The organism is Ochrobactrum sp. MYb379, assembly GCF_037479515.1.
Lineage (GTDB): Bacteria > Pseudomonadota > Alphaproteobacteria > Rhizobiales > Rhizobiaceae > Brucella.
In genome coordinates, this window is record NZ_JBBGYW010000023.1 from 1 (window position 1) to 57,671 (window position 57,671).

Sequence of the window (57,671 nt, forward strand, 5' to 3'; positions counted from 1 at the left end):
GAATATCTATGATGTATAATATGATTTATTGTTTGAAATAGAGAATGATATTGATATCAAAGATGGAAATTTAAAATCCGCTGGGATGGATTCAGTTGGAACTGACGGGACCTCTGCAGACTTGCCAAGAGAAAGACGTAGGTGCTTTTTGATGGAACAACTATTTCAAAATATCTGAAAGGCGCTTTTGGTCCATTTCGACGCGTTTAAGATTAAGTCCTGCCAGCAGATCAAGTATATGTGTTTTCATTAACTCCGCAGCATCGACCGGCTTATGCTGCTCAATTGCGTTCACCAGAGCGTGGTGTGCATGGCTTTCACAGGTGGTTTCGCGACGACGCCAATAAAGCGCAATGATCAGTGATGAGCGAGGCAGGAGGTCAGCAACAAAGCCTGCCAAAATGGAGTGGTTGGCAATGCCAGCAAGTTCGAGATGGAAACGTGCGGACAAACGAATGGCATCACTGTCGCGTCCTGCATGAAGTGCTTCATGCTCTTTATCGAGATGTTCGCGAAGTTTTCTTATATCCTCTGCAGTCGCAACTTTAGCAGCGAGTGCAGCGACCTCCGGCTCTATCAGCATCCGTGCTTCAAAGACTTCTCGTGCTTCTTCTTGTGAGGGCTCGGCGACAAATGCGCCTCGGTTCGGCTCAAGTCGCACGAGACGATCATGGGCAAGCGCCTGTAATGCAGAACGCACAACTGCGCGACTGACCGAATAGATTGTGGCCAGTTCGTCTTCCGGTAATTTGGTGCCTGGCAATAATTGATGGCTCACGACAGCATCTCGCAACCCCTCATAAACAGGGTGCCAGCGCGTTGACCCGCTGTTACCGCTCGTTTCATTGTTGTCTGTGGTTTGGGTGTCCAGTAAGTTCATTTTATCCAGATACAAACGATGCCGGGTGGTGTCCGCACCAAATGCGTTCGAGTTTCATCTGACATACATATCGAAGCCGTGATCCTTGCTGTCAACGGCGTTAAGATCACCGCTTACACTATAAGGCGCTGCATCCAATGTGTAATTATTAGATCTCAGCATGATTTCCCTGGTGAAAAAGGTGCAAAGATACCGTGGAATTCTTTTACTCTCGGTGCTTGATAGCCGCCGAGCTTAGACGTTTTAAGCCCAAGTGTGATGAGACTCTCGCAGAGTTTTACCGCTGCTGTAACGCCGTCAATGACTGGAATCCCGTGCTCTTCTGACAATGATGCTGCAAGGTCGGCCATACCTGCGCAGCCAAGAACTATTGCTTCGGCATGATCATCTCGCTTGGCACGCACTATTTCTTCCGAAATGCGAAGCCGCGCATCTGAACCCGGGATTTCCAAATCAAGCACAGCGACATCGCTTGCTCTGACTTTCGCGCAGCGCGTCGCGAGACCATACCGTGTGAGATTGTGCTCAATTGCTGGAACGGAACGGGAGAGGGTGGTCACGACACTAAATTTACCGGCTATAAGGCTTGCCATATGAAAGGCTGCCTCACCAATGCCAATAACCGGTATGTTACTTGCGCAGCGTGCGGCATCCAGTCCCGTATCATCAAAGCAGGCGATCACGCAGGCATCCGCGTGTGAATGTTTTTGCATTTCACCAATCATGCCGGGAATGGCAAAAACTTCATCGAAATAGCCTTCAATGCTTGGTGGGCCATCATTGGGATTGACGGCAATAATATTGGTGTCGGCGAGTGCAACACCGCGTGCGGCTTCGCCGATTTTCCGCGTCATGGACGCAGTTGTATTGGGATTAATGACAAGTATGTCCATTTCCTCGGACCCTAGTATGGTTTTTATCGTTGTTCATGTGGCAGGGCGCGTTGTGCGCCCTGAAATTAGATTTCACCGCCGAGATAGAGTTTTTTGATGCGGTCGTCAGACACGAGTTCGTCGGAATTACCAGAAAGAGCGATCTTGCCGGTTGTCAGCGCATAGGCCCGTTGCGAAATGCGTAAAGCCATGCGTGAATTCTGCTCAACCAGAAGCACGCTGACTTTTTCATCGCGATTGATAGCGACGATGGAACGGGCAATATCCTGCACAAGCTTAGGTGCAACGCCGAGCGAAGGCTCATCGAGCAGTAGCAACTTTGGTTTGGCCATCAACGCGCGCCCAATAACCAACATCTGTTGCTCACCGCCACTCATCGTACCAGCGGCTTGCGAATAACGCTCCTTGAGACGTGGAAAACGGCCCAGAACCATTTCAAGCGTATTGGCGATCTCTGCTTTGGCGGAGCGTGTAAAGGCTCCCATCAGCAGATTGTCGCGTACCGTCATATATGGAAAGACGCGCCGGCCTTCGGGCACCATTGCGATACCCATTTCAACAATGCGGTCGGATCGGGTTCCATCAAGGCGATTGCCTTCATAATAAATTTCGCCTTTGCGCAATTTGTTAAGGCCGGTAATCGCTCGCAGGATTGAAGACTTGCCAGCGCCATTAGCACCGATTAGTGCTACTGTTTCGCCCTGATTGACGGTGAGAGAGACGCCTTTCAATGCATAGACATGGTCATAATAGAGTTCGGCATCTTGGACTTTCAGAAGCTCTGTCATGATCAGTATCCAATCGTTTCATCTTCTGCGCCGAGATAGGCTTCGATAACTTTTTCGTTCTCCTGAATTTCCTTTGGCGTGCCTTCGGCAATTTTCTGGCCGAAGTTGATGACGACGATCCTGTCGGAAATATTCATCACCGCAGGCATGTCATGCTCGACAAGCAGGACAGTGATGCCGCGATCACGCACCGCACGCACCATCTCGACCGCCTTGACGGTTTCGTCATGGTTCATGCCTGCAAAGGGTTCATCCAGCAGCAGAACTTTGGGCTCGGTGGCAAGACCAATTGCTATGCCCAGCGCACGAAGATGCCCATGTGGAAGGTTTTGCGCGACTTCATTGCGTTGTGATCCGAGTCCAAGAAAATCGATAATTTCATCGGCTGAGCGCTCAAATTCCTGCCTGTCCTGTCGCGCTAGACCAGTACCAATATAGCAGCCTAGGAAGCTGGCTTTTGCACGAAGGTGATGCGCGACAATGACGTTTTCACGCACCGTCATGCCTTTAAAGATGGTTGTTTCCTGAAACGTTCGGACAACTCCTTTGCGGGCCACAATATGTGGCGCCAGACCAGATATGCGGGCTCCATTAAACAGCACTTCACCTGTTGTCGGACTAAGAAAAGACGCTATCAGTTTGAAAAGCGTAGATTTTCCTGCACCATTCGGGCCGATAACGGATAGGATTTCCCGCGCTTTCACGGAGAACGAAACATCATTTACAGCTATCAGTCCGCCGAAGCGTTTGGTTACGCCTTTGACTTCCAGAAGTGCGTTCATGATCCCGATCCTTTCTTACCAGACAATCGCAAGCTGAGCAGGCCGTTGGGCAGAAACAGCATCAGGATGATGAGTAGGCTTGAGAAAATGAGGAGTTGGAACTTTCCGGTCTGAAACAGGAAGTCCCAGCCGAAGTAGAGAACAAAAGTCCCGATAATCGGTCCGAACACATAGCCAAGACCGCCAAGGAAGCAGTTAAGCATGAAGTTGACGGAGTCGGTGACCGTGAAGCTTGATGGGTAGATCGACTGCGAAATCGCCACAAACATTGCGCCGCCCAATCCTCCAAGGAAGGAGGAAATTGCATAGGCAAGCACACGCAGATTGGTAATATTGACACCGATGGAGGAGGCGAGCTCTTCATTCTGTTGCAGCGACTGGCAAAGGCCTCCGATGCGTGAATGAATAAGCCTATAAAGGGCTGCAAAGCATACCACCATCAGGAATACTGATACGAAGTAGAATGCGGCTCGTGGATTTTGCAGAGTTGCGAAATCGGGCAGGATTGTGAATCCAAAGATCGATATGCCGCCCGGCGGAGGTATGTTGACCATGCCTTTCGCACCGTTTGTAATCGGTAGAGCCATCGCGAGCAGGCGCGCAACTTCTGTCAGAACCAGCGTCACCATTGCAAAATAAACACCGCGAAGACGTAATATTGGCAATCCAATCAGTATGCTGACAAAGGCGCAGAAAAGACCCGCAAGTGGCAGTGTCAGCCAGAAAGACACTCCATATTTCACCATCAGAATGGCAGACACATAGCCGCCCATAAGGGCATAGGCACCCTGACCGATATTGATGCGACCGATATAGAAGGTGATCCAGACGCCTGCGCTGGCAATGGAGAGCAAGGCTACAGAAGTTAGCGTGTAATAAAGATCGTTGCGTCCGGTTATGCTGATCAGCAACGGTATGCCGATGAAGACGAGAGCGAGGAAGGCAACGACGCCAATAAGTTTTACTGTGTTTGTCATGTTTGCCTCCATCAACCCCAAGGTTTACCCATAAGACCGTTTGGACGAAGACTGAGGAAAACCATCAATCCAGCGAAGATCACGAGATAAGTAATATCTCCATATGGCCGCAGCACCGTAAGACCGACGGATTCCAGCATTCCGAGAATGAAACCGCCTGCAATTGCACCGCTGACGACACCCGCGCCACCGATCATCACCATCATGAAGGCCTTGATCGAAATAGCGCCACCAATGCCAGAATTGACACCGGTAATGGCAACCAGCAAACCGCCGACCAGACCTGCCAGCATCGCTCCTAATGCGAAGCCGATCATGGAATAACGGTTGACATTCACGCCCATAAGCTGCGCCGCAACACGGTCCTGAGCGAGCGCGCGCATCGCGCGGCCGGGTTTCGTAAACTGCATAAACAGAACAAATGCTGCGATGAATACAACTGCCAACACACCGATCAGGATGCGATCATAAGGTATGATCAGCCAATCTGACACAAATACGCCGTTGATGATCTTTGGCACACCGCGCTGCTTTTCTCCAAACAGCAGCAAAATCACGGCATCCAGAAAAAATGCGATCGCTGCCGCAAGAAGCATCGTACTTTCGTCGCGGACACTTCGTTTTATGACGGGCCTGAAGAGGAACTTTTCGATCAGCGCGCCCACAATCATCAATGTGACTGCAGAAGCCAACAATGCCACAACAAAGGGCAGGCCGAGTTGCCCATAGATCGTATAGGTGACAAATCCGCCGAGCACATACATCTGCCCATGTGCGAAGTTCAAAACATTCATCAAAGCGAAAATAAGCGTCAGACCAAGCGCAATCAGCGCATATTGTGAGCCGAGATACAGTCCGTTGACTATAACTTGTTCCATGAAGGCAAACTCCCTCCTGCGGAGAGTGGCCTTGCCTAAGTCTCCGTGGCTGTTCATTACGATTGGGAGGCAGAAGCGGGTGCTATGATCACCCGCCTCCAAAAATATTCGGGCTTAGTCGACCTGTCCAACGAACAGTGTTTCGAACTTGCCGTCCTTATACTCAGTGACCACCATAGGAATACCCAACTGACGCTTCTGCGTGAAAGACGTGTCGCCCACATAAGTCAGTTTGGAGCCGTCCCCCTTCACATATGGATTGGGCGCTGAGAAAGTATCAACGGTCTTCTTGAATTCTTCGACGTTATCGAGAGCAGCAGGGTTAGCCTTCATCGTTTCGATAATATATTCAAGCGCATAGACCTTGGTGTTCGATTCATCATTATACTCGCCATAGGCTTTCGTATAACGATCAACGAATTCTTTCATCGTGTCTGATGCGATTTCAGGCGTTGATGCACCGCCCACGGAAATAAAGCCGTTTGCAAGCTCACCGGCACCTTCTTCAAGTACCTTGGCGTCTTGTGCTGTTTCGGTGGAGATGAAGCCCTCATAGCCCAATTCACGTGCTGCGCGGATCAGAAGTGGCGCATTCCCCGGTGCAACACCAGAAAGAACGAGTAGGTCAGGCTTCTGCATGATGATTGGGGTGAGAACTGGTGTGAAATCACGCGTATCGTTCTGATAGGCATCGCTGGTTGACACCACTTCGAGACCGAGTGCCTTTGCAGCTTCAATACCACTGTCGCGCTGGCTTAGCGGATCAGATTCATTGGCAGCAACAAAAGCAACGCTTTTCACGCCCTTGTTTTCTTTCAAATATTTGTAAATCGCTGGGCCAGACTGATAATTGGCAATCATACCCAAAATGGCGTTGGATGCGGGCGGTGTATAAAGTTCTTTAGGGAAGGAATAAGGGAAATAAATAATCCCTTTGGATTCGGCGACCGGGCGAACTGCCGCCGCGCCATCATCGACATTTGGCCCTACAACGTAATGAACGCCTTCCTGTGCCATTTTTTCCATGCCCGCGATTGCGCGCTTAGGGTCTTTCTGGTCATCGAAAGTAACGATCTTGATTTTATAATTATCGTCACCAATCTTCACGCCGCCGAGTTCATTCAGCCAGTCGGCGCGCACCTGCATTGAGCGAACGTTCGATGTGCCCCATGCTGCTGCAGGGCCACTTGTAACACCCACAAAGCCGATCTTGAGTTCTTTGTCAGCAGCCTGTGAAGTATTGGCGGACATGATAGCGAGAAACGAAACGGCGCTAAGCGCCGCAGCCTTGATGACTGCGCGTCTGTTAAACATTTGTATTCCCCTTGTTACTTTACCGCTCCCTCGTTTTGTGGGGAGAAGCATGTAGGGATTGAACGACAGACACCTCAGATTGTCAACAATATTTATTTTTTGGTAAACAATGTGAACTTTGAATTATTATTGATTGATATTCTGCCTGTAAGTTTATGCCAAAAAGTTGCGATGACGCTTATGAGTAAATTTCTATTAGCTATTGAATTTGAAAGGAAAGCCGGGCATTTTCGGTTGTTGCAATAACCCATGAGCTATTATGTCAGTCCAGCGCGCAAGTTTTTATATCCTTCTGGCACTGGTGACCGTCGCGTTTGCCTGGTTGTTGATCCCCTATTATTCCGCTGTGCTATGGGGCGTCATTCTGGCGCTTATTTTTTATCCCGTACAGCAATGGCTTTTGCGGGTTTTGCGGGGCCGCAAAAATATTGCAGCGTTTCTCTCGGTGCTGATGTGCATTTGCCTCGTCATCCTTCCAACATTGTTAATATTCGGTTTGCTGGCTCAGGAGGGTAATTCTGTCTATCAGCGATTGAGTACGCGCGAATTCGATCTCAATACTTATATTACGCGTATTCTAGCAGCTTTACCGGACAGTCTGGAAGAGTGGATGGTGCGTTTTGAACTGGGTACTTTTGCTGAATGGCGCACGCGCATAACCGGCGGTATTTTGCAAGGTAGTCAGATTTTTGCGAGCCGCCTCGTTAGCCTCGGACAGAATACACTTCAGTTCATTATAAGCTTTGGCATAATGATTTATCTGCTGTTCTTTCTATTTCGCGATGGAGACGAATTGGGAGAAAAAATCAGGCAGGCGATACCACTCAGCGAAGATTATAAAAACCAGTTCGTCGAGAAGTTTGCTGCGGTCATCCGTGCGACCGTAAAGGGTAACATTATTATCGCGCTTATTCAGGGTACAATAGGCGGTGTTACATTCTGGCTGCTTGGTATCGAAGCTGCATTATTGTGGGGCGTGATGATGACGATCTTCTCATTGCTACCCGTCGTTGGTGCTTCTCTTATATGGGCGCCCGTTGCCGTATGGTTTATCGTAAACGGCATGTGGCTTCAGGCATTTTCATTGATATTTGTCGGTGTTTTAGTGATCGGGCTTATCGATAATCTTTTACGCCCCCCTTTGGTGGGGAAGGGCACGCGTATGCCGGATTTTGTGGTTCTCATCTCCACTATTGGTGGGATTTCGCTTGTTGGGATTAACGGGTTTGTCGTGGGACCAATGATCGCGGCAATGTTTATCGCAGCATGGTCGCTTCTAGCGCAGGAGCAAAGCTCCCAAAAAATCCGCATAGACTGAATTTAAAATCATTAAATGTAGGCTTAAAAACAAGAACGCCCGCTGCACTGGGAGGAGGAGTGTGCAGCGGGCGGATCTGAAAAGCGCGACTGGGAGGAGGAGTGCCGCGCTTCGAGTTCAGCCTCTGGGAGGAGGAGTGAGACTGAACAATCACAAGATAGGTTTAGTGCGGCTAACTTACAAGCAGCGATACTGCAAGGCAGATATGCATTTTGGAATAGCTTAAAATAAGAAACCGCCCCGCTGCGGTTAACGCGCTGGGGCGGCTCTCAACTCCTCCAAGTGGCGCAGACAATAACGGCATGCATTTAAAAAGCAACCCCTTATAACTTACATGCAAGTTTCAGTAATTACTGAAATCATCATAACGTTAAGAGGGTATGATTAATAAGCTGCGTCTCATCGTTTGCGTATTAACATGGTCAAAGGTGTATTCAGAAATTTATTTCCGATCGTGTAAAAAAAATCAGATGGTGGGTGCCCATTAAAACTTGATTATACAATTTCATACTTTGAAATAAATCGATTAGATCGGCGAGTATCTTCATCATTCGATTTCCACACACAAACCTCATCAACGAGCGATAATTAAAGTTGACTCGTAATATCAAGATTAATATAGCCTGCCATTAACATGAGTTAATTTATCATCTTAACGGATTGTGGCGATAGTCAGCTTGGGGGTTGTAGTGAAATCGAATTCTGGACGTATCCGCTATTTTTGGGATACTACTGTTTTATGCGGCACTTTTGGCGCTGCTGTCTTATTGGCTGCACCGGCATTTGCACAAAATGCACCGCAGGGTAGCAATGTAAAGAATCAAACTGCAGATCAGGGGCAGATTGAAACGAAACGCAAAGAGCAAGCGCTCCAGCTCGACACTATCACCATTTCGCCTACGATTCAGAATGCTGCTGCTATTGATGCCATGGCGTCAACCAGCGTTATCACACAGCGTGATATTGATCGGATTCAGGCAACGACTGCTGCTGATCTGTTCAGAGCAACTCCCGGCGTTCATGCATCGCTGAATGGCGATGATCCGGCTACTTCTATTAACATTCGCGGTCTTCAGGAATATGGCCGTGTCGCGGTAACGTTGGACGGTGCACGCCAGGATTACTGGCGCGTTGGCCACGGATCTGGTTCATTCTACATTGAACCCGAAATGCTCAAACAGGTAACCGTAATTCGTGGTCCTGTTTCCAATGCTTACGGTTCAGGCGGCATTGGTGGTCTTGTTGCTTTTGAAACCAAGGATGCAGGCGATTTCCTTCGCGACAGCGAAACATGGGCATTAAGCGAAAAGCTACGGTATGAAAGCAACGGCAAAGGCTGGATGACCAGTACGGTTGGAGCTTATCGCTTCAACGAGAATTTTGATGTTATCGGCAATCTGAACTATCGCGATAGCGACGCTTATAAAAACGGCGACGGCGATGTTGTTCGCTGGACGGGTGAGCGGGTCGTTAGTGGCTTAGGTAAAGTTACAATTCGTCCGGCTGAAGGACACGAACTAAAGCTGGGCTACTCGCGCCAAAAATACAATGACATCATGACTGCAAGCAGCGGTTCAACCTCCAGTAATTTGTCGAGGTTTGATGCTGATACAATCGTTAGTACATATACGGGTAACTATACATACAAGCCTGAAGATAACCCTTTATGGAATTTATCTGTAAACGCTTATTACACCGATACAGACAATGACCAATATCAGGTCTGGCCAAAAGCCAATATCGGTAAGACACGATACTATGACGTATCAACGGCTGGATTCCGTGCATATAACAGCTCTCGTATAGAGACTGATGCCATGGTCCACACCATTACTTATGGTGTTGATTATTATAAAATGCGCGGTGAATCTGACACCGACAATTTTGGCAATGGTGATCAGCAGGCCTACGGTGGTGTTCTGCAATGGCAAGGTGAATACCAGAAGTGGCTCGAACTGATTGGCGCATTGCGTTATGATGGGTATCAGCTGGACGGGACCACGAAAGCAACCAACCTGTTGCCTTCAGAAGATGTTAATGTTGACGGCCATCGCGTTTCGCCGCGCTTGAGCGTAGGTGTGACGCCATGGGACGGCGTCCAATTCTATGGTCTTTATTCGCAGGGTTATCGTGTTCCGCATATGCAGGACATGTTCCGTCAGAATGGCGCGCATGGTGCAGGCTATGAGCCAAACCTAATGTTGAAGCCGGAAGTTGCGACCTCGTTTGAGGCAGGGATCAATCTCAGACAGGATGGGATTCTTGATGCGGGTGATCAGGTCAGAGCTAAGATTAATTTCTTCCATACAGATGTAAAAGACTACATCAACACTGTGAAAAGCGGTGCTGTTACCACCTCTCAAAACGTTGGCACGGCACGACTGCAGGGTGTCGAGTTCGAAGGCACTTACGATAACTGGTGGGGTTATATTAATCTCGCCGCTTCTTACACAGATGCCGAGATGAAGGATGGTATTTATAAGGGCGATAGCCTGAGCAATACACCGCTGAATAATTTTAGTACGACTCTGGGATTGAAGGCTTTTGAAGAAAAATTAATCTATGGCGTTGAATATGAAAGCATTGGCAGGGTTAATCGTGCACTCACAACAGGCGGAGTTAAAGTATATCCGCGTGTTGATCTGGTGAATGTATTTGCCAACTGGCATGTGAATGATAACGTTAAGCTCGATTTTGGCGTCGATAATCTCTTCAATAAAGCCTATACAGATGCGCAAACTGGCTGGGCAACAAGCACAGACATTGACCAGGCCAAGGGAAGAACCTTCAAAATCGCCATCACGGGTCGCATCGGCGGCTAAAATATCGAAATGAAGGCAGAAATGCCTTCATTCTTTTTTGCATCAACGGATTGAGAAACCCTGTGTCAAAGTCATCCTCTGAAGCTACCCGCGCATTACTAAGCTATGCAAATATTCCGCTACAAAATGGCAATACATATCTGCCTAACATTATCGATCGTCTAAACTCCTATCATGCAGAATATCTCCTGCTTAATGAAACCAATGTATTTGATTTTTCATTTGGTCGTATTGAGATCGATAACAAAGAACATGGCTACCGTGTAGCTCTGCATGCTGATGATGATACAGGCTTGCACCGTTTGAAAGATCTGGCAGCGGTTGCCATTAAACTTTACACTAAGGAAGAAGCTCCGGAGATCATCTGGCAAGGAGACAGAGCTGGAGAACAAGTTCTTCCTCAATTTCGTCTGATGCGGGTAATTTCGTCAGAACAGATCACGCCTCATATGCTTCGCTTGCGTCTCGCAGGGGACGACTTGAAGCGGTTTTCGTTGTTTGGTGCCATGCATATCCGTTTGCTATTGCCAACCGCCGAGGTTCCGAAGCCTGTTTGGCCAATTATGGGTCCAAATGGATTACCGTTCTGGCCAGATGACTTTCGCAAACCTGCGTCCCGCGCTTATACGATCCGTAGCCTTAATATTGATGCGGGCTGGCTTGAGATCGATTTTTACCTTCATGAAGTTGAAGGACTGGCCAGCACATGGGCTAAAAATGCCAAGGCTGGCGATGAAGTTGGGCTAATGGGCCCGGTGGGGCGACCTTTACGTCGTGCAAGTCGCTATCTGATAGGCGCTGATGCCACCGGCCTTCCTGCAATCGGACGAATGCTTGAAGAGTTTTCGGAAGAAGTGACCGGACGTGTTGTCATCGCTGTTGATAGCGAAAATGACGTGCAGAATCTCGCGCATCCCCAAGGTGTTTCCATCGACTGGATCATTGATCCAGATCAGAAACGCGCTGCTGAAACACTCACACAAGTGTTATGTGAAGCAGAATGGCCGGAAGGGCCTGATAGCTTTGGATGGTTTGCAGGTGAAGCAGATCAAGCAAAAGTTATTCGCCAGCATTGGCGTCAAAAACTTGGTAAAAGCCGTGAAGAAACACTCGTTGCAGGTTATTGGCATAAAGATGCTGTCGGATTTATGGCTGGTTGATAAAAATGCTGAGCTTGTAAGTCATAATAACCTTTCGCTCGCAAACATAATGCGCTAGGCACCCTACAAATTATGAGTGAAGGAGCCTAGCCATGGCTGAACTGTTGAAACGCTTTGCAGAATATTACAAGCCACATCGCGGTTTGTTTATGCTGGATTTCTCAAGTGCTGTGGCTGCTGGTCTTCTCGAGTTAGCGTTTCCTATAGCCGTGACCGTTTTTATTGATCGTTTGTTGCCTACAGGGCAGCTTGGCATTATCGGTCTGGCTGCTATCGGCCTTCTGGCGATTTATGTCCTCAATGCGGTCCTGCAAGTCATTGTTACGTATTGGGGGCATATGCTCGGTATCAGAATTGAAACCGAGATGCGCCGTAAGGCATTCGATCATTTACAAAAACTGTCCTTTGGTTTTTTTGATAATCAGAAAACTGGACATCTGGTGGCGCGACTGACCAAAGATCTTGAAGAGATTGGAGAGGTCGCTCATCATGGTCCCGAAGATGTATTCATAGCTATTATGACGCTGATTGGTGCTTTTGCACTAATGATGTGGGTACATGTTCCGCTCGCGCTTATCACAGCTACGATCATACCGCTCTCAGCTTATGTGACCATGCGTTACGGTAGACGAATGACCTCTAACTGGCATGCTCTTTATCGGCGCGTCGGTGACTTTAATGCGCGTATTGAAGAAAATGTTGGCGGTATTCGGGTTGTTCAGGCCTTCACCAACGAAGATCATGAACGTAAACTTTTTGCGGAAAACAATGAAAACTACCAGCGAACGAAGTTGGCTGCCTACAAGATCATGGCTGCTTCAATGTCGCTATCTTATTTATCAATGCGCTTCGTGCAGGTAGTCGTTATGCTCGCCGGCGCTTGGTTTGTTGTGCGTGGCGAACTAACAGCTGGCGGTTTTGTGGGCTTCCTGCTGCTTGTTAATGTTTTCTTCCGTCCGATCGACAAGATTAATTCCGTAATTGAAAGCTATCCAAAAGGCATTGCAGGCTTTCAACGTTATGTTGAGTTTCTGGACACGCGACCTGATATTGCAGATCGCCCCAATGCACAGTCTGTCGAGCGTCTTAACGGTGATATTGAGTATCGCCATGTCAACTTCGGTTATAGCGATAAGCGTCCTATTCTCAGTAATCTTAATCTTTCGATCAAGTCTGGTGAAACCATTGCTTTTGTTGGATCTTCTGGTGCAGGTAAAACAACAATCTGTTCAATGTTGCCACGCTTTTACGATGTGACACAGGGTGGAATATTTGTTGACGGTATTGATATTCGCGACATGACGCTCAAATCACTGCGGTCGAATATTGGTATTGTCAGTCAGGATGTGTTCCTGTTCGCAGGAACTATTCGTGAAAACATTGCCTATGGGCGTCTTGAAGCAACAGACGAAGAGATCATTGAAGCTGCACAGCGAGCACGACTAGATGGTGTGATTGCTGATCTTCCAGACGGATATGATACGGTGATTGGTGAGCGTGGCGTGAAGCTTTCTGGAGGCCAGAAACAGCGTCTGGCCATAGCACGCATCTTTCTTAAAAATCCGCCAATTCTTATCCTTGATGAAGCCACTTCAGCATTGGACACCGAGACAGAGCGTGCCATTCAGCAATCCCTGGCTGATCTTTCTGTCGGGCGAACGACACTGGTTATCGCGCATCGTCTCGCGACGATTGTGAATTCAGATCGTATTCTGGTTGTTGAAGGCGGTGAAATCGTAGAACAGGGTAGCCACAACGAATTACTTTCATTGAAGAATGGCCGCTATAATCGCCTACACACAGTTCAATCCGCATCAATCGACGGTCTTTTGTCTGCCTGATCTTGTCTCCACCTCTTCCGCGCCTATTATCTGCGTTTAATATCGCGGGAGAGAAGTTGTGAAGCACATAGTCCTTAAGCGCATATACGAAGCTCCGGAAGCCGATGATGGTTTTAGGGTGCTTGTTGATCGTGTGTGGCCGCGGGGTATGACAAAAGAAAAAGCACATATTGATTTACGGGCTAAAGACGTCGCGCCTACGTCTCAACTGCGCAAATGGTTTGGGCATGAAGCTGCTAAATGGGCCATGTTTCAAAGCAAATATAGCGAAGAACTAATGCACAATTTAAATGCAGTTAAGGCTCTCCTGCACGAGGCAAAAGGGAGAGACGTAATCTTACTTTATGGGGCAAAGGACGAGCAGCACAATCAGGCGATTGTACTCAAGGATTTTATTACCTCTCATTGGAAATCTCTGGTAGAAAATCCATAATATTCAAATCAATTATCTTTTTTATAATCTGCACGGTTGATCCCGTGTCTCTGCATCTTGTCGTAAAATGTCTTACGCGGAATCCCAAGTGCTTCCAGCGTATCCTGAACATTGCCGTTATGTGCTTCCAGAGTCTCACGAATGAGATCGGCTTCAAAACGCTCTAGGCGCTTGGGCAACGTCTGTTGATCTGCTTGTAAGCTGATTTGCTGTTGAGTGGGAAGTTTAACACCCAACGCAAAACGCTCAGAAAAATGAACCAGTTCGCGCACATTGCCCGGCCAGCTATGCTCCATTAGATAGCGCTGTGTCGCGCTATCCAATACAGGCATATCGCGATTAAAGCGCCGCGCAGCGCGTGCGAGAAAATGTGAAAAGAGCAGGGGAATATCGTCACGACGCTCGCGTAATGGCGGTATCGTCAACGTCACGACATTCAACCGATAATAAAGATCTTCCCGAAAATCGCCGCGTTGTAGCGGATCGCCCAGATCAATCTTTGCAGCGGCGACAACACGAAGATCAACGGGACGAACTTCGTTAGTTCCGAGGGGCGTGATCTCGCGCATTTCGAGAACGCGAAGAAGCTTTACCTGCGTCGCAGGCGGCATACTTTCTATTTCATCTAAAAAAAGTGTCCCGCCGCTTGCATGTTCAATACGCCCAACACGTTTTTTTTGCGCACCAGTAAAGGCGCCCGCTTCGTGGCCGAAGAGTTCACTTTCGATCACTGTTTCAGGCAATGCACCACAATTAAGCGCGACGAAATTGCCTTTACGGCGGCTGCCCCAGTCGTGGAGCAATTGAGCTACGACTTCTTTTCCGCTTCCAGTTTCACCCGCAATCAGAACATCAACATCGGTATCGGCAATATCACGGATGGTACGACGAAGATTTTCGATTGCCGGTGTCTGACCGATGAGCGGCATATTGTTTTGAGCATCGTCTGCTAATTCGCGCAGTCTGCGGTTTTCCAGAACAAGCTTTCGGCGCTCTGCTGCTCTTAAAACGCTATGAACCAACAGGTCAGCGGCAAAGGGTTTAGCGATGAAATCATAAGCGCCATTCTGAATAGCCTGCACTGCCATGGGTATATCGCCATGGCCGGTGATCAGGATAACCGGCAGATCAATATCAATCGCTTGAATACGAGCAAAAAGCTCCAATCCGTCGATCTTGGGCATACGAACATCTGTTACAATGACGCCTTCGAATGCAGCTGTAATTGCCGGTAATGCTTCGGTCGCACTCCCAAAGTCCTGTACTTCATAACCAGCAAGTTCCAAAGTTTGTCGCGTAGCTCGGCGCAGTGCCTTATCGTCGTCGACCAATATAACGGGAATGTTCATCATGCCTTTTTGAACTCTACTCGGAATGTCGTGCCATCAGCATTGCTCTTTGCTGATATTTTCCCACCATAATCGTTCAGAATTTCTTTGACGATCACGAGGCCAAGACCAAGGCCATGGTCTTTTGACGTGTTGAACGGTGTGAAAAGATTGTCCTGAATATTTTGCGGAATGCCGGGACCATTATCAGAAATTGTCAGTGCGATGCTTTTAGAAAGCAATTTGGTTCTGACTTTTATCTCTCCGCTATTTCCTTTAATTTCAACCGCTTCCAGAGCGTTTTGAAATAGGTTTATTAGCACTTGTTCTAGTCTCAATGAATGCCCGGTAACTTTCACATCGATGGATGGCAACTCAATATCAAACTGATCCATGCTGCCGGAAAAGCGACTGCGTAGCAGAACCAGCGCCCCAGATATAACCTCTGCGAGTGAGACGGCTTCGGACGGGCGATGGCCTTTACGTGCAAAAGTGCGCAAGTCACCAGTGATCGCCCCGATGCGTTCGGTCAGGGCTGCAATTTCGGCCAGATTTTCCGTCGCTTCACCGAGTTGTTTTCGCTCAAGAAAAATACGCGCATTGTCTGCATAAGCGCGAATAGTTGCGACCGGCTGGTTTATTTCATGCGCAACGCCTGCTGCAACTTGCCCCATAATCGCCAGTCGGTTGGCGTGAACAAGATCTTGCTGAACGCCTTGCAGCATTGTCTCCGTTTTATGATGATCGCTGATCTCCGATTGTAACCTGTCTCGTGCTTTAACCAGATCTTGCGTTCGCTCGATAACACGGTCTTCAAGATCAGATTGTCGCCGCTGGACATCTGCAATTCTAGCAATAATCCGCTGTCTGCGACGGAGCACGATGCCAATCAGTGTTGCAAGGGCCGCTAATATTACGAAAGCGACGAGGCGTGCCCCCTGCACAGCGGCTTCAATGGGTGCCCGCATTGGAGCGAGGCTATATATTTGCCACGGAGTTGTCTCGACATGCGAAGTGATTGCCAGATAGTCCGTATTTTTAGCCGTACCCGGAAGAAGCGCTTCAACGAGAACAGTATCGGCATCGCCGGTAAGTGGCCTTATTGAAAGTGGTAGCGGCTTGAGCGGAGTATCACCAAATTGAAGACTCTGGCGAATAGCGTCAATGCGTTTTGGGGGAAATTCACCAATCGTCATAAACCGCCACGAGGGAAGGCTGGTAATGAGCACAATACCACGATCGTCTGTCACAAAAGTAGGGCGGCCGGTTTCGTGCCAGTCCTTTTCGAGTTGATCGAATGAAAGCTTCACGACCACAACACCAAGCGGACCAATTTTGCCGTCAATACGCCGCGCGATATAAAGCCCGGGCAGATGGCTCACATTTCCCAGTGCGAAATATTCTGTGCCGCCGTCTTTCAGGGAGCCTTTGAAATACGGTCTGAATTGATAATCATTGCCGACAAAGCTATCCGGTTCACGCCAATTACTGGCCGCAATCGCTGCGCCGTCGAGACCGATAAGATAAATAACAGCTGCTTGTGTGCCTTCTGCGAGTGCCTCGAATTTACGGTTCAAAAGATCAATCGTGACAGGACTGTTTGTTTCGAGCGCTTCTGTGAGCTCTTTGTCTTTCGATAATACGAGAGGCAGCGCACGTTGTTTTTCAAGAACAGCACGAAGAAATGCAGCATTTAGGTTGGAATCGATACGCGTTTGCTCTTGTAGCGTCTGTAATGCACGTTCGCGGGCATCATTGCCGACAAACCAGAAGGCCAATGCAAACACAGCAATACAAACTGTACCAAATACCCACCATGTAAGGCGGTTGGAATTTAGGGCCAATGGCGTTTTAGTGCCTGTGTCTGACTGGTCGTTCATCATTATAGTGTGCATTAAATCGCACAAATAGAAAAGATTAATGTGCGTCTTACCGCGCAAATTTGATATTTTATTATTTCAATTTTCAAAAAAATATTTGTTTTTCAATTAGTTAATTGGTTTTTCTCTAACTGGCACGGACCTTGCAGATCATGATGCGAACGGCAGCACATGCTGTCGAACGAACGAAAGAATGGCTCGGGAGGCTGGATGCGATCCGGATAGAGCCTGATGGAGGAAATCATGATTGCTGTACCAAATGGTGCTGTGGACGAACCACGCCGCCCAATTCCACTTTACAAGCAGCTTTATGTGCAGGTTTTGGTCGCGATTGCAGCGGGCATTCTGCTCGGGCATTTTTACCCCGAGTTCGGCACCCAGCTTAAGCCGCTGGGCGATGCATTCATCAAGCTTGTTAAGATGATCATTGCGCCGGTTATTTTCCTAACCGTTGCGACTGGCATTGCCGGTATGACCGATATGAAGAAGGTCGGACGCGTGGCTGGTAAAGCCATGATCTACTTTCTGACATTTTCTACCCTTGCACTCATCATCGGCCTGATCGTTGCAAATGTTGTTCAGCCAGGCGCTGGCATGCATATCGACCCTGCTTCGCTTGATCCGCAAGCTGTTGCAAACTACACAGAAAAGGCGCACGAGCAGACCATTACAGGCTTTCTGTCTGGCATCATTCCAACAACGATTGTTGGCGCATTTGCATCCGGCGATATTCTTCAGGTTCTGTTCTTCTCGGTGCTGTTCGGTATTTCGCTCGCGATGGTTGGCGAAAAAGGCAAGCCGGTCACTGATTTCCTTCAGATGTTGACAACACCTGTTTTCAAACTGGTTTCGATCCTGATGAAGGCAGCGCCAATTGGTGCCTTTGGTGCCATGGCATTCACGATTGGCAAATATGGTATCGGGTCGATCGCTAATCTGGCCATGCTGATTGCGACCTTCTACATCACGGCAATTTTGTTTGTTGTGATCGTTCTAGGCGCAGTTGCACGGTACAATGGCTTTTCGATTATGGCGCTTATCCGCTATATCAAGGAAGAGCTTTTGCTGGTTCTTGGCACGTCATCGTCTGAAGCCGCATTGCCAAGCCTCATGGACAAGATGGAAAAGGCGGGCTGCAAGCGCTCCGTTGTCGGCCTCGTCATTCCGACCGGCTATTCGTTCAACCTTGATGGCACGAATATCTACATGACCCTTGCGGCGCTTTTCATCGCGCAAGCAACGGATATTCCATTGTCGTTGACTGATCAGGTCTTGCTTCTGCTCGTGGCGATGCTCAGCTCTAAGGGCGCAGCGGGTATCACTGGTGCAGGCTTCATCACACTCGCAGCAACTCTTTCTGTTGTTCCTGCCGTTCCGGTTGCTGGCATGGCGCTGATCCTTGGTATTGATCGCTTCATGTCGGAATGCCGTGCACTGACCAACCTCGTTGGCAATGCTGTTGCGACAATTGTGGTAGCACGTTGGGAAAACGAACTCGATGTTGAGCGTCTCAATGCCGCTATGAACGGCAAGCCAATGGCAATCGAGCCAGAGCCGCTTGAGGAAGGCTTTTTACAGCCGGCAGAATAATTTGGAGTGCATTCCAAAAAGTGTGAAACGGTTTTCGGATAAGATGCATGTACGAACAAACACTCAGGCAATGAAAACGGCCCGCCCAAAGCGGGCCGTTTTGTTTATTTATTATCTTCTGCTGCTTTGCCCTGCGTTATCAAACGCGCGCTGTGCTGGCCTGATATGAAAGTCCAGAGCCAGCTCCATGCGACGGCTGCACGACTGCGCGTACCGATCAGGAAGAATATATGGGCAATGCCCCATACCCACCAAGCAAGCGATCCTTTGAGCTTGATGCGTCCCATGTCCACCACCGCTGCTCCACGACCAATCGTCGCTAGATTGCCCTGATGGCGATAGCGGAATGGTGCTGGCGTTGCCGTGCCGGAAGCACGACTGCGAATGACTTTCGCAACGTAAGCTCCTTGTTGCTTGGCAGCGGGAGCGATGCCCGGAACAGGCTTTCCATCTGGCCCTTCAACCCAAGCTGTATCGCCAATCACGAAAACATTCTCATGACCGGGCACGCTAAGGTCTGGTAAGACGCGAGCGCGTCCTGCGCGGTCACTCTCTGCGCCAAGCCACGCTGCGGCAGGTGAGGCGGCAACACCTGCTGCCCAGATTGTCGTCTCGCATGGAATAAACTCGTCACCGACGGTGACGCCATCCTCAGTGATTTCCTTGACCGGCACTCCGAGGCGCACTTCTACGCCAATCTTCTCCAGAACATTTTTTGCATAGGCAGAGAGATCATCAGGGAAGGCGGACAAAATGCGCGGGCCAGCTTCCACCAGCAATATACGCGCCTGACGTGTGTCAATATTTCGAAACTCTGGCCACATCGTATCCTTGGCCAGCTCTGCAATAATGCCTGCGAGTTCAACGCCGGTCGGTCCCCCACCAACCACCGAGAATGTCAGCAATGCCTGACGTTTTGCAGCATCTGTCTCACGTTCGGCACGTTCAAATGCGAGAAGCAAGCGGCGGCGAATGGTCGTGGCGTCCTCCAGCGCCTTAAGACCGGGAGCCACTTTTTCCCAACGATCATTGCCGAAATAAGCATGCCGCGCGCCGGTGGCTAACACCAGCGTATCGTAGTCAATCTCGCTTCCGTTTTCGAGTTTGACTTTCTTAGTTGCCGCATCGACGTCGATAACGGTGCCAAGCAGCGTCGTCACGTCTTTACGATCTTTGAAAAGATGGCGAATTGGCCATGCAATTTCTGATGTCGCCAGGATCGTTGTGGCAACCTGATATAAGAGAGGCTGAAAGAGGTGATGATTACGCTGATCGACAAGCGTAATGCGAACATTTGCGCCTTTCAGATCATGGATTAATTGCAGGCCACCAAAACCTGCACCGACGACGAGGATATGGGGGGTATCCGGTCCGCTCATTGAAGCTATACACCTGAGTTTGGCGTGATTACGAGTCACGCTGATCGAAGTTAGTTGCGCCTTTAAAATAACGCTACCAGACTGATCGTAAAGGACTTAACGGCAAAGTGAAGCTGATTCTTGATAAAAACAATCATGTTTATATAAAAATAGTCGTAATACTAAGGATTGCCGACGTGGCAATTTTCAAAACCCTACAAAATTAGTCCTGCTGCACGACATCCAAACAGTGGAATTGCGTGCAGCTAGGCCGCAACCTTGTAGACAATTTGAGATCGCGCTTTAGTATCGATCTATTGCACTAGCAACGCCGCAATATTGGACAGGCTTGAATTAGAAATCATCACGATGATTCATATGCCGCACATAGGCAAAAGCTGTGCCTGCCAAGATTGGCAAAATAACCAGTGCCATCCAGAAGAAAATATTGCTCATGTTTCCCTCCCATTTTCAGCCATGTTAACACAGTTTAAAGATATGTGAATAACGCGTTAAAAGGTTACTTGTTCCCCCGTTCAGATTGCGCCCGATCCCAGCCTGTTATCGAAAGGGAGGTGCTTCTGTTTTGTTTCTGTTTATGAGGCTGAGAATCCTTTCGGATAGCCGCTGCCAAAATAAATTTCCAACAATGCATTTTTTCCGGCACTCAATAGCTATTGCCAGAAAGTGATTGTTTGATTAGAAGTAGCAGTACATCAAGAGTTGGGGCGACGCCCAACGCCAACCTGCCTTTCCGGGCAAGGTGGTACTTCCCGAAAAGGAAGGATGTGGCCCAACCGGCAAATATACGGATAAAGCCACATGCGTCTGCCCTGATATAACGAAGGACTGACGCGCATGCCTATTAAAATTCCTGACGATCTGCCCGCAACCAGTGTTCTCGAAGCGGAGGGCGTTATGGTCATGCGTGAGGCGGATGCTGTTCGTCAGGATATCAGGCCATTGAAAATCGGCCTTCTCAATTTGATGCCAAACAAAGTAACGACAGAAACTCAGATTGCGCGGTTGCTCGGAGCGACGCCCTTGCAACTGGAACTGACGCTTGTGCGCATCACCAATCACGTAGCACGCCACACGCCTGCCGATCACATGCTGTCATTTTATCAGCCATGGGAAGACATACGCAATGAGCGTTTCGATGGTTTTGTAATTACCGGAGCGCCTGTTGAGCGTATGCCGTTCGAAGACGTGACTTATTGGGATGAAATGCAGCGGGTTTTCGACTGGACGCAAACTCATGTCCATCGCACGCTGAATATTTGCTGGGCTGCGCAGGCGGCTGTGCATCATTTCCATGGAATGGGTAAATATGATTTGCCGGGCAAGGCCTCTGGTGTATTCAGTCAGCAAAATCTAGAGCCGTCATCACCCTATTTGCGCGGTTTCTCTGATGATTTTGCTATTCCGGTGTCTCGTTGGACGGAAGTGCGCAAAGACGATATTCCGTCAGATAGCAATCTGAAAGTTCTGGTCGATAGCCCAGAGAGTGGTCTTTGTCTGCTGGAAGATCCGAAGCACCGTTCGCTGCACATGTTCAACCATGTTGAATATGATACGACCTCACTTGCAGATGAATATTTCCGGGATATTCAGCTCTCGCCGGATACACCTGTTCCAGCAAATTATTTCCCGCAAGATGATGCCAGCCGAAAGCCGCAGAATTGCTGGCGTGGGCATGCGCATTTACTGTTCGGCAACTGGATCAATGAAATGTACCAGTCAACGCCTTATAACTTGGAAAATATCGGCAAATCCTGATCTGGATTAAGCTCATCCCTTGGAGGGATGAGCTTTTTTGTCAGGACGAACTGGCAAAACGCTGCACGAACTTGTGCCATTGATCTTCGCTTCCGTGGAAGACATTCAGATCAATTTTTTCGTTAACGCCTTGCGATAGACCTGATCCGGAATATTGCCAGAACAGCCAACGACGGCCCGGATAGACCTTGGACGGGTGCTGAGCAACTGCGCGAAGCCAGAACGGGTAGTCGGTGAATGCGCCCTTGAGGTTGTCATCATAGAAGTCGGGCGCGGTATAAATGACGGGACGCTTGCCGTAATGACGTTCCAGCGCATCCATGAATACCTGCATTTTTTCACGGACCTGTGCAGGCGACGGGCGGCGCTTACAAGAGGAATCGCCGTTCCATTCCACATCGATCACTGGTGGCAAGGCATCAGGATCGTTTGGCACGTTACGGATAAACCAGTCGGCCTGTTGGCTTGCCACGCGGCACCAATAGAAGAAGTGATATGCACCGCGCTTTAAACCAGCAGCTTTTGCGGCATTCCAGTTTTTACGGAACATAGGGTCGAGATGATCGCCGCCGTCGGTTGCTTTGATATAAGCGAAGTTTGCGCCGTTCTTGCGCAATGTTGACCAGTCAATATTGCCTTGCCAACGCGAGACATCGACGCCATGCACGGCGTGCTGACGCGGAGACGCCTTACCGAAATTGATTGGCTTGGCATCGCGAAAACGCTGTCCATACACACGATAACGTTGCTCAGGTGCTAAGCGAACAGGTGGATAGGCCGCGATCTCCGGCTTCGGCATCGAAACAGGCGTGATGATACGTTGTTCAGTGGGCTGTACTACAGGCGCAGGAGGTGTTGCTTTGAATGGGCCTGCATCTGGCACAGGTCCGGCCCAAGCCAGAACTTCCTGCTGTGGTTCAGGTGGCAATGATTGTGAGGCTCGTGCAACATCCATAACCGGTTCTGCCGGTCTAATAACTGAGCCAGTCAGATCAGCGGATGGTTGCGGCATCAGATTGTCTATGCCTGAACTTGACGTGCATCCGGCAAGCGCGGTGCAGGCGAGGGCAATCGCGGACATAATCGAAAGACGCATGATACCCACACACAAAACTCAGGCGCTTTGCAGCTAAAAACAGCAGCTACACAAAGGCCATCGACCAACACATGCAATGCTCACCTCAAGCAAATTGCTAGCCAAAGATTATTCTACAATGTTGAATTCAAAGTTTACGAAAGGCTTAATAAACAGGAGATTTTGTTTATAGTTAATTACCATAAATTTAATTAAAATCAGTAATTTATCATAAACAAATAAGAGAATAATTTAATACTGAAATATTATTTTTTAAACGGATCAGGCGCGCTTGGCTGACTGATCAAAATCTTGTTCAAAGATTTTTTCAGCAAAAGGCTTTGGCTTAACGCTCTCTATCTGCATCATCAGATCAGCAATTTTTTCTGGATTGGAAATGCCGCATTCATAGATCTGGATAATCTCGCGGGCCATTTCATCTTTTTGAGGAGATGTTATCGGGCAGCGTCCCAGGCGCTGACAAGACGTCACAAAAGCCACCTGTAACTGTTCCAGAACAGCAGGGCTAAAACGCTTGAAATAATAATCCCTCGAGAACGGCATATTGGTTCATTCATTGTCGGTCGTGATTGACCGAATTTCGTAACGTGCATTTTGCTTGTAAAGGCAAGTCTGTAGTAAATCTAAAAGCTATACTAGCATACTATAGGATAGTTTACATTCTGTAACAGATTTCAACTGCGCATTAATTCCACTCGCGCTGCGATTGCAGCGATCTTTTCTGGATCGCATTCTCCAGATTGGTATGTTCTGATAATAACGCGGGCGAGTTCATTTTTCGCCTCATGCGTTGTCGGACAGCGGTCTAACAAGGCGCAACTGCGATTATATGCAGCCTGCATCAGCTGCAAATCCTCGGGTGCGAACGTTCCGTGATACTCTTTGCCTCTGAATGGCATGTTGTTCTCCCCCATCAATTATATGATTGAAGCTCGTATTTCTAAGGAAAGCAACAGCATTTTAAGATCGGCCTGATATACTTCATACGGATCATTCCGAGGTGACTTTCAAATCTTCACAGTTACATCGGATGCCGCTATAAGCTGGCTCAATTACCAAAGAAAAAGGAAGCGATAGTGAAAATCGGCGTCGTTACAGTATCCGACCGAGCAAGTCGCGGTGAATACGAAGATCTAAGCGGCCCAGCCATCGAAAACTGGCTGAAAAGCGCGATTGTAACGCCTTATGAAATTATCAGGCGCGTTATACCGGATGGTATGGAATCCGTGCGTGATACGCTGATTGACCTTGCCGATACTATTGGGTGCGATCTTATCCTAACGACTGGCGGCACCGGACCAAGTCCACGTGATGAAACGCCGGAAGCAATGAAGGCCGTTCTTCACAAAGAGTTGCCGGGCTTTGGCGAGCAAATGCGCCGCGCAAGCCTTGAGCAGACGCCGACAGCAATCTTGTCCCGTCAGACAGCAGGCAGTCGCGGAAAAAGTTTTATTCTTAATCTTCCCGGTAAGCCCGTTTCGATTGCTATGACCTTGCAGGCAATTTTCCCAGCGATACCTTATTGCCTTGATCTAATCGGTGCGGGACGCATCGAAACCGACCCGTCTGTCGTGAAAGCGCATAGACCCGGCTAATTTTTGCGGATTATCGCCATCAACCTCCATTCTGTCGCATTGAGATTGCGCAACCCTGCTTTGCACTTTTGCATGATTAGCACACTTGCATTTCTCTAATTTGAAGCCGACTATTAGCTAAAAATAAGGGGAATTCAGTGAAGCCATTTGATGAGATGCTTAAACAGGGCGAGGGTGTCCGCCAACCATATGAATTTCTCAAACAATGGCTCGACGAGCAGGATCAGCATAAACTTCTGCAAAAAACGCAGGATGCCGAGAGCGTATTCCGCAAAACCGGCATTACATTTGCAGTCTATGGCGACCAGGATGCGGCTGAGCGGCTAATCCCGTTTGATATTATTCCACGTATTATTTCCGGTCAGGAATGGCGCAAGCTTTCGCAAGGCATCGAGCAGCGTGTTATGGCGCTCAACGCATTTCTTGATGATATTTATCACCGTCAGGAGATCGTGCGGGCAGGGCGTATTCCGAAAGAGCTGATCATCAACAATGAAGCCTTTCTGCCTGAAATGATCGGCTTTCGCCCACCGGGCAATGTCTACACGCACATTATTGGCGTCGATATTGTGCGCACGGCTGAAAACCAGTTTTATGTGCTGGAAGACAATGCGCGCACGCCGTCCGGTGTTTCCTACATGTTGGAAAACCGCGAAACGATGATGCAGCTCTTTCCAGAGCTGTTTCAGAATGTCAAAGTGCGTCCGGTCGAAAACTATCCGCAACTGCTGCGCCAGTCGCTGGCAAGTGTTGCACCACCCGGAACGCAAGGTGTGCCAACAGTCGCTGTTTTGACGCCCGGCATTTATAATTCAGCCTATTTCGAACATGCCTTTCTGGCTGATCAGATGGGCGTTGAACTGGTTGAAGGCAGCGATCTGCGTGTTGTCGATGGTCGTGTCGCTATGCGCACGACGAAAGGCTATCGCACGATTGATGTTCTTTATAGGCGCGTTGATGATGATTATCTCGACCCATTGACATTTAGACCGGATTCTACCCTCGGCGTTCCGGGTATTATGGATGTTTATCGGGCTGGCAACATCACGATCGCTAATGCGCCTGGCACAGGTATTGCCGATGATAAGGCGATCTATTCCTATATGCCTGAAATCATCGAGTTCTATACCGGGCGCAAAGCAATTCTGGAAAATGTGCCGACATGGCGATGCTCAGAACCGGATAGCCTCGCTTATGTGCTCGACAATCTGGCCGATCTTGTTGTTAAGGAAGTGCACGGATCGGGAGGCTATGGCATGCTGGTCGGGCCTGCGGCAAGCAAAGCAGAACGCGATGCGTTTGCGTTGAAGCTGAAAGCGCGTCCACGTAATTATATAGCCCAGCCAACTCTGGCACTTTCAACCACGCCGATCTTTACCGAAAGCGGGCTTGCACCGCGCCATGTCGATCTCAGGCCATTTGTGCTGGTATCTGATCGCATTCGGATTACCCCCGGCGGCTTGACACGTGTGGCACTGAAAGAAGGCTCGCTTGTCGTGAATTCCAGTCAGGGCGGTGGCACCAAGGACACTTGGGTACTCGACGACTAAAGCATGTCGCGGAAAAGTGGAAACCAGTTTTCCGATAACGATATGCTCTAAATTACATCACACGCTTTAACTGACGCAAAGATCAGAGCGTGCAAAGGGGAATGAACTATGCTTCTTGGCCGTACGGCAAACGGGCTTTACTGGATGTTTCGCTATATTGAGCGTGCCGAAAACATGGCGCGTCTGGTCGATGCGGGACTGCGCATGGCACTGACAAAAACATCGGATGCCCCGGAAGAATGGTCTTCCGTCGTGGTTTCTGCTGGCGCAAGCCAGTCATTTTCAGCGAAACATCAGGCTTATAACGCGGCTAATGTCGCGGACTTCCTGCTGCGCGACATGGATAATCCTTCCAGCGTGATGTCTTGCATGGAAACAGCACGCTCCAATGGGCGTATGGTGCGAACGGCATTAACCCGCGAGGCATGGGAAAGCATCAACGAAGCGTGGATGGTCTTGAAAAAGTCGCTGTGCAAGCCTCTCAAAGAAGCTGATCTGCCGCCGCTTCTCGATCAGATCAAGCGCGAAACAGCACTGATCCGCGGCGCATTTCACGGAACGATGCTGCGCAATGAGATTTTCGATTTTGCGGGTCTCGGAACATTTATTGAACGCGCCGATAACACGGCGCGCATTCTTGACGTGAAATACTACGTGCTGCTGCCTGCGGTGTCTTATGTCGGAACAACCCTCGATAATTACCAATGGGAGTCAATCCTGCGCTCCGTGTCTGCACATCGATCTTATCGTTGGGTCTATGATGGCGATTATCGTCCGGCGCATGTTGCGGATTATCTCATTTTGAATGGTCGTATGCCGCGCTCGCTTAATCATTGCTACCAGAGCATCAACGGGCATTTGAATTTTCTTGCCAAGGACTATGGCGATAGCGACGTATGCCATCAGACCGCTGACAAGATTTATGCGACACTACAAAATCAAGACATCAGCGCTATTTTTGACATAGGCCTGCATGAGTTTTTGACAGAGTTCATTGCGCGTAACAACCGGCTCGGAAACGAGATCGCGGAAACCTATAACTTCTATTGAGGTGATTGCTTGTTGCTCAATATTCGCCACGTTTCCCATTATCGTTATGAAAACCCGGTTCCTTATGCGGTGCAGCGCCTGCGCCTGCGCCCGCCGACACTTCCCGGCCAACTCGTTAAGCATTGGGAATTGAAGATCGAAGGTGGAGAGCCCGAAGTCTCCTACATCGACGGTTTTGGCAACAAAACCGACCTTGTTCAGCACGTGCGCAATATCACTGAAATTATCATCACTGCCAGCGGTAGCGTTGATGTGGAAGACCGCGTTGGCGTTCTTGGACCAGTCTATGGATATGCGCCGTTGTGGTTGTTTGAGCGCGAAACACAATTGACACTGCCGGGAGAACGCATCCGAGCGCTGGCGGCAGATTTAAGCGTCAATCAGGAACGGTTGGCCCTGCTGCACGATTTGATGGGAAAGGTTCATATGGCCGTGGAGTATGTGCCCGGTACGACGAGTGTTGCGACCAATGCCGAAAGCGCACTGGAGGCGGGCAAAGGCGTTTGCCAGGATCACAGCCAAATCTTCTTGTCTGCTGCGCGACTGCTGAAAATTCCCGCACGTTACGTTTCGGGCTATCTGCTGATGGAAGGCACTGATGAGCAGACGGCGAGCCATGCTTGGGCCGAAGCGCATGTCGATGGATTGGGCTGGGTGGGATTTGATGCGGCAAACAATGTCTGTCCCAATGATCGCTACGTGCGTCTTGCGACGGGCTTAGATTATCGCGATGCAGCACCAATTTCCGGTGTAAGGCTAGGGGGAGCGGTTGAAAGTCTTGCAGTCCACATCAATGTAGGGCAGTGATTATTTCAACTTAAGATTTGCCTGCCGGAAACTATTGATGACCTATTGCGTTGGAATGAAAATTGATCGCGGCCTTGTGTTCATGTCGGACACGCGGACGAATGCGGGCCTCGATAATATTTCCAAGTTTTCAAAAATGCGAACATGGACAACACCGGGTGAACGAGTAATTGTTCTGTTGTCAGCAGGAAATCTGGCCACGACACAAGCTGTTGCAAGCTTGCTTGAAGAGCGTTTGAAAGCCCCTGAAGAGCGTCATCCATCTTTGTTCGATGCGGTCTCGATGTTTCAAGTTGCCCGTTTGATTGGTGATACCGTCAAAGAGGTCATAACCAATTCTGCGACTGGCGGACAAAATGCCGATGCTTTTGGGGCATCGTTTATTTTGGGTGGTCAGATCAAGGGCGGTCAGCCGCGTCTATTCTACATCTATCCTGAAGGCAATTTTATTGAGAGTTCAGAAGATACACCATTCTTCCAGATCGGTGAGAACAAATATGGCAAGCCAATTCTGGTTCGTGCCTATCAGCCGGATATGAGCTTTGAAGATGCTGTAAAACTGCTGCTGGTGTCGTTTGACTCGACGCTGAAAGCCAATCTTTCCGTTGGTCTGCCGCTGGATATGCAGGTCTACGAGACAGACAGACTTGAACTGGGCGAACATAGGCGTTTTGAAGCGAGCGATCCATATTATCAAACGGTGTCGGAAAGCTGGTCAGAAGCCTTGAAGTCGGCATTAGAGCAGCTTCCTTCATTCAGCTTTGAGAAATAGAAAATGGCCGGGTGATAAATCACCCGGCCATTTTGTTTTAGTCTTTCGTCACCGTAGCGACATAGTTGGCATCGGCCACCATATCGAAGTTGTGTACATTCGCGCCGGTTACAGCCGTTTCAATCTGCTGGTAGATAACAGCGATCGGGCTTGTCTCCTGAAACTTCTTCTGAATGTCTTTATACATGGCCTCGCGCTTCGTCGTGTCGCGCTCTTCGGCTGCTGCCATTGTTTCGGCGGTCAACTCCGGAATATCCCATGAAGCCTGCCAAGCCGTGGTGCGCAGATTAACTTCATCACCATTGTTTGGATTATTCGTGAAGGTAACCGCATTGGTATGCGGATCCCAATAATCCGGTCCCCAGATGCCAAGGGCAAGCTCGTGCTTACGGGCGCGGACTTTCGTTGTGGTCAGTTTTCCATCGCCCTGCAAAATCTCGACATTCACACCAGCCTTCGCCATTGTTTGCTGAATGCTTTCAGCAATACCGACATAAGGTTGATTGTTACGCACGTCGAGCGTGACACTGATGCCGTCTTTTAGTCCTGCCTTTTCAAGCAGTTCCTTGGCTTTTTCAACATTGTAGTCGAACGGGTTGTCATCCGTCGCACCAAACATACCAACCGGGAGGAAGGATTGATGCTTACGGCCAATTCCCTTGATCAGGGTGCCTTCAATCGTATCATAATCAATGAGATATTTCAGTGCCTGACGCACTTCTGGCTTTGCCAGTTCAGGAACGTTTTGATTCATCGACAGATAATAAACGCGGCCCTTCGGGGCGTTGATGACGTTGAACTTGCTATCCTTTGCCAGCTGCTCAATATCGCCCGGTTCCAGATTGCGTGCGATATCAATGTCGCCTGCCTCAAGCAAAAGTCGCTGCGACATGCCTTCTTTGACGTGGCGGTAGATGATCCGCTTCATTGCTGGCGTGGCATCTGTGTAGTTATCATTACGTTCGAGCAGCAGCACTTCATTGGCGCGCCATTGCTTAAGTGCGAACGGACCTGAACCCGCATAATTGTTCTTCAGCCATTCGTAGCCGAAGTCTGTTTCAAACGGATAGGTCTCTGTCTTTTCCGTCTTCTGCTCATGCTCTTTGACAAGTTTGCTGTCTACGATCGATGCAATGCTGGACGTCAGGCAGTTCATCACAAAGCTTGGTGCAAAAGGCTTGCCGGTCGTAAAAACAAAAGTTTTATCGTCAACAGCTACAGCATTTTGCTCGACGTTTTCAGGTGTAATACCAAACTGACTGAGAATGAATGCGGGACTTTTATCAAGCTTAATCGCGCGCTGTATCGAGTAGGCTGCGTCCTGCGCTGTAATCGGATTGCCCGATGCAAACTTCAAACCGTCGCGAATTTTGAAAGTAATAGACTTGCCATCGTCTGAAAAAGTCCAGCTTTCAGCAATCTGCGGGATGATCTTCGTTGGATCTTTGATATCGGTCGTGACCAAGCGTTCATAGGTGCTGGTCAACATTTCCGATGTGGTGATTTCAAAAATTTCTGCCGGATCAAGCGAAATGATGTCATCAATGCTCATCGCGATCACAAGCGTATCAGCGGGTGTCGCAGCTTGCACGGCTTTCGGTGACGCTGAAAGGCACAGCGCGAATGCGAGTGCAGCCGGAATGGTAGAGCGCATCAGGCGCGTCGTGGCGGTAAATTTCATTTCTTTCCCCTAGAGATCAGAGCTTCTGAGAGCCTGTGATCATCGATTTTTCCTGCTTTTCGAGGGCTTCTCCCCGGAAGCCGACTCTCAAAAACGCATTGATAATAGATTCCGATTTTTGAGGGGGCACAATAGTCAGACAGAATTGGTCGCAAATAAAAAAGCGGCTGGAATTTCCAGCCGCTTTTCAAACCAATTTGGAATGGATTATCCGAAGACTTTGAAGCGCTCGGCGTCATCCATAAAGCCTTTTTCACCAAAAGGCTGCTCGTTTGAGCCGAATGGCATCTGAGCACGCAATTTCCATGACGATGGAATGCCCCAGGTCTTGGCAACTTCAGCGTCAACCAGTGGATTGTAATGCTGAAGGCTTGCACCGATGTTTTCGTTCGCAAGAGCCGACCAAACTGAAAGCTGTGCCATGCCGCCAGCCTGTTCAGACCAGACAGGGAAGTTATCTGCATAAAGTGCAAACTGTTCCTGAAGGCCTTTTACAACGTCCTGATCTTCGAAGAACAGAACTGTACCAGCGCCAGCGGCGAAGCTGTTGAGCTTGCCTTCAGTCTGTTCGAATGCGTCGGAAGGAACGATTTTACGAAGTTCTTCTTTTGCAATGTTCCAAAGCTTGTCGCTTTCAGCGCCAAACAGGATAACAGCGCGTGAGCTCTGCGAATTGAAGGAAGATGGGGAGTTCTTGACTGCTTCACGGATCAGTTCTGCGACCGCATCCTTGGAGATTGGGAGGTTCTTACCAAGTGCGTACTGCGTGCGGCGCTTTTTGAGAGCGTCAATATAGCTATTGCTCATCGTGCATGTTCCTGTTGTTACGGCGATTCTGCGCTGCGAACCTAATGCAGCAATGTGAAAACTCTACTGCAAAATATTGTGATTTTAGAAGGAGAAGCCAGCCCATGTTTCTGAAACACACTGTCAACAGATACGACGTTTTATCGTTTCAGTGTTTCATTTGTTGAAACTAATTAAGAGACATAGCTTAGAAAAATTTGCTTCGGACTTTTATCTTATTATAAAATCTGACAAAATTTATAGGAAATAAAAGACAGCCTATAAAAAGTCGGCGCGTAAATTTGTTCTGCGACCCACTCAAGGCAAATGGGGTTTATGATTTGAAGTCATTTATTATTGTCGGTGGTGGCGCGAGCGGTGTGCTGATAGCCGCCCAATTGTTGAAGCGATCCTCCGAAACCAATATTCGAATTTTTGAGCGCTCGGGAAACATTGGGGCAGGGATTGCTTATTCGACGCAGAACCCTAACCATTTGCTGAATGTGCGCGCCAGCAATATGAGTGCATTTGCGGACGAACCAGATCATTTTTTGAATTGGCTTCAAGCGCGCTCTGACGTTACCCCTGATCAAAAATGGGATGCGCATTCTTTTGCACCCCGTTGTGTCTATCACCTTTATCTCAACGATCTTCTCAAGCCGTATCTTGAAGAAAATAACCCGCGCATTTTGATCGAAAACGCCGAAGTGTCTGACATTGCATTTGAAGGTAAGCAACCGAATGTCGAAACTGTCGATGGAAGAAGTTTTTCAGCGGATGCGATAATTATTGCCACGGGTAATGAGGCATCTATAGCGACGTCAGGCCGTTTTGTGACTGAGTATTGGTCGAGCAATGGCTATTTCAACATTCCCTCGGAGCATTCCGTTGCCATCTTCGGTACTGGATTATCAATGGTCGATAGCGTGATTTCATTGCTTGATCGCGGGCATACAGGTGAAATCCATGCAATTTCACGACGCGGATTGGTACCAGCTGCACATGCACCGTCTGACCCATTTTTAATTGAAGCAAGCTCGCTGCCAATCGCCGATGGTTTGCCCGCATTAATCCGCATTGTTCGCAAGATGATTTCGCACTGTGAGGCTGAAGGCAAAAGCTGGCGCAGCGTGATGGATGCACTTCGCCCACATACCAGGAATATCTGGAAAAGATTGCCTGTCCGCCAACGACAAAGTTTTCTGCGTCACTTGCGGCCATGGTGGGACGTTCATCGCCACCGAATGGCGCCCGCTATTGCACGGCGCATTGAGGCCGCACAACAATCTGGCCAACTGACAATTACAGCCGCGCATCTATTATCGGTCAAAAACAGAGGTGAACAGATTGCGGTTCGCTATCGTGAGCGTCACGCCACAAAAGATACCGAGTTAGATGTTCAATCCATTATCGATTGCCGTGGTGGCAGCACACGCTTTTCAACAACGCGGAATTCCGCTTTAATCAGCCTGTTGGAAAACGGCTTAGGCAAACCTGATGCGCTTGATCTCGGCTTGGACGTAACTGCTGATTTACAGCTCTTGAACGCCCGTGGTGAACCATCGGGGCCGATCTTCGCGATAGGTCCGGTAACGAAGGGAATATTCTGGGAGGTGACAGCGGTTCCCGATATACGGGCGCAGGCAGCTCAATTGGCTGAAACGCTTCTTGAAGGTTAGGAATCGCTAATCAAATGAATTTCTACCTTGTCATTTGATTGCAAAACTTACGCGTCAATATGTCCGATAAAAAGTGGCCACATGGAAATCTCACCCCTTGAAACCAATTTTTGCAGCCCATTCTACAATAAAATGATTCAAAATAACGCGATAAGCCATTGAAAGCTATTGCCATAAAAGTGCCTAGCCGGTCATAATAAAAACATCGGAATATATGATTCCTCTCGACACATTACCGGAGCATTTCTGTTACTGTTTTTCATGAGCGGTGCCTGCTTCGGATCAACCTTGATTGCGGATAGGAGGCCTTGGGCGCATGACGATGGACGGCAGGATGCTCTTTTTGCTGGTCCTTCTTCCGTTTCTTGGTAGCGCTGTAACAGGTCTTTTTCGCGGAGTTGATAGAAGTGGTTCTGCCTGGTTTACGGCAGCCATTGCCCTTGTCGCTTTTGTCATAACAGCAAGTCTTTATCCAATCGTAGCTAACGGCGGCGTTGTTCGCGGATCGATCGATTGGCTCCCCAATTATGGACTGAACATAACCTTCCGTATGGATGGCTTTGCATGGTTGTTTGCCATGCTGATTACCGGCATCGGTTTGTTGGTCGTGATCTATGCGCGCTATTATATGTCGCCCGAAGATCCGGTCCCTCGGTTTTTCTCGTTCCTTTTGTCCTTCATGGGTTCGATGCTCGGCGTTGTTTTGTCGGGTAATATTGTGCTGCTCGCCGTTTTCTGGGAACTGACGAGTATCTTCTCGTTCCTGTTGATCGGCTATTGGTATCACAATGCAAGTGCGCGTGATGGCGCGCGTATGGCGTTGACAGTTACAGGCATTGGCGGCTTCTGTTTGATGGCTGGCGTGTTGCTACTTGGTCATATCGTTGGCAGCTACGATCTCGACAAGGTTCTGGAAGCTGGCAATGTCGTTCGCACGCATCCGCTCTATACTGTAACGCTTGTTCTCATTCTGATGGCGGCTTTTACAAAGTCTGCGCAGTTTCCGTTCCATTTCTGGTTGCCGAATGCGATGGCAGCGCCGACACCGGTTTCGGCCTATCTGCATTCTGCCACGATGGTGAAAGCAGGTGTTTTCCTGCTGGCACGTTTGTGGCCTGTCTTTTCTGGCACAGAAGAATGGTTCTGGATTCTTGGGTTGGCAGGTCTCACAACCTTGCTGATTGGCAGCTTCTTTGCGGTTTTTCAGCAAGATCTCAAAGGTTTGTTGGCTTATTCAACCATCAGTAATCTTGGCCTCGTCACAGCGCTTTTGAGCCTTGGCAGTCCGCTTGCAGCTGTCGCTGCAATCTTCCACATGGTCAATCACGCTATCTTCAAAGCGTCATTGTTTATGGCGGCGGGTATCATCGACCATGAAACCGGCACTCGCGATATGCGAAAATTGAGCGGGTTGGCGCGAGCTATGCCCTATACGGCCACACTTGCCATGGTCGCGAGTGCGTCGATGGCCGGTGTGCCGCTGCTCAACGGCTTTTTGTCTAAAGAAATGTTCTTTGCCGAAGCGGTCGAAACGCATATGGCGTCGGCCCTCGATACGGTTACGCCCTATATTGCGACGCTTGCTGGTATTTTCACCGTCGCTTATTCGGTTCGGTTTATCTATTCGACTTTCTTTGGCCCCGCGCCTCATGATCTGCCGAAAGCACCGCATGAGCCGCCGCACTGGATGCGTCGTCCAATTGAACTGCTGGTGCTGCTTTGCCTTTTGATTGGTATCGTGCCGAATATCGCCATTGGTCCGTTTCTGCATTCAGCAGTCACGTCGGTGCTGGGCGATGCGACGCCACAATATAGTCTCTCCGTCTGGCACGGCTTCAACCTGCCGCTGATGATGAGTATCGTCGCGATGATCGGCGGCGTCATTCTATTTATGGCACTCAAGAATTATCTTGCGACCAGCGAAGACGGCCCACCGCTTTTCCGTCATTTGCAAGGTCAGCGTATTTTTGAGCGCGTGCTGGTTACGGTGTCTTGGAATTGGGCGCGTAAGGCTGAAAGTTTCCTGAGTACACGACGCCTTCAGCCACAACTTCGCATCGTTGTCGCTTTTGCACTGATTGCTGCAGCTTGGCCAATTTTTGAAGATGGTATCCATGCGGGTATGCTTGGTGTGCAGCCGGTTGATCCGATCTTTGCGGGTCTGTGGATACTCGGTGGTGCCTGCGCCATCGGCGCTGCATATCAGGCAAAATATCATCGCTTGGCTGCATTAATTTTGCTGGGTGGAGCTGGGCTCATTACCTGCATCACCTTCGTCTGGCTGTCGGCACCAGATCTTGCGGTTACGCAGTTGCTTGTTGAAATCGTAACAACAGTTCTGCTGCTGCTCGGCCTTCGCTGGCTGCCGAAGCGCTTTGAAGATCCCGATCCGATCCCGGTCAAGTTCGGCCCAAGAATTCGTCGTTATCGTGATTTTGTGCTGGCGATTGGCAGTGGCGTGGGTGTGTTCATCATCTCCTATGCGATGATGACGCGTCCATCACCCGAAAGCATTGGCGACTACTTCCTGCAAAATGCCTATTCAGGCGGTGGCGGCAAAAACGTTGTGAATGTCACGCTCGTTGATTTCCGCGCCTTTGATACATTTGGCGAGATTGCCGTGCTGGGGATCGTAGGTCTCACGGTGTATGCGCTGCTGCGTCGTTTCCGTCCGGCCTCTGATAGTACAGGTTCGACTGCACAGCAGAAGATTCAGGACGCATATGACGAAGCTATGGAGGATCGTGAAAAGGGTGAAACCCTGACCGATTATCTTGCTGTTCCGTCTGTCATTATGAAATGGCTGTTCCCGGTTATCATCGTGCTTGCAGTGCATTTGATCCTGCGTGGCCACGACCTGCCGGGCGGCGGTTTTGCAGCTGGTATCACTCTGGCGGTTGCATTCATTCTGCAATATCTGGCGGCTGGTACGCGCTGGGTTGAAGATCACCTGCGCATTCTGCCTGTTCGCTGGATTGGCTTTGGCTTGTTGATTGCCGCAGCGACAGGGGCAGGCGCATGGCTCTTCGGCTATCCGTTCCTGACAACATTCTTCCAGTATGCGGACATACCGCATGTCGGAAAAATGCCGGTCGCAAGCGCGCTTCTGTTTGATATTGGTGTTTTTGTGCTCGTTGTCGGTGCGACGGTCCTAATGTTGATCGCATTGGCGCATCAATCAATCCGTAAACATCGCGTTGAAAAACTTGCTGCTGCGAAGGAGGACAACTGATGGAACTCGTTCTCGCTGTCGCAATCGGTGTTTTGATGTCGTCGGGTGTGTGGCTGATCTTGCGTCCGCGTACGTTTCAGGTTGCGATCGGTCTCGCGCTTGTTTCTTACGCAGTCAATCTGTTCATCTTTTCGATGGGACGTTTGCGCACCAACGCCCCGCCAGTGCTTGATTCAGGCATCAATGTTCAGGCTGCGCAATATACTGATCCCGTACCACAAGCGCTGGTTCTGACTGCAATTGTTATCGGATTTGCAATGACGGCTCTTTTCCTGGTCGTTCTCCTTGCATCGCGCGGTATGACGCGAACCGACCATGTCGACGGCAAGGAGAGCTGATTTTGGATTGGAAGTCACATCTCATTGTCGCGCCAATTCTGCTGCCACTGGTGACAGCAGCATTTTTGCTGCTTTTCGATGAACGCAAACGCAAGCTGAAAATGGCGATCAATACGATCTCCATCATTGGCTTGATTGTTATCGCATTCACATTGATGGGCGTCGCCAGTGATATTGCTCCCGCCGCAGATGTCTATCTGATCGGCAACTGGCCTGCGCCTTTTGGTATCGTTCTTGTGCTGGACAGACTTGCAGCCCTGATGCTGGTCCTCACAAGCGTGCTCGCATTGGCAGCATTAAGTTTTGCGCTGGCGCATTGGCATAAGGCCAGCCCGAATTTCCATACGATTTTCCAGCTTTTGCTGATGGGATTGAATGGCGCTTTTCTAACCGGCGACTTGTTCAACCTCTTTGTTTTCTTTGAGGTTATGCTTGCTGCATCCTATGCACTTGCTTTGCATGGCTCTGGACCAGCCCGCGTAAAAGCCGGTATGCATTATATTGCCGTCAACCTCGTTGCGTCGTCGCTGTTTTTGATCGGCGTCAGCCTCATCTACGGTGTGACTGGCACGCTCAACATGGCTGATCTTGCGCACAAGATTTCGCAGGTTGCTGCTGAAGACCGAATGCTTCTCGAAGCGGGCGCTGCAATTCTGGCCGTCGCTTTCCTCGTGAAAGCGGGAATGTGGCCGCTCAATTTTTGGCTTGTCCCTACTTATACGGTTGCAGCAGCCCCCATTGCCGCGATCTTTGCGATTATGAGTAAGGTTGGCATATACGTCCTGCTGCGTCTGTCGCCGCTTATGTTCGGCATTAGCGCAGGTGAATCCTACGGCTTTGGTAGTGACTGGCTCTATTATGGCGGCATGGTTACGCTGGCATTTGGATTGATCGGTGTGGTTGCATCTCAGGCCATGGGCCGCCTTGCAAGCTACAGCATTCTCGTATCTTCCGGCACCTTGCTTGCAGCGATCGGTAGCGGCAACACCGCAATGACCGGCGCGGCACTGTTTTACATGGTCAGTTCTACGCTCACGATTGCAGCGTTCTTTCTGTTGATCGAACTGATTGAACGCGGTCAGGACGCGGCGGCAAACGTTCTTGCCGTTACGATGGAAGCCTATGGTGATGACGAGGAGGAGGAAGAAGAAGAAGAGGTTGGTGTCGTATTGCCAGCAACTCTTGCTATTCTTGGCACCTGCTTTGCGGTTGTCGCCATCCTCCTGATTGGTCTTCCGCCGTTTTCAGGCTTCATCGCAAAGTTCCTGATACTTGCAGCGGTATTTAATGGCGATGGTGCTGCGCCGACTTTGGCAATGCCTGTAAGTCCCGCAAGCTGGGCACTGATCGCGCTCATTCTGCTGTCGGGCCTTTCAGCGCTCATCGCCATGACCCGTACGGGCATTCGTACATTCTGGGCATCGCTTGAAGGCAATGTTCCGCGCGTGCTGGTGCGTGAAGTGGTGCCAATTGCCGGTCTTTTGGCAGTGTGCTTGACGCTGACAATCGGGGCTGGTCCGGCCATGCAATATATGGATGCGACAGCCCGCTCACTGCATACGCCGCAGGATTATATCAACAGCGTATTGAAAGCGCCGCGTGTAGGCGGAGAAACGGTGGAGGTGAAATGAGAAAAATTCTACCTTTCCCACTGCTGTTCGTAGCTTTGGTCATATTCTGGCTTTTGCTCAATGGTTTTACACGGGCGCAATTGCTTTTATCGATCCCCATTGCATTGTTCGCTTGCTATGCAATGACAGCACTGCAGCCACAGAAAATCCACCTACGTTCAATCCCGACGATGATTTGGCTGTTCGGCGTTGTGAGTATCGATATTCTCACATCCAATCTGGCGGTCGTGAAGCTCATTCTGTCACCGCGAAAGAAACGGCATCCGGGTTTTGTGGTTATTCCGCTGGAGCTTGAAAACCGAACCGCATTGGCCGTCCTTGCCTGTATCATCACGACAACGCCGGGAACAGCTTGGGTAGATTACAATGTCACCCGCAAGGCGCTGACGATCCATGTTCTGGATCTGGAAGATGCAAAAGCATGGCGGACATTGATCAAGCAACGCTATGAGCAGCCACTTATTCGCATATTCGGGGCGAGGGACATTGTTAAAGAGGAGCAATCAGCATGAGTGCAGTCATTCTTTTCTGGTCGCTTCTGGCTGCACAACTTATGCTCGTCGCCGCGATGGGTTGTGTGGTCTATCGCTTGCTGATCGGCCCGCGCGCGCAAGACCGCGTGCTGGCGACTGATGCGCTGTATCTGAACGCGCTTTTGTTGTTATTGACCTTTGGTATGCGCACCGGCAGCGTGATCTATTTTGAAGCAGCGCTCATCATTTCAATATTGGGCTTTGTGGCGACTGTAGCACTTGCGAAATTCCTGATGCGCGGGGAGGTGATCGAATGATCGGAGCTGCTGATCTGCCCGTGTGGGCTGCGATAATCATTGCATTTTTTCTGGTGTCCGGAGCGTTTCTGACGCTCGTTGGATGTATTGGTCTGGTTCGTTTTAAAAGTTTTTATGAACGCATTCACGCGCCGACAATCGGTTCTTCGTTCGGTGCAGGTGGAATCTTGATCGCTTCCATCATGTTTTTCTCCATCTTGCAATCCAAGCCGATTCTGCATGAAGTGTTGATTACCGTTTTTGTGGTCATCACAACCCCGGTAACGCTCATGTTGCTCAGTCGTGCCGTGATTCATCGTGATCAAACGCAGGATAGCAAAGAGCTTCCTTCTTCTTCCGACCAGAAGTGATGGTTGGAAGCTTGGTCTGAGGCATTTGGAGGAGTGCTGAGGACTGCGGCCAATTGTCCATATGCACCCTGCATCCAGACATGCGGATTGAAGGATCAGGCAATTTAAATTATCTGGATTTCAGTAATTTCTGAAAATTCAGAATTTACGGGAGAGAAGACTTGGAATTATCGCCAATTGTTCAGTCGTTTGTGCTCCACTTCGGAGAGATGGGTAGCCGCTGGGGTATCAACCGTACGGTTGGTCAAATCTATGCGCTGCTTTATCTATCGTCTGAACCTCTGTGTGCGGATGATATTGTTGAATCACTGGGCGTATCGCGCTCCAATGTCTCAATGGGTATCCGCGAGTTACAGGGCTGGAACCTTGTGTTGTTAAAGCACATACCGGGAGACCGTCGCGACTTTTTCACGACACCCGGCGATGTGTGGGTAATTTTGCGAACTCTGGCTGAAGAACGCAAGAAGCGCGAAATCGACCCGACGTTGACTGTGTTGCGCGAAGTGTTGATGGAGCAGCCGCAAGATGACGGCGACAAGTTCGCACAAGAGCGCATGAAAGATATGTATGCGCTCATTGAACGGCTCACCAACTGGTATGATGATGTCAAGAAGCTCGATACAGACCGATTAACCAGCCTTCTGGCGCTTGGTGCCAAGGTTACGCGTTTTCTGGAAACGACCGATAGGATCGTTGCTCTGGGACGCGGCAGAACAGCGGCCAAAAAGGAGCCTAAGCGAGAGTGACAGTCGCGCGCGCCCAAACGGAAGAAGTGACGCAACAGGACAGCGAAAAAACGGACGACAAACATCGTTCGCGTCGCCGTCCGGTCCCATCTCTCCTCAAAAAGGGGGCGCGACTTCAGGCAGTGGCAGCGCTCATATGGCTGCCACAAGCCGCAATCCTTGCTTACGGTGTAGGCTTGCTCGCCAATACCGGCTTTGATGCAACAATCTATTATTTAGCAGCTGCACTCTTCCTTCTTGGCTGCATACGCAGCTTGCTTGATGCGCGTGGTGCGACGATGGCTTTCGATGCCGCACGTTCAGAACTTGCAAAGCTGCGCGAAAAGGCGGTTACTGCACTATCACAGCGCTCACCGCTTGATACGTCACGCGCATCTTCGGGTGAGGCCGCCAGCATTCTTGCCGAACAGGCCGAAATGGTTGTTCCTTATCTATCGCGTTTTGTGCCCGTTCGCATTCGCGTCATGCTGGTGCCGCTCGCAATTCTGGTGGCAGTGTTGTGGTTTTCATGGATAGCTGCACTGACCTTGCTGATTGCAGCCCCTTTGATCCCGATTTTTATGGCCCTGATCGGATGGCGCGCTAAAGCGGCCAGTGAAAAGCAGCTTGTCGCCCTGGGTGATATGAATGGTTTTCTGCTCGACCGGCTTCGCGGTCTGGCGACTATCCGCAGCTTTCATGCAGTGGATATGACCGCAACCCGTTTGCGCGATAATGCTGAATCCTTGCGCAAAAAGACGATGATTGTTTTGCGGATTGCTTTTCTTTCATCGGCTGTTCTTGAGCTTTTCGCGGCTATCGGCGTTGCCATGGTTGCGGTCTATATCGGCTTCCATCTTCTCGGAACACTCGATTTTGGTGCATGGGGGCATAAGCTTACACTTGCCGAGGGTCTCTTTATCCTTCTGCTTGCACCTGCGTTTTTCGAGCCTCTGCGTGATCTCTCGAGCGTTTGGCATGATCGTGCGTCAGGCGAAGCAGCGATCGATGCGCTGGAAAATCTGGCCGCCCATGAAATGCCTGTTCTGGGCGCTGTTCAGCACGCAAATAAATCGGAAACCGAACCTTCGCTGATTATGCGAGATATTGGTTTTCACTACGGCAATGGACCAGACATCTTCAAAGGGTTCAATCTCGATGTTGAGCCGGGTGAGCATGTCGCGATCCTAGCTCCCAGTGGCTATGGCAAGTCGACATTGCTGGCTTTGATTGCGGGACTTGCTGCGCCGCAGACAGGCGAAATCCGTGTTGGCGGCATGCCACTTCACGATGAAACGGCGGCAACCCTGCGTTCAAGGATGCGATGGGTAGGGCAAAAGCCGCATATATTTGCTGGCAGTGCGCGATTTAATATTACTCTTGGCCGTGACGCCGATGCAAAGAAAACACAAACCATCGTTGAGCAGATGGCGCTCGGCCATGTCGCAGGAATTACTGGCGCAGGGGGTATTGGCGAAAATGGTGCAGGTCTTTCTGGTGGTGAAGCGCTCAGGCTGGCTTTGGCACGTGTTGCGGTCGATCAGAATGCAGACATTATCCTTGCCGATGAGCCAACAGCGCACTTGGATCATGAAACGGCAGACCGCATTGCTGACAGCCTTATCAATCTTGCCAAGGGTAAGACGCTGATCATCTCCACGCATGACGAAAAGCTGGCAAGCCGCATGGATCGCATCATTCGACTGGATGAGATGAGCGCCACAACAGAAATCTGGCAGAAGAGGGCAGCGGAATGAATGGTCTTCAATCACTTCGGCCCATTTTTCGCCTTTTCTTCAATAGCAAAGGTAAGCTCCTTCTTGCAGGTATTCTTGCCGCCACAATGACAGTGCTGGCAGGCATTTCACTGCTCGGCCTGTCGGGCTGGTTTATTACAGCGACGGCAATTGCTGGTTTGAGTGTTTCGACTGCGATTGTCTTCGACGTGTTTATGCCTGCCGCGGGTATTCGCTTCTTTGCTGTTCTTCGCACAGGAACGCGTTATCTGGAGCGGTTGGTGACGCATGAAGCCACACTCGCTATTTTGGCGGCTCTTCGTGAAAAGCTGTTTCGTGCATGGGCGCGGCCCGCTGCGGCTAATGCTTTACTCAAGCGGCCTGCACGACTGTTGTTCCGGCTGACTGCCGATATTGATGCACTCGACTCTCTTTATCTGCGTGTGCTCGTGCCTGCAGGTGCGGCTCTTGTAACGGCTATCATCGCAGGATTTGCTCTAGGGCTGATGCATCCAGCCTTTGGGTTGGTCTTTGCGCTGATAATTTTGAGTTTTGGACTCGGTTTCCCGCTTCGTGCCGCAAGACGCTCTGAAAAGCCGATGCGCCAGCGCGCCAAAGGAACAGAAGCGTTACGGGCACGCACCATTGATCTGGTTGCAGGGCAGACAGAGCTTATTATGGCGGGACGGCTGGTTAATCAGAACGCCAGCATATTGCGCGCCGACAGTTATATTGAATCGAGTGACCGCACACTTAATCGTATTGAAGTCTCAACCGGTGCCAAGCTTGGGATTCTTCATGCTGGCTTGATGGCAGGTGGGCTCATCTGTGTCGGCCTCCTTATGCAAGCTCAGCTTATCAATGCGCCGGTTGCCGCACTGGGGCTGCTTATTATTCTTGGTTCAATGGAGCCGTTTGCAGCACTAAGACGCGGAGCGATGGAGCTTGGCCGTACAATATTGGCGGCGCGCCGCGTTGGGCCTGCGCTTTCAGCTTCGGATAATGTCCAGAATTTAAGCCTTCCAAAAAATGGAATTGCTATTGAACTTCAAAGCGTTGTTGTTCGTCATGAATATTCTACAGTAACTCCTTTAAAAGCTATAAATCTCACCGTCAAAGAAGGCGAGCGCGTTGCTGTGATCGGCACAAGTGGCGCAGGTAAGTCCACGCTATTCAACGTGCTTGCAGGAGAGGTTAAAGGCGAAAGCGGCGAAGTTCAGGTTCTTCCTGCTCGCCTTTTGACCCAACGCACCGAGCTTTTCAAAGACAGCCTTCGCAACAATCTCATGCTTGCAAATCCAAATGCCAGCGATGCCGATTTAAACGCTGCATTGGAAGCCGCAGGGCTGGGCGAATTCATGAAATCTCAGCCCGAAGGTCTGGATACGCCTTTGGGCGAGGGCGGGCTTGGACTGTCTGGCGGTCAGGCCAGACGACTTGCACTGGCTCGTCTGTTCCTGACCGACGCTCCTTTGTGGCTGCTTGATGAGCCAACCGAAGGGCTAGATCAGGCGACCGCTGAAGACGTGCTTTCCCGCCTGAGTGAACAGGCAGAAGGTCGTACGCTGTTGATCGCCACGCATATTCAGCGCGAAGCACGGATTTGTGATCGGGCGATTGTTTTGGATCAAGGCGCTCTTGTTCAGTCGATGTCCAAAGGAGAGGCGCTTTTTGGCGAAACCCTCAATTCCCTGAGGTAAAATACGAGTAGGGGGCTGTTTTCGGCAAAGTCGGCAGCAGCTCATAACATCAGGAGGGCCGGAATTTTCGGCTAAAGAGATGGAATTCGATATTGTCTCCCTGTCGCGATTGCAGTTCGCAATCACGGCACTTTATCACTTCCTCTTCGTACCTCTGACACTTGGTCTTTCCGTGCTGCTTGCCATCATGGAAACCGTATATGTCATGACCGGAAGGCTCATCTGGCGGCAGATGACCAAATTCTGGGGTACGCTGTTTGGTATCAACTTTGCTATGGGTGTCGCGACAGGTGTTGTGATGGAATTTCAGTTCGGTATGAACTGGAGCTATTACAGCCATTATGTCGGTGACATTTTCGGAGCGCCGCTCGCCATTGAAGGCATGATGGCCTTCTTCCTTGAAGCGACCTTCGTTGGCCTGTTTTTCTTTGGCTGGGACCGATTGTCCAAGATAGGCCATCTCATGGCCACTTACGCAGTCGCTGCTGGTTCCAATTTCTCGGCATTGTGGATTCTGATTGCGAATGGCTGGATGCAGAATCCGGTCGGATCCGCCTTCAATCCAGAAACCATGCGCATGGAAATCACTGATTTCTTCGCAGTTTTGATGAACCCGGTAGCACAGGCAAAATTCGTTCATACGGTCTCAGCAGGTTACGTAACCGCTTCTATTTTCGTTCTTGGCGTTTCTGCATGGTATTTGCTGAAAGGCCGTTCGACTGAATTAGCCAAGCGTTCGATGACGGTTGCCGCATCCTTTGGTCTCGCGGCGTCTCTTTCTGTCGTCGTTCTAGGTGACGAAAGTGGTTATCTCGCCAACGAACATCAGAAGATGAAGATCGCAGCCATCGAAGCTATGTGGGAAACTGAACCCGCTCCAGCGTCGTTTACTGCATTTGGTTTCCCGGATCAGGAAGCACGCGAAACCCATTTTGCGGTTCATATTCCATGGGTCATGGGCCTGATCGGAACGCGCTCGCTGACGACGCCAATTGAAGGCATCGAACAGCTTGTTGAAAATGCGCAGGGCCATATCCGCAAAGGTATTATCGCCTATGATGCTTTGCAGCAAATTCGAGCTGCACATGATACAAATGCGGTATCGCAGGATGTGCGGGATGCATTCGCGGATAACAGTCAGTGGATGGGCTATGCGCTTCTTCTAAAGCGCTATATCGATGATCCGCGTCAGGCGACTGATGCACAGATAACGCAGGCTGCAAACGATACGGTTCCCGGCGTTCTACCACTGTTCTGGGCATTCCGTATCATGGTCGGTATTGGTTTGTTCCTGATCTTGCTGACTGGCACATTCTTTGTGCTATCTGCACGTCGCAAGTTGGACCGGCATCCATTGTTGCTCAAAATCGCAGTGTTTGCGATCCCGCTACCGTGGATAGCAGCCGAAATGGGCTGGATCGTTGCCGAGTTTGGGCGTCAGCCTTGGATTATCGAAGGCATTCTTCCAACGGCAGTCGCTGTTTCTAACCTTGGAGCATCGACGGTCTTGTTCACGATTGTCTGCTTTGTCGCGATTTACACGGTTCTATTCGTTATCGAAATGGCTCTGATGTTGCGTGCGATCAAAGCAGGACCAGCACCCGATAGCCAGCCTGAAGCAAAACTTGCGCCTGAAATCATCGCACCAGTGGAGTACAAGTCATGATACTCAGCGATTTGTTAGATTATGAAACACTGCGCATCATCTGGTGGGTATTGCTTGGCGTATTGTTGATCGGCTTTGCCGCAATGGATGGTTTTGACCTTGGTGTTGGCATGTTATTGCCCTTTGCAGGCAAGACGGATCTGGAGCGTCGCGTCGTCATCAACACAATCGGCCCGGTCTGGGAAGGCAATCAGGTGTGGCTGGTTCTGGGCGGTGGTGCAATTTTTGCTGCGTGGCCCCCTCTCTATGCGGTGTCCTTTTCGGGCTTTTATCTGGCGATGTTTGCCATTTTGTTCGCCCTTATTCTGCGCCCCGTCGGCTTTAAGTTTCGTTCAAAGCGAGAAAGTCAGACATGGCGCACTGGTTGGGACTGGGCGCTCTTCATTGGTGGCTTTGTACCGTCATTGATCTTCGGCGTTGCTGTCGGCAATGTGCTGCAGGGTGTTCCGTTCCGCTTCAATGGTGATCTTCAGATTTTCTACGATGGAACGTTCTTCGGTCTGCTCAATCCGTTTGCTCTGCTGTGCGGTCTGCTGTCTGTCGCTATGCTGGTTATGCATGGTGCGTCGTGGCTCGTGCTTAAAACGACGGGTACTGTTCAGGCGCGGGCGCGCTCGTATGGCAGTGTTGCAGCCATCACGACCACAGCGCTCTATGTACTTGCTGGCGTCATCAGCTGGATGTGGGTTTCGGGTTATAAGATCACCAGCACTGTGGTGCCGGATGGTCCGTCGAACCCGCTGCGCAAGGTCGTGGAGCTGGATCATGCAGCCTGGTTCGATAACTATATGAACTATCCAGTGCTGCTCATTGCGCCCGCTCTTGGCATTTTGGGACCGTTGCTCGTACTTATCGCGCTGCGGATGCGAAAGGAACTGGCACCAATTCTGTTTGGAGCGGTTTCCATCTTTGGGATCATTGCGTCGGTTGGCGTTTCGATGTTCCCGTTCATCTTGCCATCGTCGATAGATTTGCGTTCAAGCCTCACTGTTTGGGATGCATCGTCTAGCCATATGACACTGTTCATCATGCTCGTGGTGACGTTGATCTTCCTGCCGCTCATCGTCGCGTATACGTCGTGGGTCTATAAAGTCCTGTGGGGTAAGGTCGAGAAAAGCGATATCGAGGACGAAAGCAATCACGCCTACTAATTGATCCGTGGACGCACGCCGTCCGCACAAACGTTATCAAGAAAGGAAAGCAAAATGTGGTATTTTTCGTGGCTTCTTGGCCTGCCACTCGCAGTCGCTTTCGCAGTCCTGAATGCAATGTGGTACGAGTTGATGGATGACAGAGCGAGGAGGCGGCTCAACGGAGACCCCACCGCAGAACTTGCGCGTGAAGGCAACAAACATCACTAACTGCTTGTGATAACGGCCCGGAAACGGGCCGTTTTCTTTTGCTCAAAATAAATCATCTAAAAAATGGTGGCGTATAGTACCGATTGGTACTCTAATTTTGCGATGCATTTCGTAATAATATTTCGTATATTCACTGTTTAAAATTTCGATAAATTCCTTTCATATGCTGCATTTAGAAGAATGAAGAAATTTTATTACGCTATTTATCCAATCCAAGAGAACCGCTCTGATGGTATTTAATGTGCAATAAGAAAAATAATATTGCTTTATTTTTTATGCCGTTCCATCCTGACGAAAGCAGTGTTGAAGGAGGAAATCAGCAATGCTTCGCATGGGAGAAATGAGGTCATTGCGCCGTATTCTTAGCCAATGACAAACCGGCATCAAATTTGCCGGAACCAATAATCGGCTCTCTCGTTCGACATTAAATGCACGTTTTGAGGAACACCTGCATGAGCGATGATGTTGTGCTTTCTTTGCATGTCCCTGAACCGGAATGGCGCCCGGGCGATACGCCGGATTTCTCCCATGTGAAAATCCCGCGGGCTGGAAGTGTCAGACGGCCGGAGATCGACGAGAAGCCGGAATCGATGCGCGATCTTGCTTTCAGCATCATCCGTGTTTTGAACAGAGACGGTGAGGCGGTCGGTCCATGGGCGGGTACGCTGAGCGATGATGAGCTGAAAGAAGGTCTTCGTCATATGATGATCCTGCGCGCGTATGATGCGCGGATGATGATGGCGCAGCGGCAGGGTAAGACTTCATTTTATATGCAGCATCTGGGTGAAGAGGCGGTTAGTTGCGCGTTCCGTAAGGCGCTGCGCAAGGGCGATATGAATTTCCCGACCTACCGGCAGGCAGGGCTTCTAATCGCTGACGATTATCCGCTTGTCAGCCTGATGAACCAGATTTTTTCAAATGAAGCAGATCCGCTTAAAGGTCGTCAGCTGCCCGTCATGTATTCCTCGAAAGAGCATGGCTTCTTCACCATTTCGGGCAATCTCGCCACGCAATACACGCAGGCTGTGGGTTGGGCGATGGCCTCAGCCATAAGCCATGACACCAAAATTGCCGCTGCATGGATTGGTGACGGCTCTACCGCTGAAAGCGACTTTCATGCAGCGCTGGTTTTTGCGTCTACCTATAAAGCCCCGGTTGTTTTGAATATCGTCAATAATCAATGGGCGATCTCGACGTTTCAGGGCATTGCGCGTGGCGGTTCTGGCACGTTTGCGGCACGCGGCCACGGCTTTGGCATTCCTTCGCTTCGTGTTGATGGCAACGATTATCTGGCCGTACATGCTGTCGGTAAATGGGCAGTAGAACGCGCGCGCCGTAATCTTGGGCCGACGATTGTCGAATACGTGACGTATCGCGCTGGCGGCCATTCAACGTCTGACGATCCTTCCGCTTATCGCCCGAAGGCTGAAAACGATGCCTGGCCTTTGGGTGATCCGATACTTCGGCTTAAAAATCACCTGATTACTCGGGGCGTCTGGTCCGACGAGCGGCACAAACAAGCAGAAGCGGAAATTCTCGACCTCGTAGTGAGTGCGCAGCGCGAAGCAGAAGCTATCGGCACACTTCATGATGGTCGAAAACCCTCGATGCGCGACATGTTCGAAGATGTTTACGCGGAAACACCACCGCATCTTGTTCGGCAGCGTCAGGAGGCGGGGTTTTAATTATGACTAAACTGACTATGATTGAAGCGATCCAGAACGCTCATGACATTGCCATGGAGCGTGATGAAAAGGTTGTCGTCTTCGGCGAAGACGTTGGTTATTTCGGTGGGGTTTTCCGTTGCACAGCTGGCTTGCAGAAGAAATACGGCAAGGACCGCTGTTTCGATGCGCCTATCAGCGAGCTAGGCATTGTCGGCACAGCTATTGGCATGGCGACTTATGGTTTGCGCCCCTGTATCGAAGTGCAGTTTGCCGATTATGTTTATCCGGCCTACGACCAGATCGTCTCGGAAGCCGCGCGTATGCGTTATCGCTCGGCGGGTGAGTTTACATGCCCTATGGTGATCCGTATGCCGTCTGGTGGTGGCATTTATGGCGGTCAAACGCACAGCCAAAGCCCCGAGGCGCTTTTCACGCATGTTTCTGGTCTGAAAACAGTTATGCCTTCAACGCCAGCTGACGCCAAAGGCCTGTTGCTGGCAGCGATTGAAGATCCTGATCCGGTGATCATGTTTGAGCCAAAGCGTCTCTATAATGGACCTTTCGATGGACACCACGACAGGCCGGTCACATCATGGAAAAAGCATGATCTCGGAGAAGTACCCGAGGGTTATTATACCGTGCCGCTCGGCAAGGCCGCGATCAGACGTGAAGGCAGCGATGTGACCGTGCTGGCCTATGGCACCATGGTCCATGTGGCATTAGCAGCGACTGAAGAAACCGGCGTCGATGCCGAAGTGATTGACCTGCGCACGCTGCTCCCGCTCGATACGGAAACAATTATGGCTTCCGTCAGGAAGACCGGGCGTTGTGTCATTGTGCATGAAGCAACATTGACTTGCGGTTATGGCGCTGAGCTTGCTGCTCTCGTGCAGCGCGAATGTTTCTATCATCTCGAAGCACCTATCATCCGTGTGACCGGCTGGGATACGCCATACCCACATGCGCAGGAATGGGCTTATTTTCCGGGGCCAGATCGTGTCGGTCGCGCACTTGTTTCAATCATGGAGGCTTAAATGGCTCATTTTGCGATCAAGCTCCCTGATGTTGGCGAAGGCGTTGCAGAGGCTGAACTTGTCGAATGGCATGTGAAGGTTGGCGATATTGTACGGGAGGACGACCTACTTGCTGCCGTCATGACCGATAAGGCAACAGTTGAAATCCCTTCTTCGCGTAGTGGTAAAGTCATCGCGGTCAATGGTGAAATCGGCGAGAAAATTGCTGTTGGCTCCGAACTGGTCCGCCTTGAAATCGAAGGTGCAAGCAGCGAACAAAAAGTGGAAGTACCAGAACCTGTAGCTGCTGCGCCCGCTGAAACACCTCAGCCGCAACCAGCCAGCGCGGAAGCGCCTGTGCTGTTACAGACGCCGGTTCCACCTAAAGCTGTTGCACAGAAAAAAGAAAACTCAAGCAGGGCCTTTACCGGAGCAGGACCAGTGCGCGCAGAGGGCGAAAAGCCACTGGCAACACCATCGGTCAGGTTGCGCGCACGCGATGGCGGCATTGATTTAAGACGTGTAAAAGGCAGCGGCCCCGCCGGGCGCATTACGCATGAAGATCTGGACGCTTTTTTCCAGACTGAAAGTGGCGCTGCACCAGCTATGCTGGGTTATGTTGCAGACACCTCGATCAACGAGATTAAGGTCATCGGCCTGCGGCGTAAGATTGCTGAGCGCATGGCCGAAGCAAAACGTCATATTCCGCACATTACTATCGTTGAAGAAGTGGATGTGACCCAGCTTGAAGATCTTCGTACAGGGCTTAACAACGAGAAAAAGGAAGGACGTCCGCGCCTGACCTTGCTGCCATTTATTATCCGTACAATCGTCAAGGCAGTCAAAGAACAGCCGGGGCTCAACGCACATTTTGATGATGAAGCAGACATTATTCGTCAGTTTGGCGGTGTACATGTCGGCATTGCCACACAGACGCCAAACGGCCTTATAGTGCCTGTGGTGCGGCATGCGGAAAGTCTGTCTGTATTTGCAGCCTCATCGGAACTTTTTCGCGTGACGGAAGCAGCGCGCAACGGCACAGCTAAACGAGAAGAACTGACAGGCTCGACCATAACCATCACATCATTGGGGTCACTAGGCGCCATCGCAACCACGCCGATTATCAATCGACCGGAAGTCGCGATTGTTGGCATAAACAAAATGGCGATACGTCCGATGTGGGACGGCACACAATTTCTGCCGCGCAAGATAATGAACCTGTCGTGCAGCTTCGACCATCGGGTTATCGATGGATGGGATGCGGCAGTCTTCGTGCAGAAGCTGAAAAGCCTGCTGGAAACGCCTGCGATGATTTTTGTAGAGGGCTGATCGGATGAGTGAGATTTCCTGCAAACTTCTGATCATTGGCGGCGGTCCCGGCGGTTATGTCTGCGGTATTCGCGCAGGCCAGCTTGGTATTGATACAGTTCTGGTTGAGAAAAAGCGGCTGGGTGGTGCCTGTCTCAATGTCGGCTGCATACCGTCCAAAGCTGTTATCCATGCCGCTGACGAGTTTCATCGTCTCACGACATTTGCGTCGAAAGGTGCGCTTGGCATCACAGCTGAAAATCCTAAGATCAATTTTGCCAAAACACTTGAATGGAAAGACGGTATCGTCAACCGCTTGAATAGCGGAGTGGCCGGGCTTCTGAAACGCTCCCGCGTGCGCATGTTCCAGGGGCAGGCGCGTTTTATGGATGGTAAAACCGTTGTGGTCGATACCGACACCGGTCGTCAGACTATCCATGCCGAGAACATCGTGATCGCTACGGGTTCCGTACCAGTTGAAATCCAGGCGCTACCGTTTGGCGGAAATGTTATCTCTTCAACCGAAGCGCTTTCACTGGATAAAATACCAGAGAAGCTTGCGATTGTTGGCGGTGGCTATATCGGGCTTGAGATCGGCACAGCCTTTGCAAAGCTTGGTGCAAAAGTGACAATCGTTGAAGCCACTGATCGCATCCTGCCGCAATATGATGCTGAGCTGACACGCCCGATTATGGCAAGGCTGAAAGCACTCGGCGTTGAAGTGCTGACGAACACTTCTGCCAAAGGCTTATCCGCTGATGGAAAAGCGCTGGATGTCGTGCTGACTGATGGCAAGATGCATTCGATCTCCGCTGACAAAGTTCTTGTCACCGTTGGGCGCAAACCGCAAACCGATGGCTGGGGTTTGAGCGAAATCCGGCTCGATATGGACGGTCGCTTTATCCGCATCGATGATAGATGCCGCACCTCCATGCGCGGGGTTTATGCTATTGGCGACGTGACAGGCGAACCTATGCTAGCACATCGCGCTATGGCGCAGGGCGAAATGGTTGCTGAAATCGTAGCAGGCGGCAAACAAGCCTGGGATAAGCGCTGCATCCCGGCAGTGTGTTTCACTGACCCCGAGATCGTAACAGTCGGCTTATCTCCGGATGAAGCGCGCAAGGCAGGGCAGAATATCCAGACCGGCATTTTCCCGTTTCAGGCCAATGGACGTGCGATGACTATTGAGCGTGAGGATGGCTTTATCCGGGTTGTCGCCCGCGCTGATAATCATCTGATACTTGGTATTCAGGCCGTCGGCGTCGGAATTTCCGAGCTGTCATCTGCCTTTGCGCTTGCTGTGGAAACAGGCACCCGCCTTGAGGATATAGCCGGAACCATCCACGCTCATCCAACGCTAGGAGAAGGCTTTGCCGAGGCCAGTATGAAAGCACTCGGCCATGCGCTGCATGCTTAGTCTTTTGACTTTTTTTCGTGCCGCCACACAAAAACGGCAGCACCAGCAATCATAGCTGCAAGCGCAAACCATGTGATTGCATAAGACAGATGGTTGTTGCGAAAAGTAACAACCGTCAGCCCACCAATCGGCGCATTGCCCGGATTGGATTTAGCGTCCGCATCAATGAAATAGGGCGCGACTATTCCCAAGCCTTCTTTTTCGGCGAAGGCTTTGACATCGCGCGAGTTCCACTCATTGCGGGCAGGGTCATTTGGACGTAGAAAGAAGCCATCCGGCTCGGGCAGACGCAGAAGGCCTGTTACAGTTGTTTCGCCCGCGATTTGCGTTTCGGTACGTAAAGACGGATCGCGTTTGGCATCGGGAATGAAACCACGATTAATGAAAGTCAGTGTATCGTCATTTGAACGCATCGGTGTAAGCACCCAAAAACCCGATCCACGTTCGGTCAACGCACGAACCAGCACTTCCTTATCATTGAGGTAAGAACCGGTCAGCGTAACATGCCGATACTCGTCATCAGCCTGATTGACATTGGCCCAATCATCTTTGCCCGGAGCAGCGACCGGCTCTGCATGAACGCGCGCATCGACGCGGGCAATCAAGTCGAGCTTCCATTGCAGGCGCTCCACTTGCCAGATGCCAAGGCTCAAAAACAATCCGAAAAATAGCGCCCCCAGAACCGCCATGAAGCCAAGGAAGAAACGAGATTTCTTCTTTTGCGGTATGGAGTGGGCTTCAGCGGGCGTTGTCATAAGTTATTCCTGGGCAATGGGGGAGGATTGCCGCTTGAAATACTCCATATGCGCTTTGCGATAAAGGGTGACCAAGGCAAAAGAACGTGATTGCGCAATAAGAAATAGCGCCGACATCCCTCTGACCGGATGCGGCGCTTTAAATTATCCAAAATTTTTATGCACTTTTTTGAACTTTGCGTCTGCGATGCGAGTAGCCGCCTTTTGAAAGACGAAGAACATTGCAAACTTGGGTCTTATCTTCAGAAGGCTTCTGCATTTGCGTTTGAGCATTCTGGAGCATCTGCGTCGTTACGGGCGTGTGCTTTGTACTTGGTCCGATAGTAATGCTTCTCATCGATCATTCTCCCTGTTTTTGGGTACGGCAGAAGCCTCAAAGGCTACTCCGTCCGGTAGTCAAGAATGTGCGAATGAACAGATTATTAACCTTATTGGGGAACTTGACAAGCACCAAATGCAACCCTGCGTAAGCCCTTACATATGCATATGAAAAAGCCGGGTCGCTTCTACAACCCGGCAATTTATAGCTCGTAAATTTGTAAGTTAGTCGCGATTGCCGGTTAGGATTTCACGCTTTCCAACATGATTAGCCGCACCGACCAGACCTTCCTGTTCCATACGCTCAACAAGCGAGGCTGCACGGTTGTAACCGATGCCGAGGCGACGCTGGATGTAAGAGGTGGAGCACTTCTTATCGCGCAAAACAACTTTCACTGCCTGCTCATAGACATCGTCGCTGTCTTCTGAACCCATGGCCGAAGCATCGAAGACTGCTGCGTCCTGTGATGTGTCGTCGTCTTCCTCATCTTCTGTCACGGTCGCCAGATAATCCGGACGGCCCTGTTCCTTCAGATGATTGACGACCTTTTCGACTTCTTCATCCGATACGAATGGTCCATGAACGCGAACGATACGGCCACCACTGGCCATATGCAGCATGTCACCCTGACCGAGAAGCTGTTCAGCACCCATTTCACCAAGAATGGTGCGGCTGTCGATCTTCGATGTAACCTGGAATGAAATACGGGTCGGGAAGTTGGCCTTGATTGTACCTGTGATAACGTCAACCGAAGGGCGCTGCGTCGCCATAATGAGGTGGATACCAGCAGCACGCGCCATCTGTGCAAGACGCTGAACAGCGCCTTCGATGTCCTTGCCCGCGACCATCATCAGGTCAGCCATTTCGTCGATGATGACGACGATATATGGCATTGGCGTCAGATCGAGCTCTTCCTGCACATAGGTCGCTTCGCCCGTTTCCTTGTCGAAGCCGGACTGCACCGTGCACATCACGGTTTCGCCCTTGCCCTTGGCAGACGCTGCACGCTGATTGAAGCCTTCGATATTGCGGACGCCCAGACGTGCCATCTTGCGATAGCGGTCTTCCATTTCGCGTACGGCCCATTTCAGAGCGACAACGGCCTTCTTCGGATCTGTAACAACCGGCGTCAGCAGGTGCGGAATGCCATCATAAATGGAGAGTTCCAGCATCTTCGGATCGACCATGATCAAGCGGCATTCTTCCGGCTTGAAGCGGTAGAGCAGCGACAGGATCATTGTGTTGATTGCAACAGACTTACCGGAGCCAGTGGTGCCAGCAACGAGCAGGTGAGGCATCTTTGCAAGTTCTGCGATGATTGGCTCGCCACCGATGCCCTTGCCTAGGCAAAGCGGCAGACGATAGTTCGAAGATTCGAACGTACGGGAGTCAATCATTTCGCGGAGATAGACAGTTTCGCGACAGGCGTTTGGCAGTTCGATACCGATGACGTTGCGACCTGGAATAACCGCAACACGTGCGGACAATGCTGACATTGACCGTGCAATATCGTCAGACAAACCAATCACACGCGAAGACTTTACGCCGGGTGCCGGTTCAAATTCATAGAGCGTGACGACAGGACCGGGGCGAACATGGATGATTTCACCGCGTACGCCAAAGTCTTCCAGAACGCTTTCGAGGAGGCCAGCGCTGCGCTCAAGCATTTCCTGAGTGATGAGATTACCATCAAGCGAAGGAGGCTCTTGCAGCAGATCACGCGGCGGAAACTCGTAGTCGCCATGCATGACGACAGCCTCGGTACGGGGGAGGGGCTGCGGCTGATAAAGAGCAATTGAGGGTGCAGTTTTGGCAGGGGCAGCAACTTTCGGGGCTTCTGCAACAGGTGCAGGAGCCACAACTTCCTCGATCACGTGCTCTTCTGCTTCAGCGACAGTAAGCACGACTTCATCTTCCGTTGCTTCTGCAGCAACTTCGACAGGTGCCTGAGGTGCCGCCCCTACAACAGGCGCGCGAGGTGCTTCAATTTTTACTTCTGCAACGGGAGCAGCAACTGGCTGTGGAGCTGGAGCAACCGGCACCGGCTGAACGACTTCAGCAACCGGAGCAGGCTGTTCTACGACAGCAGCCGGTGCTTCCTGAGGCTTAGCCTTGTTCCACTCAACAGTACGGAACTGCGCGATGATCGATTCAACGCTTGGAGCAGGGCGCTTAGGTTCTGCAACTTCCGCAACAACCACCGTAGACAGCACAGGTGCTGAATCAAACTCAACGCCTTCCCAGAAAGCAAAGTCGGACAGATGGGCGAATGCTGAAATGGCGGCGGAAACATCTGATGCTGGTGCGACTGCGGTCATTGGTGCAACCTGCACAGGAGTAATTTCTACCGGTTGCGCAACAGGAGCGGTATGGAGAACAGGCGGCACCGGTGCGACGGGCGTGCGAACCAAGTTCTGTGAGACGGACTGCTGAAGTGCTGCAACAGCCATTGGCTGAGCTTCGGCAACCTTTGCTATCTCGACCGGAGCCGCATCCACTTCAGCGGGCTTCGCACGTCCATTAATATCTGGCAAATCTTCACCGCGACGGCGAACCAGATCAATCTCTGGGGTCCGTGTAAAACGAACATTCGCACCCAGCGAAAAATATGATTTCCATGCGCCGTCGGAGTCTGGTGAATGCGCTCCCAAAGGGTCGCGCTGCGGCTTCTGCTCCTGAGCAGACTCTGCACGATTGCCATCAGTATGGGGAAGATTTTCTCTCAAATTACGCATGATACCTGAACCATAGATATGTCGCCCGAATGAGCCTTAGTAATAAAAAATGAAGGTTAACAACCCCCTTCATAATTCGCTCAAAAACGACAAATTTCTTCAGTGTGATATATTGCGGCTTAAACTATAATAGCGTTCATCTATCTTAAATATCATTACTAATCATAATATTAAGCTATTTTTCTAATCTAAAATATAATCCTAGTGCGGTTAAGCTGTTATGATGAACAGGCGCACCAGTCATCCAGATAAAGGTCATTTCGAGACTCACTGAGACTCAGCTTGTCTCAACCAGTCAGATAAGGACATGCGGCGGTTTCCCCCGCGACCAACAAAGGTTTCTGCAGCGCACATCGAATTCAACACAGCTTCCTGTGTGGCTTCGGCCGCTGCGCGGAAAAGAATATCAATCCGATTCTCATTCAGGCACTGCATCGCCATGAGATCGCGTGGCTCATCATGATCCAATGTGACCGCTGTTGAAAACCCAAGCGCGATATCGCCGCTGCCATTGCCCCAGAAAGCACCAAGCCTTGCCAGTCCAGCGCCACAGCGTTTGGCAATGCGTTTTAGCTGACGATGTTCAAGCGGAATATCTGTTGCCAGTATAACGATGACTGAACCTCGCTCGGGTTGGGCTAAGGCTTTGGGCGACGGCCTGCGGCCATCCGGCAGAACGAGATCGCCAGTACGACCAAAATTGGTGAGCGTCAGAATGCCAACATGATAATCGGCTCCATCAAGGGTAAATCGACGAGAAGAACTGCCGATACCACCTTTGAAACCGAAGCATGTCATTCCAGTTCCGGCCCCGAAATTGCCCTGCGCAAAGCTGCTGCTGGCGTTTTGCAAAGCGAGACGTGCATGCTCTTCAGTAATAGCCATCGCCTGAATGTCGTTGAATGGCCCATCATTGCATTCAAGCACGACAGGATTGACCGTGGCAGTCGTGCGGCCAATATCCGGATTGGCTTTGATCGCCTCACGAATAAGTGCATTAGCGCAGCTACCGACGCCAAATGTATTGGTGAGCAGGATAGGGGTTTCGATACTCCCCAATTCTTCAACCTGCATCAGGCCAAGGCTTTTGCCAAAGCCATTGATAACATCGGCCGCACCAAGAACTTTATGACGATAAAGATTGCCTGAATGCGGCAGGATCGCCGTGACGCCAGTATTTATATCGCCGTCGCATAAAGTGTGGTGCCCAACGAGTACGCCTGGAACATCGGTGATAGCGTTGCACTCACCTGTTGGCATCGTGCCGCAAACAATATCAAAATCCCGCGCCGTCAGACTCATGCAGATGCCTCTTTTTTCAACACCAAAGGTCATAAACGCTTTTCAACTGCGAGGAAACCACTCCCAGGCGTGACGAAAAAACCACAGCGATAGCTACTTATGCTCAATTTAAGCAAAAGTATTAGCCGGTTTGGTTTTCCTGTGTTGACACCTGCCTATTAGAGGCGCAGCAAATGCGACGTTAAGAAGTTTCGGCCGAACAAGGGGATCTACGCGGCATGAAAATTACTATCGAACAAACGTTGGATCAGGCTGGAACCGGCCCTTTCCAGCGCAATCTTCTCGGCGTATTTGGCTTGGTCTGGGCCGCGGATGCTATGCAGGTTTTAGCTGTGGGCTTCACCGCGGCATCGATCGCCCTGACGTTTGGCCTCACTGTCCCGCAAGCCTTACAGACGGGAACACTCTTCTTTTTAGGTATGCTGATTGGTGCCGCAGCTTTCGGCAGACTGGCAGACAAATATGGCCGCCGTCGCGTGTTGCTCATCACGGTGAGTTGTGACGCGGTTTTCGGTTTGCTTTCGGCTTTCTCGCCTAATTTCGCAATTCTGCTCGGCCTTCGCTTTCTCACAGGTATTGCCGTCGG

48 protein-coding genes and 1 riboswitch (1 of these 49 running past the window's edge) are annotated in these 57,671 nt (G+C 50.3%); of the genes, 30 read left to right on the plus strand and 18 right to left on the minus strand.

Features of this window, described 5'->3' with window-relative positions; translation table 11 throughout:
• Window positions 1–160: 160 nt before the first annotated feature.
• The 7 genes from WH356_RS22815 to WH356_RS22845 form a co-directional block, all read right to left on the minus strand.
• Window positions 161–880: a GntR family transcriptional regulator gene (locus WH356_RS22815; RefSeq protein ID WP_339514996.1), complete on the minus strand. Its 720-nt coding sequence runs from the start codon at window positions 878–880 to the stop codon at window positions 161–163.
• Between the two features lie 155 nt (window positions 881–1,035).
• Window positions 1,036–1,773 carry an aspartate/glutamate racemase family protein gene (locus WH356_RS22820; protein WP_339514998.1) on the minus strand — a complete coding sequence of 246 codons (738 nt, stop codon included), beginning with the start codon at window positions 1,771–1,773 and terminating at the stop codon, window positions 1,036–1,038.
• 65 nt (window positions 1,774–1,838) lie between these two features.
• The gene (locus WH356_RS22825; protein WP_339515000.1) at window positions 1,839–2,561 is read right to left on the minus strand and encodes an ABC transporter ATP-binding protein; all 723 of its coding nucleotides are present in this window, start codon (window positions 2,559–2,561) and stop codon (window positions 1,839–1,841) included.
• A gap of 2 nt (window positions 2,562–2,563) precedes the next feature.
• Window positions 2,564–3,343 carry an ABC transporter ATP-binding protein gene (locus WH356_RS22830; protein WP_339515002.1) on the minus strand — a complete coding sequence of 260 codons (780 nt, stop codon included), beginning with the start codon at window positions 3,341–3,343 and terminating at the stop codon, window positions 2,564–2,566.
• Complete coding sequence (locus tag WH356_RS22835; RefSeq protein WP_339515004.1) at window positions 3,340–4,320, minus strand: branched-chain amino acid ABC transporter permease; 981 nt, start codon at window positions 4,318–4,320, stop codon at window positions 3,340–3,342. Before WH356_RS22835 ends, WH356_RS22830 begins: the two co-directional genes overlap by 4 nt.
• 11 nt (window positions 4,321–4,331) lie before the next feature.
• Window positions 4,332–5,198 (minus strand): branched-chain amino acid ABC transporter permease, encoded by an 867-nt coding sequence (locus tag WH356_RS22840; RefSeq protein WP_339515006.1) that lies wholly within the window; start codon window positions 5,196–5,198, stop codon window positions 4,332–4,334.
• A 114-nt stretch (window positions 5,199–5,312) separates the two neighbouring features.
• Window positions 5,313–6,512, minus strand: coding sequence for an ABC transporter substrate-binding protein (locus WH356_RS22845; protein ID WP_339515008.1), 1,200 nt, complete (start codon window positions 6,510–6,512; stop codon window positions 5,313–5,315).
• Window positions 6,513–6,771: 259 nt separating this feature from the next.
• On the opposite strand from WH356_RS22845, the gene WH356_RS22850 reads away from it, so the two are divergent.
• The 5 genes from WH356_RS22850 (at window position 6,772) to WH356_RS22870 (ending at window position 14,086) form a co-directional block, all read left to right on the plus strand.
• Window positions 6,772–7,830 (plus strand): AI-2E family transporter, encoded by a 1,059-nt coding sequence (locus WH356_RS22850; protein WP_339515010.1) that lies wholly within the window; start codon window positions 6,772–6,774, stop codon window positions 7,828–7,830.
• Window positions 7,831–8,519: 689 nt separating this feature from the next.
• Window positions 8,520–10,652: a TonB-dependent receptor domain-containing protein gene (locus WH356_RS22855; protein WP_339515012.1), complete on the plus strand. Its 2,133-nt coding sequence runs from the start codon at window positions 8,520–8,522 to the stop codon at window positions 10,650–10,652.
• A 62-nt stretch (window positions 10,653–10,714) separates the two neighbouring features.
• Complete coding sequence (locus tag WH356_RS22860; protein WP_339515014.1) at window positions 10,715–11,812, plus strand: siderophore-interacting protein; 1,098 nt, start codon at window positions 10,715–10,717, stop codon at window positions 11,810–11,812.
• Between the two features lie 92 nt (window positions 11,813–11,904).
• Window positions 11,905–13,653, plus strand: a complete 1,749-nt coding sequence (locus WH356_RS22865; RefSeq protein WP_339515016.1) for an ABC transporter ATP-binding protein — start codon at window positions 11,905–11,907, stop codon at window positions 13,651–13,653.
• Window positions 13,654–13,711: 58 nt separating this feature from the next.
• The gene (locus WH356_RS22870) at window positions 13,712–14,086 is read left to right on the plus strand and encodes a DUF488 domain-containing protein (RefSeq protein ID WP_339515018.1); all 375 of its coding nucleotides are present in this window, start codon (window positions 13,712–13,714) and stop codon (window positions 14,084–14,086) included.
• Window positions 14,087–14,094: 8 nt separating this feature from the next.
• Here the strand turns inward: WH356_RS22870 and WH356_RS22875 are convergent, their stop codons facing one another.
• Window positions 14,095–15,438 carry a sigma-54-dependent transcriptional regulator gene (locus WH356_RS22875; RefSeq protein WP_445253723.1) on the minus strand — a complete coding sequence of 448 codons (1,344 nt, stop codon included), beginning with the start codon at window positions 15,436–15,438 and terminating at the stop codon, window positions 14,095–14,097.
• Window positions 15,435–17,309 carry a sensor histidine kinase gene (locus tag WH356_RS22880; RefSeq protein WP_445253724.1) on the minus strand — a complete coding sequence of 625 codons (1,875 nt, stop codon included), beginning with the start codon at window positions 17,307–17,309 and terminating at the stop codon, window positions 15,435–15,437. The genes WH356_RS22875 and WH356_RS22880 overlap by 4 nt, the downstream gene beginning before the upstream one ends.
• Before the next feature lie 228 nt (window positions 17,310–17,537).
• Between WH356_RS22880 and WH356_RS22885 the strand changes: the two genes are divergently transcribed.
• A complete protein-coding gene (locus WH356_RS22885) occupies window positions 17,538–18,884 on the plus strand; it encodes a dicarboxylate/amino acid:cation symporter (protein WP_339515022.1) in 1,347 nt (448 codons plus the stop codon).
• A gap of 104 nt (window positions 18,885–18,988) precedes the next feature.
• On the opposite strand, the gene WH356_RS22890 is transcribed toward WH356_RS22885, so the two are convergent.
• Window positions 18,989–20,263, minus strand: coding sequence for an NAD(P)/FAD-dependent oxidoreductase (locus WH356_RS22890; protein ID WP_339515024.1), 1,275 nt, complete (start codon window positions 20,261–20,263; stop codon window positions 18,989–18,991).
• A gap of 687 nt (window positions 20,264–20,950) precedes the next feature.
• Window positions 20,951–21,060: riboswitch (SAM-I-IV-variant riboswitch) on the plus strand.
• A 40-nt stretch (window positions 21,061–21,100) separates the two neighbouring features.
• Here WH356_RS22890 and WH356_RS22895 point away from each other — a divergent pair.
• Window positions 21,101–22,021 (plus strand): homoserine O-succinyltransferase, encoded by a 921-nt coding sequence (locus WH356_RS22895; protein WP_339515026.1) that lies wholly within the window; start codon window positions 21,101–21,103, stop codon window positions 22,019–22,021.
• Between the two features lie 40 nt (window positions 22,022–22,061).
• Here the strand turns inward: WH356_RS22895 and WH356_RS22900 are convergent, their stop codons facing one another.
• Both WH356_RS22900 and WH356_RS22905 read right to left on the minus strand, forming a co-directional pair.
• Window positions 22,062–23,117 carry a GH25 family lysozyme gene (locus WH356_RS22900; protein ID WP_339515028.1) on the minus strand — a complete coding sequence of 352 codons (1,056 nt, stop codon included), beginning with the start codon at window positions 23,115–23,117 and terminating at the stop codon, window positions 22,062–22,064.
• Between the two features lie 261 nt (window positions 23,118–23,378).
• Window positions 23,379–23,660: a hypothetical protein gene (locus WH356_RS22905; RefSeq protein ID WP_339515030.1), complete on the minus strand. Its 282-nt coding sequence runs from the start codon at window positions 23,658–23,660 to the stop codon at window positions 23,379–23,381.
• A 533-nt stretch (window positions 23,661–24,193) separates the two neighbouring features.
• Here WH356_RS22905 and mog point away from each other — a divergent pair.
• From mog to WH356_RS22930, 5 genes are all read left to right on the plus strand, one after another.
• The gene (mog, locus tag WH356_RS22910) at window positions 24,194–24,712 is read left to right on the plus strand and encodes a molybdopterin adenylyltransferase (RefSeq protein WP_339515032.1); all 519 of its coding nucleotides are present in this window, start codon (window positions 24,194–24,196) and stop codon (window positions 24,710–24,712) included.
• Between the two features lie 137 nt (window positions 24,713–24,849).
• Window positions 24,850–26,262 carry a circularly permuted type 2 ATP-grasp protein gene (locus WH356_RS22915; RefSeq protein WP_339515034.1) on the plus strand — a complete coding sequence of 471 codons (1,413 nt, stop codon included), beginning with the start codon at window positions 24,850–24,852 and terminating at the stop codon, window positions 26,260–26,262.
• 108 nt (window positions 26,263–26,370) lie between these two features.
• Complete coding sequence (locus tag WH356_RS22920; protein WP_339514309.1) at window positions 26,371–27,312, plus strand: alpha-E domain-containing protein; 942 nt, start codon at window positions 26,371–26,373, stop codon at window positions 27,310–27,312.
• 9 nt (window positions 27,313–27,321) lie between these two features.
• Window positions 27,322–28,119 (plus strand): transglutaminase family protein, encoded by a 798-nt coding sequence (locus WH356_RS22925; protein ID WP_339515036.1) that lies wholly within the window; start codon window positions 27,322–27,324, stop codon window positions 28,117–28,119.
• 37 nt (window positions 28,120–28,156) lie between these two features.
• Window positions 28,157–28,891, plus strand: coding sequence for a proteasome-type protease (locus tag WH356_RS22930; protein WP_339515038.1), 735 nt, complete (start codon window positions 28,157–28,159; stop codon window positions 28,889–28,891).
• Between the two features lie 37 nt (window positions 28,892–28,928).
• On the opposite strand, the gene WH356_RS22935 is transcribed toward WH356_RS22930, so the two are convergent.
• Window positions 28,929–30,572 carry an ABC transporter substrate-binding protein gene (locus tag WH356_RS22935; protein ID WP_339515040.1) on the minus strand — a complete coding sequence of 548 codons (1,644 nt, stop codon included), beginning with the start codon at window positions 30,570–30,572 and terminating at the stop codon, window positions 28,929–28,931.
• 207 nt (window positions 30,573–30,779) lie between these two features.
• The gene (locus WH356_RS22940) at window positions 30,780–31,379 is read right to left on the minus strand and encodes a nitroreductase family protein (protein ID WP_339515042.1); all 600 of its coding nucleotides are present in this window, start codon (window positions 31,377–31,379) and stop codon (window positions 30,780–30,782) included.
• A 320-nt stretch (window positions 31,380–31,699) separates the two neighbouring features.
• Here WH356_RS22940 and WH356_RS22945 point away from each other — a divergent pair, with 320 nt between their 5' ends.
• The 17 genes from WH356_RS22945 to lpdA all read left to right on the plus strand — a co-directional run bounded on the left by WH356_RS22945 (window position 31,700) and on the right by lpdA (window position 51,974).
• Window positions 31,700–33,037 (plus strand): FAD/NAD(P)-binding protein, encoded by a 1,338-nt coding sequence (locus WH356_RS22945; RefSeq protein ID WP_339515044.1) that lies wholly within the window; start codon window positions 31,700–31,702, stop codon window positions 33,035–33,037.
• Window positions 33,038–33,353: 316 nt separating this feature from the next.
• The gene (locus tag WH356_RS22950; RefSeq protein WP_339515046.1) at window positions 33,354–36,269 is read left to right on the plus strand and encodes a monovalent cation/H+ antiporter subunit A; all 2,916 of its coding nucleotides are present in this window, start codon (window positions 33,354–33,356) and stop codon (window positions 36,267–36,269) included.
• Window positions 36,269–36,607, plus strand: a complete 339-nt coding sequence (locus tag WH356_RS22955) for a Na+/H+ antiporter subunit C (RefSeq protein WP_339515048.1) — start codon at window positions 36,269–36,271, stop codon at window positions 36,605–36,607. The genes WH356_RS22950 and WH356_RS22955 overlap by 1 nt, the downstream gene beginning before the upstream one ends.
• A 2-nt stretch (window positions 36,608–36,609) precedes the next feature.
• On the plus strand, window positions 36,610–38,238 hold the full coding sequence (locus WH356_RS22960) for a monovalent cation/H+ antiporter subunit D (RefSeq protein WP_339515050.1): 1,629 nt from the start codon (window positions 36,610–36,612) through the stop codon (window positions 38,236–38,238).
• Complete coding sequence (locus tag WH356_RS22965) at window positions 38,235–38,750, plus strand: Na+/H+ antiporter subunit E (protein WP_339515052.1); 516 nt, start codon at window positions 38,235–38,237, stop codon at window positions 38,748–38,750. The genes WH356_RS22960 and WH356_RS22965 overlap by 4 nt, the downstream gene beginning before the upstream one ends.
• Window positions 38,747–39,028 (plus strand): K+/H+ antiporter subunit F, encoded by a 282-nt coding sequence (locus WH356_RS22970; protein WP_250041967.1) that lies wholly within the window; start codon window positions 38,747–38,749, stop codon window positions 39,026–39,028. The genes WH356_RS22965 and WH356_RS22970 overlap by 4 nt, the downstream gene beginning before the upstream one ends.
• Complete coding sequence (gene mnhG / locus WH356_RS22975) at window positions 39,025–39,378, plus strand: monovalent cation/H(+) antiporter subunit G (RefSeq protein WP_310011874.1); 354 nt, start codon at window positions 39,025–39,027, stop codon at window positions 39,376–39,378. Before WH356_RS22970 ends, mnhG begins: the two co-directional genes overlap by 4 nt.
• Window positions 39,379–39,539: 161 nt before the next feature.
• Window positions 39,540–40,124 carry a GbsR/MarR family transcriptional regulator gene (locus WH356_RS22980; RefSeq protein WP_339515056.1) on the plus strand — a complete coding sequence of 195 codons (585 nt, stop codon included), beginning with the start codon at window positions 39,540–39,542 and terminating at the stop codon, window positions 40,122–40,124.
• A complete protein-coding gene (gene cydD / locus WH356_RS22985) occupies window positions 40,121–41,860 on the plus strand; it encodes a thiol reductant ABC exporter subunit CydD (protein WP_445253725.1) in 1,740 nt (579 codons plus the stop codon). Before WH356_RS22980 ends, cydD begins: the two co-directional genes overlap by 4 nt.
• Complete coding sequence (gene cydC, locus WH356_RS22990) at window positions 41,857–43,539, plus strand: thiol reductant ABC exporter subunit CydC (RefSeq protein WP_339515058.1); 1,683 nt, start codon at window positions 41,857–41,859, stop codon at window positions 43,537–43,539. The genes cydD and cydC overlap by 4 nt, the downstream gene beginning before the upstream one ends.
• Before the next feature lie 79 nt (window positions 43,540–43,618).
• Complete coding sequence (locus WH356_RS22995) at window positions 43,619–45,205, plus strand: cytochrome ubiquinol oxidase subunit I (protein WP_339515060.1); 1,587 nt, start codon at window positions 43,619–43,621, stop codon at window positions 45,203–45,205.
• Complete coding sequence (cydB, locus tag WH356_RS23000) at window positions 45,202–46,356, plus strand: cytochrome d ubiquinol oxidase subunit II (RefSeq protein ID WP_339515062.1); 1,155 nt, start codon at window positions 45,202–45,204, stop codon at window positions 46,354–46,356. The genes WH356_RS22995 and cydB overlap by 4 nt, the downstream gene beginning before the upstream one ends.
• A 54-nt stretch (window positions 46,357–46,410) precedes the next feature.
• Window positions 46,411–46,566 carry a cytochrome bd-I oxidase subunit CydX gene (gene cydX, locus WH356_RS23005; protein ID WP_339515064.1) on the plus strand — a complete coding sequence of 52 codons (156 nt, stop codon included), beginning with the start codon at window positions 46,411–46,413 and terminating at the stop codon, window positions 46,564–46,566.
• A gap of 452 nt (window positions 46,567–47,018) precedes the next feature.
• Window positions 47,019–48,251 (plus strand): 3-methyl-2-oxobutanoate dehydrogenase (2-methylpropanoyl-transferring) subunit alpha, encoded by a 1,233-nt coding sequence (locus tag WH356_RS23010; RefSeq protein ID WP_339515066.1) that lies wholly within the window; start codon window positions 47,019–47,021, stop codon window positions 48,249–48,251.
• Window positions 48,252–48,253: 2 nt separating this feature from the next.
• Complete coding sequence (locus tag WH356_RS23015) at window positions 48,254–49,267, plus strand: alpha-ketoacid dehydrogenase subunit beta (protein WP_339515067.1); 1,014 nt, start codon at window positions 48,254–48,256, stop codon at window positions 49,265–49,267.
• The gene (locus tag WH356_RS23020) at window positions 49,268–50,575 is read left to right on the plus strand and encodes a dihydrolipoamide acetyltransferase family protein (protein WP_339515068.1); all 1,308 of its coding nucleotides are present in this window, start codon (window positions 49,268–49,270) and stop codon (window positions 50,573–50,575) included.
• A 4-nt stretch (window positions 50,576–50,579) separates the two neighbouring features.
• Window positions 50,580–51,974 (plus strand): dihydrolipoyl dehydrogenase, encoded by a 1,395-nt coding sequence (gene lpdA / locus WH356_RS23025; RefSeq protein WP_339515070.1) that lies wholly within the window; start codon window positions 50,580–50,582, stop codon window positions 51,972–51,974.
• On the opposite strand, the gene WH356_RS23030 is transcribed toward lpdA, so the two are convergent.
• The 4 genes from WH356_RS23030 to WH356_RS23045 all read right to left on the minus strand — a co-directional run bounded on the left by WH356_RS23030 (window position 51,971) and on the right by WH356_RS23045 (window position 57,085).
• A complete protein-coding gene (locus tag WH356_RS23030) occupies window positions 51,971–52,729 on the minus strand; it encodes an SURF1 family protein (protein WP_339515072.1) in 759 nt (252 codons plus the stop codon). The two genes, lpdA and WH356_RS23030, sit on opposite strands and share 4 nt — an antisense overlap.
• Window positions 52,730–52,886: 157 nt before the next feature.
• Entirely contained in the window at window positions 52,887–53,066 is a 180-nt protein-coding gene (locus tag WH356_RS23035; RefSeq protein ID WP_339515074.1) for a hypothetical protein, read from the minus strand.
• 206 nt (window positions 53,067–53,272) lie between these two features.
• Window positions 53,273–55,783 (minus strand): DNA translocase FtsK, encoded by a 2,511-nt coding sequence (locus WH356_RS23040; protein ID WP_339515076.1) that lies wholly within the window; start codon window positions 55,781–55,783, stop codon window positions 53,273–53,275.
• A gap of 267 nt (window positions 55,784–56,050) precedes the next feature.
• Window positions 56,051–57,085 (minus strand): DmpA family aminopeptidase, encoded by a 1,035-nt coding sequence (locus tag WH356_RS23045; RefSeq protein ID WP_339515078.1) that lies wholly within the window; start codon window positions 57,083–57,085, stop codon window positions 56,051–56,053.
• 218 nt (window positions 57,086–57,303) lie between these two features.
• On the opposite strand from WH356_RS23045, the gene WH356_RS23050 reads away from it, so the two are divergent.
• Window positions 57,304–57,671: the 5' end (the start) of an MFS transporter gene (locus tag WH356_RS23050; protein WP_339515080.1), read on the plus strand. Its footprint extends 943 nt past the window's final position; only the first 368 of its 1,311 coding nucleotides appear in the window; the start codon lies at window positions 57,304–57,306; its stop codon lies beyond the right edge, outside the window.

What these genes read in the sequence shown, in the direction of transcription:
- WH356_RS22815 (WP_339514996.1), bottom strand. Translation starts at nt 880, where the DNA reads ATGAACTTACTGGACACCCAAACCACAGACAACAATGAAACGAGCGGT.
- WH356_RS22820 (WP_339514998.1), bottom strand. Translation starts at nt 1,773, where the DNA reads ATGGACATACTTGTCATTAATCCCAATACAACTGCGTCCATGACGCGG.
- WH356_RS22825 (WP_339515000.1), bottom strand. Translation starts at nt 2,561, where the DNA reads ATGACAGAGCTTCTGAAAGTCCAAGATGCCGAACTCTATTATGACCAT.
- WH356_RS22830 (WP_339515002.1), bottom strand. Translation starts at nt 3,343, where the DNA reads ATGAACGCACTTCTGGAAGTCAAAGGCGTAACCAAACGCTTCGGCGGA.
- WH356_RS22835 (WP_339515004.1), bottom strand. Translation starts at nt 4,320, where the DNA reads ATGACAAACACAGTAAAACTTATTGGCGTCGTTGCCTTCCTCGCTCTC.
- WH356_RS22840 (WP_339515006.1), bottom strand. Translation starts at nt 5,198, where the DNA reads ATGGAACAAGTTATAGTCAACGGACTGTATCTCGGCTCACAATATGCG.
- WH356_RS22845 (WP_339515008.1), bottom strand. Translation starts at nt 6,512, where the DNA reads ATGTTTAACAGACGCGCAGTCATCAAGGCTGCGGCGCTTAGCGCCGTT.
- WH356_RS22850 (WP_339515010.1), top strand. Translation starts at nt 6,772, where the DNA reads ATGTCAGTCCAGCGCGCAAGTTTTTATATCCTTCTGGCACTGGTGACC.
- WH356_RS22865 (WP_339515016.1), top strand. Translation starts at nt 11,905, where the DNA reads ATGGCTGAACTGTTGAAACGCTTTGCAGAATATTACAAGCCACATCGC.
- WH356_RS22875 (WP_445253723.1), bottom strand. Translation starts at nt 15,438, where the DNA reads ATGATGAACATTCCCGTTATATTGGTCGACGACGATAAGGCACTGCGC.
- WH356_RS22880 (WP_445253724.1), bottom strand. Translation starts at nt 17,309, where the DNA reads ATGCACACTATAATGATGAACGACCAGTCAGACACAGGCACTAAAACG.
- WH356_RS22885 (WP_339515022.1), top strand. Translation starts at nt 17,538, where the DNA reads ATGATTGCTGTACCAAATGGTGCTGTGGACGAACCACGCCGCCCAATT.
- WH356_RS22890 (WP_339515024.1), bottom strand. Translation starts at nt 20,263, where the DNA reads ATGAGCGGACCGGATACCCCCCATATCCTCGTCGTCGGTGCAGGTTTT.
- WH356_RS22895 (WP_339515026.1), top strand. Translation starts at nt 21,101, where the DNA reads ATGCCTATTAAAATTCCTGACGATCTGCCCGCAACCAGTGTTCTCGAA.
- WH356_RS22900 (WP_339515028.1), bottom strand. Translation starts at nt 23,117, where the DNA reads ATGCGTCTTTCGATTATGTCCGCGATTGCCCTCGCCTGCACCGCGCTT.
- WH356_RS22905 (WP_339515030.1), bottom strand. Translation starts at nt 23,660, where the DNA reads ATGCCGTTCTCGAGGGATTATTATTTCAAGCGTTTTAGCCCTGCTGTT.
- WH356_RS22920 (WP_339514309.1), top strand. Translation starts at nt 26,371, where the DNA reads ATGCTTCTTGGCCGTACGGCAAACGGGCTTTACTGGATGTTTCGCTAT.
- WH356_RS22930 (WP_339515038.1), top strand. Translation starts at nt 28,157, where the DNA reads ATGACCTATTGCGTTGGAATGAAAATTGATCGCGGCCTTGTGTTCATG.
- WH356_RS22935 (WP_339515040.1), bottom strand. Translation starts at nt 30,572, where the DNA reads ATGAAATTTACCGCCACGACGCGCCTGATGCGCTCTACCATTCCGGCT.
- WH356_RS22940 (WP_339515042.1), bottom strand. Translation starts at nt 31,379, where the DNA reads ATGAGCAATAGCTATATTGACGCTCTCAAAAAGCGCCGCACGCAGTAC.
- WH356_RS22950 (WP_339515046.1), top strand. Translation starts at nt 33,354, where the DNA reads ATGACGATGGACGGCAGGATGCTCTTTTTGCTGGTCCTTCTTCCGTTT.
- WH356_RS22955 (WP_339515048.1), top strand. Translation starts at nt 36,269, where the DNA reads ATGGAACTCGTTCTCGCTGTCGCAATCGGTGTTTTGATGTCGTCGGGT.
- WH356_RS22965 (WP_339515052.1), top strand. Translation starts at nt 38,235, where the DNA reads ATGAGAAAAATTCTACCTTTCCCACTGCTGTTCGTAGCTTTGGTCATA.
- WH356_RS22970 (WP_250041967.1), top strand. Translation starts at nt 38,747, where the DNA reads ATGAGTGCAGTCATTCTTTTCTGGTCGCTTCTGGCTGCACAACTTATG.
- mnhG (WP_310011874.1), top strand. Translation starts at nt 39,025, where the DNA reads ATGATCGGAGCTGCTGATCTGCCCGTGTGGGCTGCGATAATCATTGCA.
- cydC (WP_339515058.1), top strand. Translation starts at nt 41,857, where the DNA reads ATGAATGGTCTTCAATCACTTCGGCCCATTTTTCGCCTTTTCTTCAAT.
- WH356_RS22995 (WP_339515060.1), top strand. Translation starts at nt 43,619, where the DNA reads ATGGAATTCGATATTGTCTCCCTGTCGCGATTGCAGTTCGCAATCACG.
- cydB (WP_339515062.1), top strand. Translation starts at nt 45,202, where the DNA reads ATGATACTCAGCGATTTGTTAGATTATGAAACACTGCGCATCATCTGG.
- cydX (WP_339515064.1), top strand. Translation starts at nt 46,411, where the DNA reads ATGTGGTATTTTTCGTGGCTTCTTGGCCTGCCACTCGCAGTCGCTTTC.
- WH356_RS23010 (WP_339515066.1), top strand. Translation starts at nt 47,019, where the DNA reads ATGAGCGATGATGTTGTGCTTTCTTTGCATGTCCCTGAACCGGAATGG.
- WH356_RS23015 (WP_339515067.1), top strand. Translation starts at nt 48,254, where the DNA reads ATGACTAAACTGACTATGATTGAAGCGATCCAGAACGCTCATGACATT.
- WH356_RS23020 (WP_339515068.1), top strand. Translation starts at nt 49,268, where the DNA reads ATGGCTCATTTTGCGATCAAGCTCCCTGATGTTGGCGAAGGCGTTGCA.
- lpdA (WP_339515070.1), top strand. Translation starts at nt 50,580, where the DNA reads ATGAGTGAGATTTCCTGCAAACTTCTGATCATTGGCGGCGGTCCCGGC.
- WH356_RS23030 (WP_339515072.1), bottom strand. Translation starts at nt 52,729, where the DNA reads ATGACAACGCCCGCTGAAGCCCACTCCATACCGCAAAAGAAGAAATCT.
- WH356_RS23035 (WP_339515074.1), bottom strand. Translation starts at nt 53,066, where the DNA reads ATGAGAAGCATTACTATCGGACCAAGTACAAAGCACACGCCCGTAACG.
- WH356_RS23040 (WP_339515076.1), bottom strand. Translation starts at nt 55,783, where the DNA reads ATGCGTAATTTGAGAGAAAATCTTCCCCATACTGATGGCAATCGTGCA.
- WH356_RS23045 (WP_339515078.1), bottom strand. Translation starts at nt 57,085, where the DNA reads ATGAGTCTGACGGCGCGGGATTTTGATATTGTTTGCGGCACGATGCCA.